Source organism: Neotamlana sedimentorum (assembly GCF_000943565.1).
Lineage (GTDB): Bacteria > Bacteroidota > Bacteroidia > Flavobacteriales > Flavobacteriaceae > Neotamlana > Neotamlana sedimentorum.
This window is the reverse complement of the sequence record NZ_JTDW01000021.1, coordinates 1-45,490: the sequence shown is the minus strand read 5'-3', so window position 1 is coordinate 45,490 and position 45,490 is coordinate 1. Positions and strand designations below refer to the sequence as shown.

Below are 45,490 nucleotides of genomic sequence, written 5' to 3'. Positions count from 1 at the left end.
AAGGTACGTACAAAAAAATATAGCGGAAAGCCCGACCCCGACAACCTTTTTTGGGCGCGGGAAGGCCTTATTTATACTTTTTAGATGTTAATGATATAACCTGTTTCGACAATTTGATTGTAGACATCGTTACTAAACATATAAAGTCGTGATGGTTTTTTGGATTGCCCTTTGCGTTTTTCTTCTAATGGTACTATATATGACTTGCTTGTTATTTTTTTTCGGAAGTTGCGATTATCGAGCTCTGTATCGAGTAGGACTTCGAATGCTGTTTGAAGTTCGTTGAGCGTGAACTTTACGGGCATAAAGTTAAATACCAATGGTTCGGTATTGATTTTACTCTTTATATCGTCGAATGCATCGGTGATTATTTTTTTATGATCGAACCCTAACTGTGGAAGGTTTTTTATATTAAACCACTCTACCCCGTTCGAGTTTAATAGTTTTTTATTGGATGCTAATATAAGGTAATACGCTACGGTGATGGTTCGCGTGGTGGCTCCTCGACTACGAACCCAAAGTAAATCGGTTTCGGTATTTATTCGAGCTGCGTTACCGTAAGCTCGAAATTGGTTTTTATTAAGATGTTTTTCGCCTGTAAGTTCTTCGAAAACTCGATTTGCTGTTTCGCCTAGGTTATTGCTTTTTAAAACATAATGCCCAGGCAACACCCAATCGTCTACTATTGGTAAGTTTTCGGTAAACAGGTTTAGGTTTCGTTTTCGCAACAAAACTTTTAATGATTTGTTTTCTATTTTTAACAAAACACAGTCGACCGATAAATTATCGATTTTTCTAAAATCCATCTCAATTAAAAACGTTAAATTTACGCTTTTACAAACTTAAGCATTATATATTTTTTTACTCTATTATTTATAAGTTTTTACCAATACCTTAGTTATGACTAAAACGTACCAGCTTAATATGGAAAACTTAAAACTGTTACCAGAAACAGTTTTAACACCTACCTTTAATAGAGACCTTATTAAAACAAGTATTTTACATATTGGGGTTAGTAATTTTCATAGATCGCACCAAGCTTATTATACAAATGAACTAATTGATAAGTTTAACGAACTTAATTATGGTATTTGTGGTGTTGATTTATTAGAAACCGACAGAAAAATATATAATATTTTAAAAGATCAAGATGGTCTTTATACATTATATACGAAGGATCCTGAAGGCAACCACAAAGCCAGAATAATTGGATCGATAGTAGAATACTTTTTTGGCCCTGAAAATCCGCTTGCTGTTATTGAAAAAATGGCAAACCCAGATATTAAAATTATTTCGTTAACTATTGCAGAAGATGGATACCAATTAAACGAAGTAACTGGTGCGTTTAACATTAACCACCCTTTTATAGAAGAAGATATTAAAACGCCTTTTAAGCCCAAAACAGTTTTTGGATATTTAACTCAGGCTTTAAAATTAAGAAAGCTACGTAATTTACCGGGTTGCACTATACTTTCTTGCGACAATATTAAAGCTAATGGCGACACTATTAAGGAAGCGCTTTTTAATTATGTTAGCAAAACAGAACCCGAATTACTCGATTGGATAAGCAAAAACACGACTTTTCCTAATAGCATGGTGGATAGAATTACCACAGTTACAGATTTTAAAGATATTGATGCCTTGAAAAACGAATTTGCTATAGACGACCAATGGCCGGTAATTAGTGAATCGTTTAGCCAATGGATTATAGAAGATCGTTTTTTACAAGAAAAACCGGCATGGGAAAAAGTTGGTGTTAACTTTACAGATTCGATTTCTCCTTTTGAAAGAATGAAATTAAGATTACTAAATGCCGGACATAGTATTTTAGGTATTTTAGGTACCATTTGTGGTTATAAAAATGTTTATGAGTCTGCAACCGATGATGACCTCATGCTGTTTTTAACGCTTTATATGAATGATGAAGTATTACCAACTTTAAGTGATTTGAATACCGAAAACATAAAGAGCTACCAACACAACTTAGTTACCCGATTCCAAAACCCATATTTAAATGATAGGCTTTCTCGTATTTGTTCGGAAAGCTCGTCCAAAATTCCTCTTTTTATATTACCAACAATTAAAGATTTACTTAAGCAAAAGAAAACCATTACAAAGGCAGCATTTATAATTGCTGCTTGGTGTAGATATAACGATGGTTTAAATGATAGCAAAACTTCGTACAATATTAATGATAATATTAGTGGCACTTTAATTAGAAGCGCTGCACTATCTTACCAAAACCCGTTAAAGTTTTTAGAAATAGAATCGGTTTTTGGAGATTTAAGTAAAAATGAAACATTTACTGAAAGCTACAAAACATCATTAAACCTTTTGCGCAATAATGATATTAAAACTTGTATTAATATTATATGTAAAGCATAACATATAACAAAAAAAAGGCTTCACTACGTGTGAAGCCCTAAACAACAACTATATAAACAAACTTTCTGCTAACTATTTCCCATAATTGCAGTAATTTCTTCGGGTTTTAATTCTGGATTTGCCCCCTCTTTACTGGCAACTAAGGCACCAACAGCACAAGCAAAATTTATTGCGTCTTGAGGTGAAGCGTTTTTAAATAACTTATTAATTAAAGATGCAAGAAACGAGTCGCCTGCACCAACTGTATCTTTCACTACAATTTGATAACCACTATTATAGTAAAACACATCGTTATAAAACAATATAGCACCGTGCCTACCTTTAGTTACACAAATAGTTTTAGTATTGGTTTTATCTGCAATAAAACGAACTATTTGCTCTAAAGACTGTGCATTTGAATTTAGCTTTTTGGCGATTTCAAAAATTTCGTCATCGTTAAACTTTATAAAATCGGCCTCATTCATTAAATACTCTAAAATTTCGCTGGTATAATAAGGTTCTCTTAAATTAACATCGAAAATTTTAGTTTTGGCAACTTTAACTAAATCGTAAAGTGTATTACGAGAAACCTCGTCGCGGGTTACCAAACTACCAAACACAAAAACATCGGATGACTCTACTAATGTTTTTAATGTGTTGGTGAATTTTATTTTATCCCAAGCACGCGGGTACTCGATATCGTACGATGCCGAACCTTTTTCGTTAAGCATTACAGTAACATTCCCGGTTTTATATGCTGGATCTACTTGTACACCTTCAACATTAATTTCTCTTTGTTTTAAAAATTCGATTAGCTTCTCTCCTTTTTCATCTTCACCAATTTTACTAATCATAGACACATCGTTATCGAACGATTTTAATCTTGCAGCGACATTTAATGGTGCGCCACCAATTTTTTCATGATTAGGAAAAACATCCCATAAAATTTCTCCGAAACAAGTTATTTTTGTCATAATTATTTTATTAAACTCTTATTTAACTCAAAAATACCTTTTTTAACTCCAAATTCGGATATGTTTTTGTAAGCATTTTCAAAACTATCTACAAATGTTTTAGAGGATTTTAAATCTCCAAAAATAGATTCCAGCTCTAAAAACAACTTAGGATTCACTTTAGCCTCATTCGCTTTTTGTTTTAAAACTGTTTCCATAGCGTCCTTTATAATTATATCTTCTTCTTTTTCGTTTTCACCTAAACTATAAACCGCCCAGGCAGCTAAAACAAATGCAGCTAAATCTACCGGATCGTTATTTTTTAAATTAGAAATTACCGTTGGTAAAATAAACTTTGGGATTTTTGCAGAACTCTCCGAACAAATACGCTCAACTTGATCTTTAATATGTGTATTTCCAAAACGCTCTAAAAGCGTTTGTTTATACTCATCTAAATTAACACCTTTTAAATTTCCTAATGTTGGTGTTACTTCTTTATTCATATATGTTTTTAAGAATAAACTCAAATCTTCGTCATGAACAGTTTCGTCAATAGTATTGTAACCTATTAAAGCTCCTAAAATTCCCAATACGGAATGACCCGCGTTTAATAAAGTGAGTTTCATTTTTTCGTATGGCACTACATCATCAACAAATTGCGCTCCTACTTTTTCCCATGCTGGTCTTCCTGCTACAAAATCTTCCTCAATAACCCATTGCTTAAATGGTTCACAAACTACAGGCCACTCATCGATAATTCCAGTTGTATCTTTTAAAATTGAAATATCTGAAGGCACCGTGGCCGGTGTAATTCTATCGACCATACTATTTGGAAAAGAAACGTTTTTTTCAATCCAAGACACTAGTTCTGGTTCGGCATGCTCAATAAAGCTTAACAGCATTTTTTTAGTGACATGACCGTTACCTTGTATATTATCGCAGGACTGTATGGTTAAACCTTCCTGATTATTATCTTTTCTAAGTTTAAGCGCTTGTGTTAAATATCCAAAAACAGTTTTAGGTGTTTTTGGATTTTTTAAATCATGTTGAATTAATGGGTTTTCGACAACAAACTCCCCAGTAGCCTCATTAAAATTATAACCACCTTCGGTTATTGTTAGTGTAATTATTTTTGTTTCTGGGCTTGCCATTTTTTCTACTACGGCCCATGGATTTTCGGGCGCAAACATAACGTCTATTATAGAACCGATAACACGATTTGACAGTGAACCATCTAATTCTTTAACAATTAAAGTGTATAAACCGTCTTGTGATTTTAAAGTTTGATATATTTTTGTGTCATATTCTAATAATGCGACACCGCAAATTCCCCAATTACGCGCTTCATTTCTACGTAATAACTCATCTATATAAAAGGCTTCGTGCGCTCTGTGAAATCCACCAATACCAACATGAACAATACCCGATTTAATATTAGAACGGTTGTAATTAGGAGCCGAAACACTTTTAGAAATTTCGGTTAAATTATTTGAATTTAAATTAATCATTGTTTTATTTGTTTTCGAAACGCTGTAATAACACAGCAAAAATTATAATACCTCCTTTTACAACTTGTTGTGGATAAGATGGCACATTTAATAAGTTTAAAATATTTCCGATAAGGCCAAGTATTAAAACCCCCATTAACGTATTTATAGCTGTTCCTTTTCCTCCATTTAAACTGGCTCCACCAATAACTACAGCAGCAATAGCATCGAGCTCCCACGCCATACCCATATTTGGCGAACCTAGATTTGTTCTAGACGCAACAATTATAGCAGCCACAGCAGCCAAAGCTCCAGAAATAGCATATACTAAAAATTTATATTTTTTTACGTTAATTCCAGATAAACGAGAAGCTTCCTCGTTACTTCCCATAGCTATAATTAATCTTCCAAATACATTATAACGCAATAAAACCATAGCGCAGATTACTATTAAAAAGAAAACAATTGCAATATTTGGAATACCTAATGTAGAATTGTTTGCAAAATTTGACATAAACAAACCTCCTTTGGTTGAAAAAGTAATAGGAGAACCTTTAGAATAAATAAAAGCCATACCACGAGCCACCGTCATTAAAGCTAAAGTTGCAATAAATGGCGCCATTTTTTGAAAAGCCACCAAATAGCCTGACAAACTTCCAATAGCAAAACCAAGTACAACGGTTAGCACAATTGCCAATGGTAATGCAAATAAATTAATGAATATGGCAAAAATTACAGCTAATAAAGCCACCATGGATCCAACCGACAAATCGATACCTCCAGTTAAAATAACCAAAAGCATACCTATACTTATTACACCAATACCAGACACTTGTTTTAATAAGTTTGATAGGTTTACTGATGTAAAAAACACATCGGAAATAACTGCCGAAAAAATCAACAACAGAACGAAAATGAAAATAGTATTATATTTAACTAATAACTTTAGTAGTCCCCTTGGGCTACTAAGCTGCTCTTTTAATGATAAAGTCATTTTAAAATATTTTATTTAGTTTAATTAGGTAATTTGTTTTAGTGGTTTGCCTATAGAATAGCGTAGAATATTTTCTTCAGAAAATTGCTCTTTAGCTAGTTCGCCAAAAATAGTTCCTTGGTGCATTACTAAAATACGATCTGCTATTCCCATAATTTCTGGCATATCTGAAGATATAACCACGACACCAACACCTTTTTTAACGACTTCGTTAATAAGGTTATAAATTTCAACTTTTGCACCCACATCGACGCCTCGCGTTGGCTCATCAATAAAAATCACTTTACTATCGATACTTAACCATTTCGCTAAAGCTACTTTTTGCTGGTTACCTCCACTTAAGTTTTTTACATCGATTTCGGAACTTGGAGTTTTAATATTTAATTTACCAATAAGTCCCAATACATTTGAAAATTCCTTTTTAATATCTAAAAAACCAAAACGATTAGAGATAGCGTTGAAACTAGTAACGCTAATGTTTTTTCGTATTGAAAGTGGCAAAAACACCCCCTCCTCTTTCCTGTCTTCAGACACAAAACCTATTTCTAAACCAACCGCATCAACTGGAGAATTAGTTTTAACCTCTTTTCCGTTTAAAATAATAGTTCCAGATTGTTTCTTTTCGGCACCAAAAATAAGTTTAGCCATTTCTGTACGTCCACTGCCTCCTAAACCTGCAATTCCTAAAACTTCTCCTGGTTTAACCGAAAAACTTACATTATTAACAATATTGTCTTTACCAAATAAATTTTTAACTTCAAGTATTACGTCATCAGTAACTTCGATATCTCTTTTCGGGAACATATCTTTTAACTCTCGACCAATCATTAAACGAATAACATCGTCTGGATTTGTTTCTGAAACCGCTAAAGTTCCAGTATCTACACCATCTCGAAGCACCGTAATAGTATCGGCAATTTTAAAAATTTCTTCTAAATGATGAGAAATGTATATAATTGAAACACCTTCATTTTTTAACCTGTTTAAATTGTCGAACAATTTTTGTGCATCTTGTGGGTCGAAAACCGTTGTAGGCTCATCTAAAACCAACACTTTAGTATCCTCTGCCAAAGCCTTAGCAATTTCCACAACTTGCTTTTGCACAATACTTAAATCTCGTACAATAGCAAAAGCATCAATTTTAAAACCTAAAGAATCGATTAGTTTTTGTGCATTTTCAGTAATTTGATTCCAATTCATCCAAAATTTACTGGAACCCAATTTGTGCAAATAAATATTCTCGGCAACCGATAAATCGTTAACTAAAGACAATTCTTGATACACTACACTAATTCCTAAAACCTGACCATCATGAGTATTTTTCGGATTTATCTCGGTGCCGTTTAAAATAACTTTTCCAGAATCCTTTTGGTGTACACCACTTAAAATTTTCATTAAGGTAGATTTTCCTGCTCCATTTTCACCAAGTAAAGCATGAATTTCACCATGACCTATCTTAATGTTTACATTCTTAAGTACGGAAACAGGTCCAAAACTTTTTGAAATACCCATCATTTCTAAACGATACTTGCTTTTATCATTTTTCATAATTAAAAAGTTTTGGATTAAAAAATAGCTTTCGGGTTATAATACTTAGAAGCGTTCTGCTTAGTAATTAATACGGGTGGTGTAAAAGACGTTTTTGGGAAATCCCGTTTACCATTCATATATTGAATAGCGTATTCTACTGCATTTTTACCAATTTGCACTGGGCTGTTCATTGCTGTACAACCATAAAAATCGGTTTCCATAATATATTTAATGGCTTCCTTTTGTCCATCGGCAGCAGCCACAATTAAAATATCGTCGGTTTTACCGGCTTGTGCAATGGCTTTAATAGCTCCTAAAACACAAACATCAGATTCTGTAATAACCACATTAATATCTGGGTGAGCCACCAACACATCTTCCATTGCTTTTAAACCACCGGCGTAAGACCAATCTGTATACATTTGGGTTTTTACATTTAAATCTATTTTACCAATACTGCGTAATTGCTCTTCGGTTATTCCTTCTAAAAGGCCTTGTTTACGTGTTCTACCAACAGGATTACCAGCATTACCGCTAAGTAAGGCAATATTCATTTTTTGTCGACCAAATTTTTTAGCAAGCCATTCTCCTGCTAATGCGCCGTTTGCATGATTGTTGGATTGTATGGTAGTTACAAACTCCGCATCAGGGTTAATAGAGCTATCAAGGATAAAAACAGGAATACCAGCTTTTTTTGCCAATTTAGTTACACCTACTAAAGCCTCAGGATCTTTTGGGTTAAGCAATAAGGCATCAACCCCTTTGGTTATTAAATCTTCAACAGCAGCTACCTGTTTATTAATATCGTCTTGACCATCGGCCGATAAAAAAATCATTCCGTTTTTTTCTGTATTAGCTTTCACACTTTGAAATAATGCTTGATAATACGGTGCATTTAATGATGGTGTACAATAGCCGATTTTTTTTCCAGTTAAATCAATTTTACTAGCAATAATTTCGCCTTGAGCGTCATCACTTTGGTTTTTCGAGCCATTCCCTTCCAGTGGTTCTGCACAATTTATCACAGTTATAACCAGAAGCAACATTAAAAAAACATTCCAAATTTGTTTTGTTGTTTTCATATTAATATTATTTAGTTTAGTGTATTATTAAAATAAGGTTATATCTAACTGCAATACAGTTTTTTCCTGTTCTGGATTCCACATAGCGGTTACTTCAACAGGCATTTTATAACTTCCAATATGTATATTTTTAGACAATGCAGCACCAATATTTATTAGGTTACCAGCACCTTGCGTGTAAAATGTTTTATCGGTAAAAAACGACCAAGCACCTCCAGCGAATAAAGATAAATTATAATCGTTTTTCTGCCATACTTTACTTTTTATTTCGAAATAATGCGTCCAAGAATCTTTTAAAGAACCATCGATTTGTACTTCGTAATCACCAGATCGTCCAGCCAAAATAGTCGCTAAATAAAGTAAGGTATTATCTGTAATATTATAACCAAAGTTTAAGTCGACAAAATTGTATCCTTGTGTTTTGTCATAACTCCAATAATGCAGAACATCTCCGCGCTCTTCTACACCAGTATAGTTATTATGAGTTACTGCTTCAACAAAGAATTTATCGGAAAACCTATAAACCGCATAAATAGAAAACTCTTTATAATTGGCACTTACATATTGATTAGCATCCGGGTTATAAACATCAACAGTCGTAAAACTTGCACCGCCCCAAAAACCAAAGGTAAACTTCTTATTTCCAGTATTGTATTCTAAATTAGTAGCAAAAATAGCTCCAGGATGTACTACAAACCCATGCCAAATATGCATGTTTTTTAAGTGCCCACCTGCAGTAAAAGCCTTGTAATTATCCACTAGATCTGGATTATTAACATCCTGCGCCAATATATCGCTAGGACTTAAAAACATAAAGATAAACAACCCAAACAGCAAAACCGCGCTTCGCATCATGGAATAAATACAATCAAGCGTTTTAGTATTACAAGCAACACCCAGCTCTTTTACAAAAGTAAATTCATTTTTAATCATAACATCTTATTTAGTAGTGGTAATTTATTAAACGTACATACAACGTTTAATAACTACAAATATATAATAGATTTGAATATAAATTTTAAAAAATCACATAAAAATCAACAAAACAGCTTATTTTTAAAGAAAGTTTAAGAAATTTTAAATTTTAACAAAAATAAATCAATAAAATTTATTAAACGTTATTTATACGTTTAATAAAACAAGCACATTTACTCAATCGTAATAGTAATTTCCATAAAAACATCCATAATTATTTAAAATTATAGACTCATATAATATTGTAAGTCTATTTATATACTATTATCTTTGCACAGAATTTCAATTTAATTTATGATACATATTACGTTACCCGATGGCACGGTAAAAACATTTGAACAAGGCGTAACACCTATGGATGTCGCTAAGAGTATAAGTGAAGGTTTTGCAAGAAACGTTATATCTGCAAGATACAATGGTACAACTATAGAAACTGTAACCTCTTTAACGACAGATGGTAATTTAGTATTATTCACATGGAGAGACGATGAAGGCAAAACAGCATTTTGGCACAGTTCTGCCCATGTTTTAGCTCAGGCTATTCAAGAATTGTATCCAAACGCAAAACTCACCATAGGGCCAGCAATTGAAAACGGTTTTTATTATGATGTAGATTTTGGAGAAACATCTATTTCTGATAAAGACTTTAAAGCTATCGAAAACAAAATGCTAGAAATAGCTCGTGGAAAACACGACTTTAGCATGCGTTCTGCTACAAAAGCTGAAGCTCTTGAACTTTATAAAAGCAACGAGTTTAAAACCGAACTCATTCAAAATCTAGAAGATGGCACAATTACATTTTGCGATCATTCTACATTTACCGATTTATGTCGAGGTGGACATATACCAAACACTGGTATTATAAAAGCTGTAAAAATTTTAAGTGTTGCTGGTGCGTATTGGCGTGGTGATGAAAACAAACCACAACTTACACGTGTTTATGGAATTTCGTTCCCGAAACAAAAAGAATTAACCGAATACTTAAACTTACTCGAAGAAGCTAAAAAACGAGATCACAGAAAACTAGGTAAAGAACTAGAATTATTTACCTTCTCACAAAAAGTTGGTCAAGGCTTACCATTATGGCTTCCAAAAGGAGCCGCGTTGCGCGAACGTTTAGAAAATTTCCTAAAAGCTGCACAAAAGAAAGCCGGTTACGAAATGGTGGTAACACCACATATTGGACAAAAAGAACTTTATGTTACTTCTGGGCATTATGCTAAGTATGGCGAAGATAGTTTTCAACCTATTACCACGCCAAAAGAAGACGAAGAGTTTTTATTAAAACCCATGAACTGCCCGCACCACTGTGAAGTTTACAATAATTTCCAATGGAGCTATAAAGATTTGCCTGTTCGTTATGCCGAATTTGGTACCGTATATCGTTACGAACAAAGTGGCGAATTACATGGTTTAACTCGCGTTCGCGGTTTTACCCAAGATGATGCTCATATTTTTTGTACACCAGATCAGTTAGACTCAGAATTTAAAAACGTAATAGATTTAGTCCTTTATGTCTTTGGGTCTTTAGGTTTCGAAAACTTTACGGCACAAGTATCTGTAAGGGATCCTCAAAATCCCGACAAATACATCGGTGAGGTTGCAAACTGGGAAAAAGCAGAACAAGCCATTATTAATGCTGCTTCAGATAAAGGTTTAGATTATGTAATTGAAGAAGGCGAAGCTGCATTTTACGGTCCGAAGCTAGATTTTATGGTAAAAGATGCCTTAGGAAGACGTTGGCAGCTAGGAACCATTCAAGTAGATTACAACTTGCCAGAACGATTTAATTTAAGCTATAAAGGCAGTGATAATGAATCTCATAGACCAATAATGATTCATCGTGCTCCTTTTGGTAGTTTAGAGCGTTTTGTAGCTTTACTTTTAGAACACACAGGAGGAAATTTCCCGTTATGGTTAATGCCAACACAGGCAATTATATTATCAATAAGTGAGAAATATGAAAAATACTCCGAAAAAGTTTTAAATTTGCTAGAAAATCACGAAATTCGCGCCCTTGTAGACCATAGAAATGAGACTATTGGAAAGAAAATTCGAGAATCCGAATTACAGAAACATCCGTATATGCTTATAATTGGTGAACAAGAAGAGCAAGAAGGCAAAATTACGGTTCGTAAACATGGAGGTGAAGATTTAGGCATGATTTCTATAGACGAATTTGTAAATATTATAAAAACCGACATACAAAAAACGTTAAAATCGTTTTAAGAAACATATTATATAAAGTTTAATTTAAAATTATTACGCCATAGCAATTAGAAGAAGACAGCAACCAAGACGCGTTGTACAAGAAGACAAACATAAAATTAATTCTAAAATTACTGCACAAAAACTACGTCTTGTTGGAGACAATGTTGAAATGGGCATTTACACAAAAGGTAATGCTTTAAGAATTGCAGATGAGTTAGGCTTAGATCTTGTTGAGATTTCGCCAAATGCGGAACCTCCTGTTTGTAAAGTTATGGACTATAAAAAGTTTCTTTACGAACAAAAGAAACGCGATAAAGCTTTAAAAGCCAAAGCTAGTAAAGTAACGATTAAAGAAATTCGTTTTGGTCCTCAAACCGACGATCATGATTACGAATTTAAAAAGAAACATGCCGAAAAATTCTTAAAAGAAGGTGCTAAATTAAAAGCCTTTGTATTTTTTAAAGGACGTTCAATCATCTTTAAAGAACAAGGACAAATTTTATTGCTTCGTTTAGCGCAAGATTTAGAAGAATACGGCAAGGTAGAACAAATGCCTAAACTGGAAGGTAAACGTATGACTATGTTTATCGCTCCGCATAAAAGTTAATCACCACCTGATTTTTTTCAGGAATAGACAATAAAATGCTGAATTGGTATTACCAGTTCAGCATTAAAAATAATTAAGCGATAATTAAAACTAGGAAAAAAAATGCCTAAAATGAAAACAAAATCTAGTGCCAAAAAACGCTTTAAGCTAACTGGTACTGGTAAAATTAAAAGAAAGCACGCTTTTAAAAGTCACATCTTAACAAAGAAGTCGAAAAAGCGTAAGCTAGCGTTAACCCATGATACATTAGTACATAAGGCTGACGAGAATAACATTAAAACAATGATGCGTTTAAAGTAACATTGCTTTTAATCGGTTAAAACAATTTATAAACCCTGGAGTGTGGCAACAACGTACAATAATTAAAAGTACCGAGTTAAAAGTACCTAAATTAGGTCGCCCTCTACAAAAACATTTAAAATTATGCCAAGATCAGTAAATTCTGTAGCAAAAAGAGCCCGTAGAAAAAAGGTTCTAAAACAAGCAAAAGGTTACTTTGGACGTCGTAAAAACGTTTGGACAGTAGCAAAAAACGCGGTTGATAAAGCGATGCAATACTCGTACAGAGACCGTAGAAACAAAAAAAGAACATTCCGTGCTTTATGGATTACCCGTATAAATGCAGGTGCCCGTTTACATGGTTTATCTTATTCTCAATTTATGGGGAAATTAAAAGCTAACGAAATCGAATTAAACCGTAAGGTTTTAGCCGATTTAGCTATGAATAACCCTGAAGCTTTTAAAGCTGTTGTAGAAAAAGTAAAATAAGGCTTTAGCCTATTGTAAAACATATTCGCTTAATTAAAAATCCAACTTTTACGAGTTGGATTTTTTTTATTTAATAATTATTAAACATCACATTATTAAGATAACTGTATTTTTACACACTAATAATTTTATATGGATTTATCGAAAATTAAACTTATAGTAAGCGACATGGATGGCACGCTACTAAACTCCAACCACGAAGTAAGCAACTTATTTTTTAAACAATTTGAAGACTTAAAAAAACACAACATTATGTTTGTTGCCGCCAGTGGCCGTCCGTATTACAGTATAATTGATAAGTTAAGCACAATTAAAAACGATATTATTGTTGTTGCAGAAAATGGTGGCTTAGTAATTAATAAAAACCAGCAACTCCTCTCTACCCCAATTAACAAAACAAATTTATACAAACTCGAAAAAATAATAGACGATAACAACCACATACATCCTGTTTTTTGTACCAAAAGCAAAGGTTATTTTAAAAGTAATTCTTTTGGATATATTTCTGTTTTATCTGAATACTACCCTACTTTTAAAGTTATTGATAGTGTTAACGAAATTGAAGAAGACATTATGAAAGTTGCGCTATACCATTCTGAAGATTCCGAAAAATTCATCTATCCTTTAGTTAAATCATTTGAAAAGGATTTTTTAATTAAAATTTCCGGGAAAAACTGGTTAGATATTTCTGATACATTAGCAAACAAAGGTCATGCTTTAAAATTATTACAAGACACTTTTAATATTTCGGAAAAAGAAACTATGGTTTTTGGCGACTATAACAACGATTTAGAAATGTTAAAACTTGCCGAATTTAGTTTTGCCATGGAAAACGCTCACGATAATGTAAAGCAAACTGCAAATTATAGCACCAAAAGTAACAACGATTTTGGCGTAGAACATATTATCGGCAAACTACTTAAAGCTAAACTTTAATTTCCAAATGCCGTAATAACAACTTTTCTAGAGCCACCATAATCTCTATGTTCACATAAATAAATACCCTGCCAAATTCCTAAATTAAGCTTACCATTTGTAATTGGAATTTGTACCGAAGCACCTAATAATGATGCTTTTATATGTGCAGGCATGTCGTCTGGCCCTTCGTAAGTGTGTTTATAATATGGTGCGTTTTCTGGAACCATTTTATTAAAATAACTTTCAAAATCTAATCGCACGGTATAATCGGCATTTTCATTTATAGTTAAACTCGCCGAAGTATGTTTTATAAAAACTTGTAACTGCCCAATGTTAATATTGGATATTTCGGGTAATGCTTCTAAAATTTCAGTAGTAATTAAATGAAAACCGCGTTTAAAACTTGGTAGTTTTATTTCTTTTTGAAAAAAGGTCATGCCATCTATTTTTAAATCCTCACAATATAACTACGAACTTAATAATTTTTAAAATTGTAACGCAACCTTTTAAGCTAATCATCATCTAAATAAAAAAACATAAGCACAAAAAAAGTATGAAACTGAATTTAATAGCATTTATTTGTTTAATAACATTGTTTACAAATTGTAATGATGCATCTGACATCTCTGATGACATTTTAAACTACAGAGAAGAATGGCATTTAGTTGAAACAAATGGCGGTGTTGCTGGAATTACAAACGAATTTGAATTAAACACTATTATTTGGGAGTTTGATGGCACAAATAATACGCTAACTATTAACAACCAAAATACAGACGATACAAAAGAAGATTGCCTTGCTACAGGAACTTATACCTATGTTGAAGAAGAGATTGGTGGCTATTTGTATTTAACTATTAATGGCACCGAATATGGCTTGGTAACGTTTACATCGGTGGGCGATTTTACGCTCGATGGCACTCAACTTTCTACAGGAAGCGTAAGCGACGGATTTATTTATGATTTTAAGCGAATTCTTATTCAGGTAGATTAAATCTTTAGGTTTTTTGCTTTTTCTTTTTAGCAGCAGGAAATAATACGTTATTTAATATTAACCTATATCCTGGCGATGTTGGATGTAAATCGAGTTCGGTTTTCGCATCGCCAACTTTATGCTGATAATCTTCGGGATCATGGCCGCCATAAAACGTAAAAAAGCCTTTGCCTTTTATACCGTGAATATATTTGGCTTCTCCGTTTACCTTAGTTTCTCCCATTACTAATACATTCGATTTAATTTCGTCTCTAGAAAAAGACGTCGTTTGTCCCATAAAACCTTTAACCAAAGCCGTATGGTTTTGACATAACATGGTTGGAATTGGATCCCATTTCGCCGAGTATTCCATAAGTGTAAAATAATCGCTTGTCTTTGGAATTCGTCGCTTTTGAGTCATATCTATTGATGAAAACTCGTAAACTGTTGGACTTCTTTCTAAAGTAAAATTAGTAAAGGCAAAAGTTTTATTATAATCTATTTTATTTTGATATCCAGGATCGCTCCCATCGCCATCAAACATAGGTTCGCAAATATCTACTCCTTCGGCCGACAAAGCAATATCAAAACTATCGGTTGCACTGCACATAGCAAACATAAAACCGCCACCAACTACATAATTTCTAATCTTCAAAGCTACGGCTAACTTTTCTTCAGATACTTTATCAAAACCAAAACGTCTGGCTCTACTTTCGGCGGTTTTCTTTTCTTCTATATACCAGGATGCTGACCGATACTGTGCATAAAACTTTCCATATTGTCCAGTAAAATCTTCATGATGTAAATGCAACCAATCGAAGGCTAAAAGGCCATCGTTAAGTACTTCTTCATCGTAAATTGTTTCATAAGGTATTTCGGCATATTTTAAAACCATAGTTACGGCATCGTCCCACGGTTGTTTTCCATCGGGTGTATAAACAGCAATTTTAGGTGCTTTTTCTAACACAACGGCATCCATATTTTTACTTGGGCTACTTATTTCTTGTAATATATTTTCAGCCTTACTATTGGAGATAACTTCGAAACTTACGCCTCGTATTTGGCATTCGCGCTGTATTTCTTCGGTGTCTGGCAATAAAAAAGAACCACCTCTATAATTTAATAACCACTTTACTTTTAGTTGCCTATTTAAAGTCCAGTAAGTTATACCGTAAGCTTTTAAATGATTTTTTTGAGAATCGGCATCCATTGGTACAAGTATGTACGATGCATACGTATTTAAGTAAAATAACAGGAACAAAATTATGGCTAAGGGCTTCTTCATTAAGTAAAAGTAACTAAAATTTAAGAGTTTCATTGTTTAACTTATAGCATATGGTAAAAGCTTGTTGTAATGCGGCTGGCATTCTTCCAGCAAAGGCAATAAGTACTCTGGAAATGCTTCAGTTTTCTTTTTATATTTTGAAAATCCTGTACTTTTATGCACATTAGCATACCAATATTTCGCCCAAACTCCATCTTCTGGCCTCGCTCCTATGTTCCATTGTAGCATATTTTTGTTAAAATCAATATTGGCTTTATTACAAAACGCACGTAACACCTTTTCAGGATTTTGTAATAGTTTTGTTGAATCGAGCACAATTGGTTTAATATTATTCGATTTAAAATAAGCTATTAATTCACTGTGCTGTGCATACCCAATATCGTTAATAGTTGGGTTTTCAATAACTTTTGCGAATGAAGGAATCATGTCTTCAGGATTTCGAATTAAAATTACATTAACTACATCCTTCATAAACTCCCGATCTAAATCTAACAAATGATGCGTCATGTTTTTAAAGAATAAAACGGGTTTACTTGTTTCTTTCATCATCGATTCAATCACTTTTTCACCATTGTTTTCCATAGACTTTAATATGTCTTCCGACCCCGGATGATATTCCTTAGCTTGTGTATTACTTAAATAATATGCGTACAAAGGTTCATCGAAAACTTTGGTGTCTTCACGCTGCGCGAAAGCATACATTAAAGCTGTTGAAATATTTCGCGGTCCAGACCACAAGTAAATTCTTGTTATATCTTTCATTCTAACCGTTATTATTTACGTAATCTTCAATTAAGTTGTTATACAAAGTGCTTAGTTTTCTGGTAAAATCACCATAAGATTTTTTCCCAATAGTTCGTCCGTCAATTTTAGTAACCGGTGTTAAACCACCAAAAGTTCCGGTAACAAAGGCTTCATCGGCTCCGTAAACATCAAAAAGAGAAAAGTCTTTTTGTTTACAAATAATATTATTTTTTTCACAAGCTTCAATTACTTTTGCTCTGGTAATACCATTCATACAATATGCACCAGTCGAGGTCCAAACTTCATTATTTGTTACAATAAAAAAGTTAGTAGCATTACATGTAGAAACAAAGCCGTTTACATCTAGCATTAAAGCTTCATCGGCACCAGCTTCAATAGCTTGTATAAGGGCTTGAACTTCGTGAAGTTTACTGTGGCAATTTAATCTAGGATCTAAATAATCTGGCGAACCACGACGAATGGTACTTGTAAATAAGGTAATTCCTTTTTCTTTACTTTCGGTTGATGCTTTTTTAAATTCTGGAACAATAACCACATTTGGACCAGATATGGTTAATCTAGGATCTTGAGATGGTGTTTTTTTAATTCCTCGGGTAATCATGATGCGTACGTGCACATCATCATGCATATTATTTAATTTTAAGGTGTTCCAAACCTCTTTTTCTAATGCTTCTTTTGTAAAAGGAAATGTTATACCAACAGTTGCAGCAGCTTGCCATAGTCGTTCAAAATGGTCCTCTAAAAAAACTAAAACGCCATTATGTAAACGTAAGGCTTCCCAAATACCATCTCCTACTAAATAACCGCTATCGAAAACTGAAATTTTAGCATCATTTCTGGAGAAAAACTCGCCATTAATGTAAATTTTTATATTCTTATTCCGGATATCTTCTAAAGCATTATGAGTTCCATGAACCATAGATTTTTCTTTTTATTGAATTGAAAAAGAAAGGTAATAAAACTAGAAGATTTATGCTAAGAAATTAAATCAGATATTTGTTTGGTACTAGGAAATTGCTCAAAAATAATTTTGAGAAAAACCGTAATTGGAATGGCCATAATTAAACCTGGAATTCCCCATAAAAAGCCCCAAAACATGAGCATTATTAAAACGGTAATTACGTTTATTTTAAAAGATTTCCCCATAAATATAGGTTCTAAAATCGCTCCAAATAACACCTGAACACCAGAAATAACTAAAATAAAGAAAAATAAAATACTTGTTGGATCGAGCTCTATAAACGCAAAAACTGACAACGATAATACGGCAATAAACGAGCCTACCATTTGCACAAAATTAATAACAAAAGCAAAAAGACCCCAGAAAATTGGAAAACTCACATCGAAAAAATAGCAAGCCAATCCGGTGCCAACACCAGTTAAAAAACTTACTAAAAACTTTACCTTTATAAAAGTATTTAGTTCTTTTTGAATTTTACTATAGGTTAACAACGAGGTTCTTTTTTGCTTTAAAACTACCTTGTTTAAAACATCGTGCATGTTAATAGATTCTGCTAATAATAACACTACGAAAAAAACGGTCATTAATACGCCAGTTAAAAATTTATTTAAAAACCCAACTGTTGTTCCTATATTTTCCTTTTTTACAAATTGAGATATTAAACTTTTATCTCTATTTATAACTAAACCAAAAGTATTTTCTAAATATACGGTCGCTTGATTAAGTTTAACTTCAGCATCAGTAAAAAACGTAGTGTCGCTAGATAATATTTGTTTACTAGAAAGTTTTATAAGTTCAATCCCTACAGCTAAACCACAAGAAATTAACAAAAAAACTATTATTATGCTAACTACTTTAGGCACTTTTCGTTTAGACAAACCGCGCATAATTGGCAGAAACAACAAGGCTATGAACATGGCAAAAACCAATGGAATAAATATAAAAGATAGCACTTTTAACAAGTAAAACACAATAGGAATTACGATAATTAAAAGTAAAATATTAGTAGTTTTACGCTCTTTTAGCATAGTTACTTTGAAAGATTAAATTTTAAGAAAGTAAGTTTCAGGCCTTAAAACGGTACTTCATCATCGTTCTGATCATTTAAAGCACTTCCAAAAGCTTGATCTGGTGTAGCACTAAAATTACTTGAGGAAAAACCATCATCTGAACTATTATTCATTTTAGAATGAAATTCGAAAGGCGAATCGAAATCATCTAAATTATCAAACTTACCTAAGTGTCCTAAGAATTTCAATCGAATATTCTCTAAGCCACCGTTACGGTGTTTAGCAATAATAAATTCGGCCTGACCTTCGGTTGGCGAACGTTCTTCATCATCCCATTCATCAATTTTATAGTATTCCGGACGGTAAATAAAGCTAACAATATCGGCATCTTGCTCGATTGCTCCAGATTCACGTAAATCGGAAAGTAAAGGACGTTTACTCCCGCCACGGGTTTCCACAGCACGCGATAACTGCGATAATGCAATTACCGGCACATTAAGTTCTTTTGCCAAGGCTTTAAGGTTACGCGAAATCATAGATATTTCCTGTTCACGGTTACCGCCATGACTATTTCCTCCTGTCATTAATTGCAAATAATCAATCATTATTAATTTAATGCCATGCTGCGAAGCCAAACGGCGTGCTTTGGCACGTAAATCGAATATGGAAAGTGACGGAGTATCATCAATAAACAATGGTGCTTTTTCTAAACTTTTAACTTTTACGTTAAGTTGTTCCCACTCGTGTTTTTCTAATTTACCTGTTCTTAATTTTTCTGAAGAAAGCCCAGTTTCACTCGAAATTAAACGCGTAATTAACTGTACTGAAGCCATTTCTAACGAGAAAAAAGCCACTGGCATATTTTGATCGACAGCAATATTTCGCGCCATAGATAAGGTTAAGGCTGTTTTACCCATACCCGGACGAGCAGCCACAATAATTAAATCTGATGGTTGCCATCCCGAAGTTAATTTATCCAGTTTTGTGAAGCCAGTTGGAATACCACTTAAGCCTTCTTTATTGGAAATTTCTTCAATTTTCTTTTTAGCTTGAATTACTAATTCTTGCGCCGTTTCACTAGATTTTTTTATGTTTCCTTGTGTAACTTCGTAAAGTTTAGATTCAGCAGTATCTAATAAATCAAAAACGTCTTTAGTTTCGTCATAAGCTTCTTCAATAATTTCACTTGAAATTTTAATTAAACTACGCTGAATATATTTCTGTAAAATAATACGCGCATGAAACTCAATATGTGCCGAAGAAGACACTTTTTGTGTTAAAGAAATAAGATAAAAGTCGCCACCTGAAAGTTCTAGTTTTCCACTTTTCTTTAACTGTGAGGAAACTGTTAATAAGTCTATAGGTTCGCTATTTTCGAATAACTGAAAAATAGCTTCAAATATATGTTTATGCCCTTCTTTGTAAAAAGCATCTGCACTTAAAATATCAATTACTTCATCAACACCTTTTTTGTCAATCATCATAGCTCCCAACACAACCTCCTCTAAATCAAGAGCTTGAGGTGGAATTTTCCCCTTCTCTAAGTTAATAAGTGTGCTTCTATCAACTTTATATCCTTGTAAATGATTAGGTTGTTTCATAGCTACGAAAGTAAGTAAAAAGAAATGAAATTAGTTTAAAAAATAGTGAGGATTGTTCACTAAGCGTTAACAATTTAACTGTTAATAACTTAAATATATTGTTAATAAGCACAAAAAAAATCTGAAGTTGTTAACTACAGATTTTTTATTAAATATGTATTTTTTTGGATTAGTCCTTAAACACACCCATTTGCGAATACTTCTCCATTCGTTGCGCCACTAAATCTTTGGTCGATAACGTTTTTAAAGCTTCATAGGTTTTAACAATTTTATTACTAACAGTAACAAACGTTTTTGCTCTATCTCTATGTGCTCCGCCAACAGGTTCTTTAATTATTTCGTCTACAACTTTAATTTTTTTAGCATCGCTAGCTGTTAACTTTAAAGCCTCGGCTGCTTGTTCTTTATATTCCCAACTACGCCATAAAATAGACGAACAGTTTTCTGGTGAAATAACAGAATACCAAGTGTTTTCTAACATAAGCACTTTATCTCCTACACCAATACCTAATGCACCACCCGATGCTCCTTCTCCAATAATAACAGAAATAATTGGCACTTCAAGACGCGTCATTTCAAGAATATTTCTTGCAATAGCTTCTCCTTGACCGCGTTCCTCGGCTTCTAGACCTGGATACGCACCAGGAGTATCAATAAAAGTGACAACAGGAATACCAAATTTTTCGGCTGATTTCATTAATCGTAATGCCTTTCGATACCCTTCTGGGTTCGCCATACCAAAATTTCTATACTGTCTTGTTTTTGTGTTGTAGCCTTTTTGCTGACCAATAAACATAAAACTTTGATCGCCAATTTTACCTAAACCACCAACCATAGCTTTATCGTCTTTAATATTTCGGTCGCCATGCAATTCTAAAAACGAATCGCCACAAATTGCCTTAATATAATCTAACGTATAAGGACGGTTAGGGTGACGCGATAATTGTACACGCTGCCACGGTGTTAAGTTTTTATAAAGATCCTTTTTAGTCTCTGCAAGTTTTTTTTCTATTTGTGAACAGGTTTCAGTAACATCTACTTCACTCTCTTCACCAATAATTTTACATTTGTCTAATTGGTCTTCTAGTTCTTTTATTGGGAGTTCAAATTCTAAATATTCCATAAGAATTTATTAATGATTTTTTAAATTTTGGTTAGTGTACAAATATAAAAACTTTATGGCTTTTAATTGCTAAGTAAGTTTTGTTTTTCGCTTTCTTCTATATTTTAAAGCTGCATTTAACAAAATAACACTTAAAATAATGCTAGCTCCTAAGTAAAAATTTGGTGTCATTTTTTCCTTTTCAGGGAATAATATTACGGCTAAAATTATACCATAAATAGGTTCTAAATTATAGGTTAACACAACGGTATACGGGCTAATATCCTTCATTATGTAAACTGAAGCGATAAAGGCATAAGTAGTACAAACAGATGCTAAAATAAACAGATACAAAAAATCGGGTTTGCTCAAACTAAAAAACTGTACAGAAAACCCTTCTTTAAAAATAAAGATATAAACTGAAATAAACAAAACACCGCTTAAAAACTCGTAAAACGATATTACTGTAGCCGAATGTTTTTTTAAAAAACTACCGTTTAACACTGCAAATAACGAGGACAAAAATGCTGAAAGAATACCTAATATAATACCCTTTAAATATTTTAGTTCGCTTTGTGTGATAATAACAACACCAATAACTACAATTAATCCGAAAAGAATTTCGTACCAAATAATGCGACGTTTGTAAATAATGGGTTCTATAAAAGATGCAAAAAAAGCACCCGTAGAAAACATGGCTAACGCAATGGAAATATTAGCCACATCGATAGCTCCAAAAAAAGTAATCCAGTGCAAAGCAATAATTATTCCTGCAAGCGCTAGCTTTAAAACGGACTTTAACTCAATTTTTAAACTTATTTTGGCAACTTTAACATAAATAAGCATTAAAACCGAAGCAAATACCATACGAAACCAAACTAATGGTACTGCAGTAATAGAAATTAGTTCTCCTAGAATAGCCGTAAAACCAGCTATTAAAACTAATAGATGTAAATGTAAGTAGCTTTTTAAATTAGCGCTTGGCATTGTATAACAAATAAATAGCTAAGATGCTAAAAATAAAGTTTGGAAACCAAACAGCAATTATTGGTGAGAAATTGGACTGTTCTGCCATAACGCTAAAAATTTTATCGAAAAACACAAAAACCATGGCTATACAAATACCCAAAGCCAAATTAACACCCATGCCTCCACGACGTTTAATAGACGATACGGCTACGGCAATTAAAGTTAGAATAAATACAGAAACTGGTAAACTCCATTTTCGATACAAAACCAATTTAAAACGCCCCACATTCGATGATCCTCTAGACTCTTCTTTTGCAATAAAGCGTTTTAAGTCGCCGTACATTTTAGTTTCGGCCGCGAAAATTTCAGGAATTAAATCGTCTACCTCGAAACTAAAAACGGTATCTTTTTTCTTTAAAATTTCAAGCTCATCGTTGGTTTCACCAATGGTTCGCTTAACGTAATTTGTTAGCGTATATGTGGAGTCTGCTTCGTTGTATATAATATTTGAAGCATACATTTTGTATTTTAATTGGTCGTCTTCAAAATGCTCTAAAGTAAAATTAGAACCTTTGTTTCGTTTTACATCAAAATAACTCACATAAATAATGTCGTTGTCGTTAATTTGTCTAAAAACATTGGTGTTTTCAACAACACCTTTATTCCTTTTAAAATATTTATAACTAAAGTTATTAAAACCTTCACTGGCCTTTGGCGCTAAAAACAAGCCTAAAACAATGGCTAAAATTCCAACTATGGTTGCCCCAATCATATACGGGCGTAAAAACCTATAAAAAGATACACCAGAACTTAAAAAGGCAATAACTTCGGTATTATTGGCTAGTTTTGATGTAAACCAAATTACAGAAATAAATAAAAATAAAGGAAATAGAATGTGTGCAAAATAAATGGTAAAGTCTAATAAATACAAAAGCACTTCGTTTAGTGGCACTTCGTTTTCAAGGATTTTACCAATTTTTTCGGCTAAATGCACTGTAATTCCAATAGGAATAAACAGTAATAACATCATAAAAAATGTAAGTAAATAACGCTTTAATATGTACCAGTCTAATATTTTCATTTGCTTTTAGCCTCTAAAAAAATGCTTATTGTGTTAAAAACTATTCTTTATTAATTGACAAATGATCTGTATTTATAATCGTTTGTCCATTTGTTTTACCATTTTATCTTTCCACGCTCTAAAATCTCCTGCTAATATATGTTTTCTAGCTTCGCGAACCAACCACAGGTAAAACCCTAAATTGTGAATTGTTGCTATTTGCTTACCTAGCAACTCATTAACCGTAAATAAATGCCTTAAATAAGCTTTACTGTACTCGGTATCTACAAATGTTATACCCATTTCGTCGATAGGTGAAAAATCTTCAGCCCATTTTAAATTTTTAATATTTATAGTTCCGTGTGCTGTAAATAACATGCCATTTCTAGCATTTCTAGTTGGCATAACACAATCGAACATGTCTACACCTAACGCTATATTTTCTAAAATATTGATTGGTGTACCTACACCCATTAAATATCTGGGCTTTTCTTCTGGTAAAATGCTACAAACCACATCGGTCATAGCATACATTTCTTCGGCAGGTTCTCCAACCGAAAGCCCGCCTATAGCATTACCAACAGCCCCAGAATTTGCTATATATTCTGCCGATTGTTGTCTTAAATCTTTATACGTACTACCTTGTACAATTGGGAAAAAAGCTTGATTATACCCATATTTTAATGGCGTTTTTTCAAGATGATTTATGCATCTATCTAACCATCGATGCGTCATATGCATAGAACGTTTGGCATAATTATAATCGCAAGGATATGGCGTACACTCATCGAAAGCCATAATAATATCGGCACCAATAGTCCGTTGAATTTCCATAACATTTTCTGGAGTAAACGTATGATAACTTCCATCGATGTGGCTTTTAAATTTTACTCCTTCTTCTTTAATTTTTCTGTTCGCCGAAAGTGAATAAACTTGGTAACCTCCAGAATCGGTTAAAATATTGCGATCCCAATTCATAAATTTATGAAGTCCTCCTGCTTTCTCAAGCACTTGAGTTTGCGGACGTAAATACAAATGATATGTATTACCCAAAATAATGTCTGGATTTATATCATTTTTTAATTCGCGCTGATGCACACCTTTAACAGTGGCTACAGTGCCAACAGGCATAAATATTGGAGTTTCTATAACCCCATGATCTAAAGTTATTTTACCGGCTCGGGCTTTGCTATTGGGGTCTTTTGCGTTTAATTCAAATTTCATCAGTTCCTTCTGTAAGGCTGCAAAGATAATCACTATAAAAATGAAATTAATTATTAAAGCCGAATTTATTCCCCGTAAAGGAGATAAAAATATTACGACATTTTAAAACTATTTAAGAAGAATAATTTGATTGAATATTCTATTTTTAAGCATAGAAAACTTTGTTTAATTTAAAGAAGTTAGAAAATAATATTGGTTTGGCAACGTTTTTGATTGTACAAACGAAATCTTAAAAACGAACATTATGAACATTTTTAAAACAAATCAACATCGTGTAAATTGTAAAACTTTAATGAGCAAAAAACTAATTTTAGTTTTAATTGCAATTGTTAGTATTCCTGCATTAACTATGGCGCAAACGGCTAGTGGTTTTGGTATAAAAGGTGGCATTAACTATAGTGCAAATGGCGATTATTTTAACTCGGCAGCCAACTCGTACGAACACCCAGATAGAAATATTGGTTATCATTTTGGAATTTTTGGAAAAATGGGTACTAAAGTATTTTTTAGACCAGAATTGGTTTATACAAGCACAAAAAGTGATTATAGAAATGATGAATTTAGCATGCAAAAACTAGATGCTCCTATTTTATTGGGCGCCAAAATTATTGGCCCAATTAGTGTTTTTGCAGGCCCATCGTTACAATATATTTTAGATTCGGAATTTGACGATATTACTTTAGGAGAAATTGAAGAAGATTTCTCGGTAGGTTTAAATTTTGGTATTGGATTAAGTTTAAAAAAGATTGGTATTGACTTGCGTTACGAACGTGGTTTTAACGATAATGAAACCGAATTTATTCATAGTAATGTAACTACTCAAGACCGACTAGATACGCGTCCAGATCAATTAATTTTGAGTTTGTCTATTATTTTGTAGACCTTTAAATTACTGCATAAAAAAACCATCTAGAAACCCGATTTGTCATCCTGAACTTGTTTCAGGATCTTAACAAATTTAGTTTAAGATAAACTAAGATTCTGAAATTAATTCAGAATGACATTTGTTAACCGGTTTCGAGATGGTTTTTTATTATTCTTATTCGTCGTCTAAAGTAGATAACGTATCGTCTGCATCGAGGTAATTAGGAATACCATTGCCGTTTGAATCGTCGTTAGTTGGGTCGCCGTCTTCATCTATATCTTCATAAATTGTAGCTACGCCGTCTCCATCATCATCAAAATCAACATAATCAGGAGTTCCGTCACCATCCGTATCATCATCATTAGCATTCTCTAAATCATCATAATCAATTGTAAATTCGCCATCGCTTCCCGCAACACCATCAACTGTAAAAATATCTTCTAAGTACGATGGTACACCATCGCCATCGTGATCGTTTACAAAAGTATTATACAATTCAAACTTAAAAATCAAAGGGGAATAAGCAGAAACTCCAGTAATAGCACTTGCAAAATAGGCTAAACCAGAAGGTGCAAACATAACACCTGTGCCGTGGTTAAAATAATCTACAACACCATCTGGCTGCTCAACAAAACCTTCAGCAACTTTAAAACTTGGCAATACTTTTCTCCAAATTGGTATTAAACCAAAGGTGTTTATTCCGTCGCCAATCATATCAAATTCAACAGGACTTACCGAACTATCGAACACCTCATCGTAAAGATCTAAACCTTCATAACTTACCAATATATTATCGGAAAAATTAGGCGATTTACCTTCGGCATAACCTTCATTTAAAACTAAAACGTAATATTCGTAATCTGTTTCAGAATAAACCACAGTTCTTGTTTCAACAGCATTAATTAATAATGAATCTGCATCACTCGATATAACCTCATCTGTAATTTCAGTAAATACTAAATCGGCAATTTTAGGGTTTGTATTGCCATCAAAATCACTTTTATTATAATAATGCGTACTTAAATAATCTACTAAAGAATCCTTATCATCTTCTTGTTGCTCGTCTCTATCTCTAATTTCGATAGTTGTAGTTGTTGCGTCGTCATCTTTTTTACAAGACACAAAACCAATAATTAATACTAAAATTAATAAAGTAACTTTTTCTAATCTCATTATTGCGTATTTTTGAAGGCGCAAGATACAATTTTAATACATTCTTGCACAATAACATTAACGTAGTTTTTATAATAAAAATATGCGAATTGATAAGTTTTTATGGTGTGTACGGTATTACAAAACGCGAAGTTTAGCTACAACAGCTTGCAAAAAAGGACAAGTTAGAATTAATGGTGATTCGGTAAAACCTAGTCGAGAGGTTTATGCCCAAGATACTATTGATGTAAGAAAAAATCAAATTAACTACAAGCTTAAGGTTAACGATATTCCACCCAATAGAGTTGGTGCAAAACTGGTTGATATTTACAGAACCGACATTACACCAAAAACTGAATTTGAGGCTCAAGAGCTACTAAAATTCTCGAAAGATTATTATCGTAAAAAAGGTACCGGACGACCTACTAAAAAAGATAGGCGCGATATTGATGATTTTTATGATGAAAATGAGTAATTTTATGACTTAATTTTACAATTTACAATTATGACGGTGAAGAATAATGTTATACTTAATCATGAAGAAATAAATGATAAGATAAGACGCATTGCTTTTCAAATATATGAAACCAACGTTTACGAAACCGAGGTGGTTTTGGCTGGTATTGATAAAAATGGCTATATTTTTGCAAAAAAATTGAAAAGTATGCTTGAAAAAATTTCGAGCATAAAGCCTATACTTTGTAAAGTTAGTATCGATAAAAAAAATCCGCTTGCCGAGATAAAAACTTCGGTTTCGGAAGCAGATTACATGAATAAATCGGTTGTTTTAGTCGATGATGTTTTAAACTCTGGAACGACTTTAATTTATGGCGTTAAACATTTTTTAAATGTGCCTTTAAAACAATTTAAAACAGCTGTTTTAGTAAACAGAAATCATAAAAAATATCCCGTAAAAGCCGATTTTAAAGGTATTTCGTTGTCAACATCGTTACACGAGCACATTAATATTGTGTTAGAAGGTAAAACTTTTGAGGCCATTTTAGAATAGCTTCGTAGTAATTTCGTTTACAATATCCTTTTTTGATTTATTATCGGTTGAAATAACAACTTCTGCCTGATTATAAAATGCAGAACGCTCAAATAAATGCTTGCCTATAAACTCGGTAAGCTCCTCCTCTGTTTCAAGATGTGCAATTAATGGTCGTTTGGCTTTCTTTTTAATTAGTTTTTTAACCAATGTTGGTAACGAAGCTCTTAAATAAATACTAGTTGCATGTTCTTCATTTAAAATTAGCTCCATATTATTTCCAAAACAAGGTGTGCCGCCACCGAGGGATAAAATAATTTGAGACTCCGAAGCTAATAATTCTTTTAAATAATGCGTTTCTTGCTTTCTAAAATAGATTTCTCCTTTATTTTTAAAAATTTCTGTAACGGTTAATTGTTCCTTTTCTTCAATATAATCATCTAAATCTACTAAATCGCATTTAAGCTTTTCGGCCAATTTTTTACCTATTGTAGACTTTCCAGAAGCCATATACCCAATTAAAATTATTATCATTTTTTACCTTACAAATTGATTATTAAAAACATAGAATAAGCGGGTGCAAAAAAACGAAAAAAATTTTAAAAAAAGTATTGTTTAATTGAATAAAGGTTCTATATTTGCACCCGCAAACGAGAAACATTATCGCCTTGCAAGACCGGGTAGCTCAGTTGGTAGAGCATCTCCCTTTTAAGGAGAGGGTCCTGGGTTCGAGCCCCAGCCCGGTCACAAAAACCTTGTTAAACTAACAAGGTTTTTTTTTTGCTTAAAATTATAATAAACGCTTATTTTAGCAATACAAAAACCGCGCACGTGGCGGAATTGGTAGACGCGCTGGCTTGAGGGGCCAGTATTCGTTTAGAATGTGGAAGTTCGAATCTTCTCGTGCGCACTTTATCTCCTTTAAAAACACATTGACTACAGTTAAATTTCCTGCACTTTATCGATAATTATTACTTGGTAGAGATTTCTAGGCATTACTCACAAAATTTATCTTTACATTTATTCTTATTAAAAATCGCTAATATTAAGTTGTAATAAACTTAGGATAAATGATGCCTCAAACCAATTTATACCAATTATTTGAAAATACTGCAAACCGTTATCCCGACAATGTCTGTATTGTTCTAAATAACAAAAGCATAACCTATAAACAAGCTGCTCTCGAAGTTAATAGAAGACATAATAAAATAAATAGATTAATTGCTCAAGAACAAATTGTAGGTATTTCCACAACTAGAAGTATTGATCAAATAATTAACCTATTAACTTTATTTAAAGCCAATAAAGCTTATTTACCTTTAGATTTTAACTACCCCAACCAACGATTAAATGCTATAATTAATAATGCAAAACTAAAAGTTTGTTTAACAGATGAAGCCGAAGAAGCTAAAGCAAATAGTTTAGGTTTATTAACCGTAAACAGTAACTACAATGCTTCTAATTTAGAAGATAAAAATACTCCTAATTCTTTAGCATATATTTTATACACATCTGGTTCAACGGGTGAACCTAAAGGGGTTAGCATGGGCAAAAACGCTATTTTTAACCTATTGGAATGGCAAAACAATAATTCGGTTAGTACAATCCATACTAAAACATTACAATTTGCTCCTTTAAGTTTCGATGTGTCTTTTCAAGAAATTATGGCAACCTTTAACTCTGGAGGCACTCTCGTTTTAATTAACGATTCCCTAAGGTTAAATATGGACGATTTGCTTGTTTATATAAAACAGCAAAAAGTAAACCGACTATTTTTACCTTTTGCTGCTTTGCAAGCCATAGCAGAGATAGCTGTAAACACCAATGTATATCCAGAATCATTGAAAGAAATTATGGCCGCTGGAGAACAACTTAAAATAACGCCTCAAATAAAAACATTTTTTAATAATTTAAACCATTGTATTTTATATAACCAATATGGTCCTACAGAATGCCATGTTGTAACCGAGCTAAAATTAACTGGCCCTCCAAACACATGGCCCGCTTTACCTTCTATTGGTAAACCTATTTTAAATGCAGAAATTTTAATTTTAAATAAAGATTTAAAACCTTTACCTAACGGGGAGCAAGGTGAATTATGTATCACTGGCACACCCTTAGCCGAAGGTTATTTAAATAATCCTTCCCTAACAAACGAAAAGTTTGTAGACTGGACCAATGCTGATGGTAAAACACTAAAAATTTATAGAACTGGTGATATTGCAAAATATTTACCCGATGGAAATATCGAATTTTTAGGACGACAAGATGACCAAGTAAAAATTAGTGGTCATAGAATAGAATTAGCCGAAATAGAAATTGCTGTAAACAATATAAATAACGTGCAACAAACTGTTGTTTTAGCTGTACAAAACATGCAACAAACACAGTTGGTAGCTTACGTTCAATTTAACAATAAACACCTTTCCATCTCTAAAATTAAAGAAGAAACAGGTAATGTTTTACCAGAATACATGATGCCTTCTTTATTTATTGAAGTTGAAGATTTTCCGCGTACAGCAAGCGGAAAAATCAATAAAAAAGCACTACCTAAACCAGAATATAAACGTCCAGAAAACGCACCTGTATTAAAAAAAGCAACAACTAAAACTCAAAAAATAATTGTTAAAATTTGGGAAGACTTATTAGGCATTCCAGAAATAGGTATTTACGATAATTTTTTTGATATGGGCGGCACTTCGCTCCTAGCCCAAAAAATAAGCATTAAAATATCAAAAGAAACAAACAAAAAACTTCCGGTTACTAAAATTTATCAATTTCCTACCATTGAAGCATTAAGTTTCATTTTAGAAGGTAAAACTTTAGATACCAAGAATCAATTCTTTAAAAAAATCACGAGTTTAGACAACCGAGATATTGCCATTATTGGTATGTCTGGAAGATTTCCTGGAGCCAATACAATAACCGAGTTATGGGATGTTTTAAAAAATGCTAAAGAAACCATTCGTTTTTTCTCTCATGAAGAATTAGATAAAACGATTCCAGAACATATAAAAAACAATCCGCAGTATGTAGCAGCACGCGGCATTATACCAACTGCAAAAACGTTTGATGCTGCCTTTTTTGGCTTAAACCCTAAGCTTGCTGCGTGTATGGATCCGCAGCAACGCTTATTTTTAGAAATTGCTTGGGAGGTTTTAGAACAAACTGGCTATTTACCCGAACATTTTAATGGTAGTGTAGGTGTTTATGCCGGGGTTGGAATGAATAGCTATTTCAAGAAAAACATATTACCAAATCAAGATGTTTTAAATAGTATTGGCGACATTCAAGCCGATTCTGTTAACGAAAAAGACTATATCGCCACACGAACCGCATATCATTTAAATTTAAAAGGACCAGCGGTAAGTGTACATTCGGCATGCTCTACATCGTTGTTAGCTATTGCTCATGCTGTAGAAGCGCTTCGAAATAATTTATGTGAAGTCGCCATTGCTGGTGGAGCCAGTGTAACCGCTCCTATTAATTCTGGACACTTATATCAAGAAGGCTCAATTATGAGTCCAGATGGTCATTGCCGCTCGTTCGACGCCCAAGGAAAAGGCACCGTTTTTAGTGATGGTGCAGGAGTTGTATTATTAAAACGTTTAGAAGATGCCCAAAACGATGCTGATACTATTTACGGAATAATAAAAGGTATAGGCATTAATAACGATGGCGGAAACAAAGGCAGTTTTTCTGCTCCAAATGCTACAGGACAAACAAACGCTATAAAAAAGGCATTATTTGATGCCGATGTTTTACCTGAAACCATTAGTTATGTTGAAACTCATGGTACTGCGACACCAATTGGCGACCCTATTGAATTTGAAGGGTTAAATGATGCTTTTGGTGAACAAGAAGAAAAACAATTCTGCGCCATAGGGTCTATAAAAAGCAACATGGGGCATTTAACGGCAGCTGCAGGCGTTGCAGGGTTAATAAAATCGGTTTTAGCTTTACACAACAAACAAATTCCTGCATCGCTTGGTTATAAAACCCCTAACCCACAAATAGACTTTAAAAATAGTCCGTTTTATGTGAACGCTCAATTACAAAACTGGAAATCCGCTACAGTAAGACGAGCTGGTGTAAGTTCGTTTGGTGTTGGTGGCACAAATGTTCATGTTGTTTTAGAAGAATTTGAGAATAACAATAACACCATTACCCCTACCAAATTCAGTTATATTTTACCATGGTCTGCTAAAACCGAAACAAGTGTAAACGCATATGCCGATAGTTTAATAACCTATTTAGAACAAAATCCGGAAACACATTTAGGCCGTCTATCCTATACCCTAAATAAAACTAGAGCGAAGTTTAAACATCGAAAATATATAATTACAGACTCGGTTGAAAATGCTATCGATCAATTAAAACTTAAGGATTTTAAACCCGTTAACACAAACACATATTCACCTAGTGAATTGGTGTTTATGTTTCCTGGTCAAGGTGCTCAATTTTTAAACATGGGGAAAGCTTTATACGAAAACGAACCAGTTTTTAAAGAAGCTGTCGATAAATGTGCCTTAATATTAATCCCAATTCTTAATGAAGATATAAGAAATATAATTTACCCTAACAACAGCAATGAAACAGCCAAAACGCTTCTAAAAGACACCAAATACACCCAACCTGCTTTATTTATTATAGAATATGCTTTAGCTCAACTTTGGTTGCATTGGGGTTTAAAACCTACTGCGTTTTGTGGACATAGTATTGGGGAATTTGTTGCAGCACATTTAGCAGGTGTTTTCAGTCTAGAAGATGCCTTAAAATTAATAGCTACCAGAGGAAAACTTGTTAGTGAATTACCTAAAGGAAGTATGCTTTCTGTAAGACTTTCGGTTGAAGATATAAAACCTATTTTACCAAAATCTCTTTCTATAGCTGCAGCAAACTCCAGTGTTTTATGTGTTGTTTCCGGCGAAGACGAGGCTATAAAAAACTTTAGCGCTAAATTATCACAGGATAATATTGTTAACAAACAACTTTTAACCAGTCATGCTTTTCATTCAAGTATGATGAATCCTATACTAAACGACTTTAAAAAGGTCTTTAAAAACATGGAATTGAATGCTCCTTCAATACCAATTTCATCAACTGTAACTGGCACATGGTTAAAAGCAGAAGAAGCGACTAATCCGGATTATTGGGTTAATCATTTAAGAGAAACAGTACAGTTTTCAGAAGCCATAAAAACAATATTAAATCTTAACGATGTTGCTTTATTAGAAGTTGGACCTGGCAAAGCACTTACGACGTTAACCAAACAACAAACACTAGCTAAACATAAAATAGTTTTACCAAGTTTAACCATTCCGAAGGATAAAGAAACCGCTTACGACCTTATACTAAACACCGTTGGGCAATTATGGATAAACGACATATCGGTTAACTGGGACTCGTTTTTTAATACCAAAAACATACAACGACTTAACCTTCCTGCTTACGCATTCGATAGAAAATTATGCTGGATAGAACCAATTACACCACATCAAAATGTATCTTTTATTGAAGAAAATAAACAGAGTACACTAATTGAAAACAATAGTCCAGTAGCCGAACAGACAAACAAGATTACACCAATGAGGAAACCTGCATTACTTAATAAAATTTCTGAAATTATTACCAATTCATCGGGAATAGAAATTGAATCTACCGATTACAATTATAGTTTCCTAGAACTCGGACTCGATTCTTTAATATTAACTCAAATTGCTTTAACCTGCAAAAACGAATTTAATATTCCTATTTCATTCCGCCAGTTAAATGAAGAGCTAAGTTCTCCCGAACTTCTTGCCTCTTTTTTAGATAATCACCTTCCAAAAGAAGCTTATGCAACGCAACAATTAGCAAATAATAATCTCGTTAATTTAAATCAATCAAACAATAATCAATTTAACGAATCAACTAATCATACGGCGTTAGACTTAATTACGCAACAACTTCAGTTATTAGGAAAGCAAGTTGAATTACTTCAAAAAGGAAATAGTGCTACACCAATAATAAACCCTAATTATAGTGCAGATAATTCTAGCGCAAACCAATTTGTTAAAGCAGAAAGCAAGCATACCATTTTAACAGAAGAAGAACAAAAAGAGCATAAAAAACCCTTTGGAGCTTCTCCTAAAATTGAAAAACAATCAACCGAGCTAGCCGAACAGCAATCGGACTTTTTAAAACAATTAATTACAGATTATAATAACAAAACTAAGGCCAGTAAAAATTTCACTCAAGAACACCGAAAACACATGGCCGATCCTCGTGTGGTGAGTGGCTTTAAGCCAACAGTAAAAGAGCTTATTTACCCTATTGTTATAGAAAAATCGAAAGGAAATAAACTTTGGGATATTGATGGCAACCAATATATCGATGCACTCAATGGGTTTGGTTCTTGCCTTTTTGGCCATCAGCCAGAATTTATAAAAGAAGCTTTAAAAAATCAAATAGAATTAGGTTACGAAGTTGGTCCGCAACACCCTTTGGCTGGAGATGTTTGTAAACTACTTTGTGAGGCCACAAACCAAGATCGCGCAGCCTTGTGCAACACAGGGTCTGAAGCCGTATTAGGAGCTATGAGAATTGCCAGAACCGTAACAGGTCGCTCCTTAATAGTTGCGTTTTCTGGATCTTATCACGGCATTAACGACGAAGTTATAGTACGCGGATCGAAAAAATTAAAAACATTTCCTGCCGCACCAGGCATTCTTTCTGGAGCTGTACAAAACATGTTAATTTTAGACTATGGAACCGAAGAAAGTTTACAAATAATTAAAGAAAGAGCACATGAAATTGCGGCCGTACTTGTTGAGCCTGTACAAAGTAGGCGTCCTGAATTTCAACCCGTTGCATTTTTAAAATCAGTAAGAGAAATTACCCAAAACAGCAACGCTGTTCTTATTTTCGATGAAGTTATTACAGGTTTTAGAATGCACATTGGTGGTACGCAAGCCTTATTTAACATTAAAGCCGATATTTCTACCTACGGAAAAGTAATTGGAGGCGGTATGCCTATTGGCGCTATTGTAGGTAAAAAACAATTTATGGATGCTCTAGATGGCGGTTTTTGGCAATATGGCGATAGCTCGTTCCCCGAAGTAGGTGTCACCTATTTTGCGGGTACTTTTGTAAGGCATCCATTAACATTAGCGGCAGCAAAAGCGTCCTTATTACATATGATAAATGAAGGCGATAAACTTCATATTAATTTAAATATCGCTACAAAAACATTTGCAGATAAGGTAAACCAAATATTTAATCAGCATCAATTACCTATTCAAGTTAACTACTTTGGTTCGCTCTGGCGCGTTAAATTTTTAGAAGACATCCCTTATTCCGAACTACTTTTTGTTTTATTGCGAAATGAAGGCATACATATTTGGGATGGTTTCCCTTGTTTTATAACTACCGCTTTTACTGAAGAAGATTTCAGGTTTATAATAAAAGCCTTTAATAATAGTGTTAATTGCTTAATTGAAAATGGAATTTTTAACGTTAACACATCAAAAAGTTCAACTCAAATAACTAAAAAAAGAAATACTGCAGAACTTAATACACCACCTATTGCAGGAGCTAAATTAGGTTTAGATGAAGATGGAAATCCTGCTTGGTTTATTGAAGATAATAATGAAAATGGTAATTTTATTAAGTTAGATATATAAAAATTATGGATACAATTGAATTGGCTAAAGTGGGCAATTATACGGTTGAAAAAAAGTACAACCTTACTTATGAAGCATTTGCAGAAAAGCATTTATTTGCAAATTATCCTGTAGTTTTAGGTGATGCTTGTAAAGATTGGAAGGCAAAAGAAAAATTTACGACACAGTTTTTTAAAGAGAAATATGGCGATCGGGAAGTTTGGATTGAAGGAAAAACATTCAAACTAGCAGATTATATTGATTTAATGGAAACGGCGAACGAAGATAACCCAGCACCCTACCCTTGCAAACTTCAAATAGATAGAAATTACCCAGAATTAATTCCAGATGTTTCACCAAGGTTTAAATATGCTATGCCAGATTGGTGTCACAGTAAATTAATGCCTAAAAAATTTCTTGGTCATGCCGATACTTTAGAAATTTTCTTTGGAAGTCCAGGAGGCATGTTCCCTTATGTGCATTACGATTATTTATGTTTGCATGCCTATATCACACAAATACAAGGCTATAAAGAATTTACCGTAATACCACCCCATCAAACCGAATTTGTATATCCAGTAAAAGAAAATTTATGGGTTTCTGAAATCCCTAATATTTACAATATAGATTATGAAAAATTCCCTAAAGCCAAACAATTAACTCCAATTACATTTACCGTTGGTCCTGGTGAAACCTTGTTTATTCCCTGCGGCTGGTGGCATACAGCAAAATCGTTAACGCCAACAATTTCTATTGCTCAAGACAGTTTAAATCAATCTAACTTCGATCAATTTCAAAAAGAAGTAGAAATGAGTTTAAACAAAAGAAGTAGTTTTAAATCTAAACTAGCAAAAATCTATTTAAATAAGATGATTCGTCTCATGAAAACCTTAGATAAAAAAGGGATTCGTGTGTAATCTTAATTGTGAAGTGAATACAATTTAATTTATGGAAAACCCTGAATTTACTCTAAATACAACTCCATTTAATCCCTTTTCTGGTTCAGAAATAGAAAAGGTTATACATACTACTCAAGCTCAAGATGAAATTTGGACAAGCTGCAAGTTAGGTGGCGATGATGCCAACAGAGCCTATAACGAGTCTATTTCGGTATATTTTGAAGGCAATCTAAATATCGATCATTTAGAAAAATCGGTAAACGATTTAGTGAATCGTCATGAATCGCTTCGAGCGGTTTTTAGTACTAACGGCCAGTTTATGACCGTTTTTAAAAATCTAAAAACAGTATTATTTTTTAAAGACACAACTTTAGAAAAAACCCCTAAAACCAACACTTACCTAAACAATTTTATAAATAACGAAGCCAATTACGTATTTAACTTAGTAAAAGGGCCGCTAATAAAGTTTGGCTTAATAAAAACAGCCACAGAAGCCTTCACTTTGGTCATTACAGCGCATCATATAATTTGCGATGGTTGGTCGTTAGGCATTTTACTTCAAGAACTTGGTGTTTTATATTCAGCTTATAATCAAAATAAACTACCAGAATTACCTAACAGTATCAATTTTAGTGATTATGCCGATGAAAATTCAGATTTAATTGAAAGCGACACTTATAATACTATTGAAAATTATTGGATAAACACTTATAAATCTTCAATTCCCAACTACAACTTACCAACCGATTATTCATTTCCGAAATCTAGAAGTTACGCAAGTAACAGACTCGATTTTTCTTTAAGTAAAGAGGCTTTAAACCTAATAAAACAATGTGGTTTAAATAATAATTCTAGTTTGGTAACTACACTATTAGCGGCATTCGAAGTTTTCGTTTTTAAAGTTACTGGAGAAACCGACATAACTATAGGATTACCAGCAGCAGGCCAATCGGTTACAGGTATGCAGCAACTTATTGGGCACTGTGTAAATTTACTACCGCTTCGAGCCACTTTAACCAATAACCAAACCTTTACAGAATATTTAAAACAACGTAAATCGACTCTGTTTGATGCCTACGAACATCAACAACTTAGCTTCGGACATCTGCTTAAAAAGATTTCAATACCACGAAACCCGTCGCGAGTGCCGCTTGTTCCCATAGTGTTTAATATCGATTTGGGAATGACAAATGGCGTTTTTTTCAACAATCTAACTTATAAATTAAAAAGCAACCCCAGAACATTTGAAACTTTCGAAATATTTTTAAATGCTAGTGGAAACGAAAATAATTTGGTGCTGGAATGGTCGTACAACACCTCTATTTTTAAAGAAGAAACCATAAAAAGCTTCATGCAACAGTTTGAGGCTATTATAAAATTAATTTGCTTAAAACCAAACCAACCGCTGCATGATGTTTTTTCAGAAAATTATTTAGAAGCATACCAAAAACTAAATGCCACTACTAGTCAATTTTCAGCAGATGCCTTACCTATTTTACTGCAAGAACAGGCCGAAAAATCTGCTAAAAACCTAGCTTTAAGCTTTAATAACGAGCATGTCACATATCAGGATTTATTCTTTAAAGCAAATCAGCTAACACATTATTTAATAGAACAAGGCGTAAAACCGGGTGATTTTGTCGGCGTTTGCATAGATCGTAACAGCAACTTGTTACCAACGCTAATTGCTATTTTACAAAGTGGCGCCGCTTATATTCCGCTAGACACCAAATATCCTCAAGACCGCATTGCATTTATGCTTGAAGATTCGAAAGCTAAATTTTTAATTACCAGTATTAATTTAAACATTTCTAAACCAGAACATCTTAAAGTTATACCATTAGATGACGCATTAAAAGATTCTAACAATCATTCTACAGCAAAACCAAACATAAAGATTTCTCAAAATGATTACGCTTATGTTTTATACACTTCAGGCTCAACAGGAAAACCAAAAGGAGTTAGCATTACGCATAAAAATTTAATAAATCTTTTACTTAGTATTTCTGAAAAACCCGGCATCACAAAATCCGACAAAATGCTGGCCATTACCACCATTTCGTTCGACATTTCGTTGGTAGAATTGTTTTTGCCATTATTAAACGGAGCCTCAATTGTTTTAGCAGATACCGAAACAACTAGAGACGGTAATTTATTATTAAAACTCATAAAAAAAGAACAGGTTTCCATTATTCAAGCAACGCCAACTACTTGGAGAATGCTTATTGAAGCAGGCTGGAATAATAAACTCGAAATAAAAGCCTTTTGTGGCGGTGAAGCTTTAAGCAATAACCTTGCTTTACAAATTTTAAACAGATGTAAATCGCTATGGAATATGTACGGTCCAACAGAAACCACTATTTATTCTATTATTACAGAAATAACTAAAAACGATACCACAATAACCATTGGAAAACCAATAAATAATACCGAAGTTTATATTTTAAATTCAGAAAATCATTTAATGCCACCAAATGTAATAGGCGAAATTTCAATTGCTGGCTTGGGTGTTTCAAACGGTTATTTTAACAGAACCGAATTAACAACAGAGCAGTTTATAAATACTAATTATAGTGAGAGCAAACTTTATAAAACTGGAGATTTAGGAAAACTGCTACCCAACGGAGAAATACTGTGTCTTGGTAGAATGGATAATCAAGTAAAAATTCGTGGACACCGTATAGAATTAGGTGAAATTGAACAAACCTTAACGCAAAACACCGAAATAAATTCGGCAATTGTTATTGTTAACAACGATAGGTTGATTGCTTTTATAAAGCCAGAAAAAACGACTAAAATTCAATCTGCCGAAATAACAGCTTGGAAACAATATCTTGAAAGTAAACTTCCTGCCTATTTAGTACCTCAAGAAATAAATGTGCTTTCTAATTTCCCTAAAACACCAAACGGAAAAATAGACAAAAATGCGCTACAAAAAATAAGTTCATCGAAAAATGAGTCGCAAACACAAGTTGTGTCACCTCAAAACGAAACCGAAAAGCTATTAGCCAAAATTTGGCAAAAGCATTTAAAAATAAGTAAAATAAGTATAACGAGTAACTTTTTCGAATTAGGTGGTCATTCATTAATTGCCTTAAAGGTAATGAACGATATAAAAAAAGAAATTGATAAAGAACTACCAATTTCCTCGTTATTTGAATACCCTACAATTGAAACATTTTCGAAACTAATTACCGATAGTAATACAAAAGAAACAAACTACCCAGGAGCAATAATTCCTATAAAACCTAAAGGCAATAAAAAACCTGTTTATATTGTACATGGCGCTGGTATGGAAGTTTTAATTTTTAATGCCGTTGCCGAAAATCTAGATCCCGATCAGCCTGTATTTGGTATACAAGTAAAAGGTGTCATAAAAAAAGATACGTTTCCTTATAAAACGATCGAAGAACTTGCAACGTTTTATGTAGACTCATTAGTTGAAATGGAACCTGAAACCGACACCTTCGCTATTGCAGGTTATTCTATTGGCGGTATTATAGCCTACGAAATGGCCATTCAACTCACCGCAAGAAACAAAAAATTAAGCATGATTGGTTTGTTCGATACAAGAATAGAAACAGAGTTTCATTATAAATCGCATCGATTAAAAAAATTAGCCATTTTCGCAGAAGGTATGAACCGTCGTTTTATCTTTTTAAAGGAGATGCTTTCTAGTGTAACTAATCTTAAAAAACATATAAAACGAAAAATAGATTTTATAAAGAAATATTACATTGAACCCACAACTAATTACATAAATAAAGTTGAATGGAGTAGCGAAGAAGAAAAACTTAGGTACGAACGTTATATGCAAACCGAAAGCATAATTAAAAGTTTTAAAGCGCAATATCATTTAAAACCTCAAAATTTTAATATTGATTTGTTTAGAGCTACAGAAGAAACATCATACAAAAAAGTAAAAAACCATTTGGGTTGGAAAAAGTTCGCTCTTAAAGGTGTAAACATACACTATATTCCTGGAGACCATGCCAACCTTTTTGCAGATGAATATAAAGAAGAAGTTGCTCAAGTATTTCAAAAAGTTATAGATCGAAGAAATGCCAGAGAATAAAACTACCATATATTGTTCTGATTATAATCAATCTTCAAATTTTGAATTAAATGAGGCAGATACTTTCATTTATTATTTTAAAATTTCCGACTTTCATTTTTTAATTGATCATGCAAAACATCTTATTAATAAAGAAGAGCTAAAACGCGCGCAACGTTATTATCATAAAAAAGACCGTGATAGGTTTATTGTTTGCAGAACAATTTTAAAACTCTTACTTGAACAGCACACCAATATACTTGCCACTAAAATTAATATTAAAATTGATTCCAATAAAAAACCTTATGTAGACACTGCTCCTACTATGTTTTTTAATATTTCGCATTCGGGAGAATATGCAGCAATAGTATTTTCTAACACACAAGTTGGCATCGATATCGAAAAAATAAAATCAAAACCCATAGAACGCGAAATAATTACAAGCATATTTAATAATACTGAAGCCGATTTAATTTTAAACACTTCAAATACAAATGAGCTTTTTTACAAACTTTGGACGAGAAAAGAAGCTCTTGTTAAAGCTTCAGGCATCGGGATTGATGATGATTTTAAACAACTACCCTCCAGAAATGGGACTCACAATGTTAAAAATTTAGATACTGCTTATAATGGGAAATGGGAAGTTTTTAGTTTGAATTTAGTTAATAACTACCACTGTGCTTTTGCTATTAATTTGAAATCATCAAACAAAAAACTAAAAATCAAAGACTTAACTAAAAACAAAGATTATATTTTAAGAGAACTCAAAAAATCCGATTACTAAATTATCAAAATAATGAGGTTAAAATGTAATTTTTATAAATTTACAACCCTTTTTTTAACAAATACAAATCCTCTTAAAAAACCTATAAATCTGTTTTTTAGCCAGTTACCCAATAACTTTAAAAATCCATCATTAAAACATGCAGTTCAACGAAAATAACTGCTATGTAAAGATTTTGATAAGCTCTTTAAACATCAACATATACATTTGTATTAAATATTTAGGTTCTCTCAATATCGAACACCTAAATTCTTTTGATTAATAGCGCCATTATAACCAAAGGTTTAAAACCCAAATTTTAAACAAACTTGTAAAATAAAAGTATTTTACATTTAAACTATTTATGTTAACAGTATTTCGCTATTATGGAAAAAAATTACTTAAGACAACTTAGAGTTGTTACACTTCTATTAGTTTTATTCTCAAGCTTTAGTTTTTCTCAAAATTTCAGTCAAAGTACATTAAATTTTAATGGATTTGGTGCTGCCGATAAAGTAACAGCTTTAATGTTTGGTCCCGATGGTCGCCTTTATACCGTAGAATATGAAGGGCTTATTAAAATATACACCATCGAGCGACTTGAAAATGGCACCTATCAAGTTGTAGCCAAGGAAACTTTAAACGATATCCAAACTATTCAAAATCATAATGATGATGGTAGTTTAGACACAACAACCAATAGAGAAACTACTGGTATTACTGTTGCAGGAACAGCATCAAACCCTATTATATATGTTACTTCTAGTGATTATAGAATTGGAGGTGGTTCTAGCCATGGCGATGTTGGACTAGACACAAACTCCGGAATTATAACACGATACATATGGAACGGAACGTCTTGGGATATTGCAGACATTGTGCGAGGCTTGCCGCGATCGGAGGAAAATCACGGAACACACGGTCTTGATTTTACTCAAATAAATGGTGAAGATTACCTATTAGTTTGTTCGGGAGGAAACACAAATGGTGGTAGTCCTTCAAAAAATTTCACATATTTACCAGAATATGCTTTATCTGCCGCAATTATAACTGTGAACTTAACTCAAATTGAAAGTTTACCCATATTAAATAATAATGGTAGAAATTACATTTACGACCTTCCTACACTAGATGATCCTACAAGACCAAACGAAAACGGTATTGAAGACCCAAATGCTCCTGGTTATGATGGAATAGACGTTAACGACCCTTTTGGAGGAAATGACGGATTAAATCAAGCAAAAATAGTAGCTGGAAGCCCAGTTCAAATATTCTCACCAGGTTATAGAAACTCTTATGATTTAGTAGTAACAAACTCTGGAGCTGTTTATGTTACAGAAAATGGTGCCAATGGTGGTTGGGGAGGTTTCCCTATTAACGAAGGTACAGCTAATGTTACCAACAATTATGATTCTTCTGAACCTGGTAGTAGTACACCTTCTGGTGGAGAACAAATTAATAATGAAGACCAACTACATGTTGTAACTACAGATATAGACAACTATATTTTTGGAAGTGTTTATGGTGGGCATCCTAACCCTACTAGAGCAAATCCTTCTGGAGCAGGTTTATTTACAGCTCCAGAACAACACGGATTAAATGGCGCTGTTTTTAGAACCTTGTTATATGACCCAGACGGCTCTACCCCAAACTCAACAACCGATTCAAGTATTGGTTTACCTGCCGATTGGCCTCCGTTAGACATTAGTAATGCAAACCCGGTAGAAGGTGATTGGAGAGGGCCTGGAGAAGTTAATCCTGACGGTCCTGTTGATAATGCCATTTTAATTTGGGGTACAAATACTAATGGAATAGACGAATATACTGCCAGCAATTTTAACGGTGCCATGCAGGGTAACTTATTAGCTGGTACAAACACAGGTATTTTACGTAGAGTTGAACTTGATGAAAACGGTAATGTTGGTAATTATACCGAAAGCTTTATATCTGGTCTAGGAGGTAATGTTTTAGGAGTAACCTGTAATGGTGATACTGATATTTTTCCTGGAACAATTTGGGTGGGCAACTTTAATCAAAACATTACTGTATTAGAACCTCAAGATTTTATTGAATGTATTGACCCTAGTGACCTTGAATACGACCCATTAGCTGATTACGACAACGATGGTTATACCAATCAAGATGAAGAGGACAACTTAACCGATCCATGTAATGGAGGATCGCAGCCAACCGATTTCGATAAAGAAGCGGGAGGTACATTGACTTCGAATTTACATGATGATGACGATGATAATGATGGCATTTTAGATATCAATGATCCTTTTCAATTAGGTGATTTTACTAAAACGGGTAGTGATGCTTTTGTGCTACCTGTAATAAACGAATTATTTTCAGACAACCCACTTTTAGGAGGTTATTTAGGTTTAGGTTTAACCGGAATGATGAATAATGGTGATGGTAACGGTAACTGGCTTAATTGGATAGACAGACGAGATGATCCTAACGAGCCTAACCCTAATGATATTTTAGGTGGAGCCATTGGGGCCATGACTATGCAAATGACTTCTGGTACTGCATTAGGTACTGCAAACACGCAAGAAAAAGCATTTCAATATGGTATACAATCAGACACCAATACTGGAATTTATACTGTAAAAGGAGAAATAGTTAACTTTAATCAACCGCTTCAGTTGTATGGAAATACATCAGCTCCAAATGGTGAATTAGGTTTCTTTATTGGAGATGGTACACAAAGTAATTATATAAAGTTTGTTGCTAGACAACAAGGCTTAAGAGTACAACAAGAAATTAATGATATTCCTCAAACTCCTATTGATTTAAATATCGATATAAATAATAGACCTGAAGGTTTAATTATTTTCAACTTCACAATTAATCCAACCAACGGAGAAATCACTTTAGAATACACTTTTGATAACGATACAAAACAAACATTTGGCACAATTTTAGCACAAGGTGCAATTTTAAATGCTATTCAGCAATCCAATGAAGATTTAGCTGTTGGATTTATCGGTACATCAAACGCTCCTAATGTTGAGTTAGAAGGTACTTGGGGAGTATTAAGTGTAACCAAAGACCAAACCAATCCTATTGAATTATCGAATATTTCTGATCAAATTGATAATACAGGAACAATATTAGATAATACATTTGGTGCCAATGCCACTGGAGGTGATGGCGATTTAATTTATAGTGCATCAGGATTACCCGAAGGAATCTCTATTGATTCGAATACAGGTGTATTTACAGGAACAATTGCTTTTACCGCCGCAAATAATAGTCCGTATAATGTAACAGTAACTGTAGATGATAGTGATGGTGATAGTACAGACAATGTTAGCACTACTTTTAACTGGGTAATTATGAACGACGTTTCTTTAGAGCCCTTTTTAAGAATAAACTCTGGAGGAACAACTATAAACGATGCTGAATCTGGAATAAATTGGGAACAAAACAATATTGCAGGGAGCTATACAGGTTCAAACTTTTTCGTTAACACAGGAAAAGTTTATGCAAATGGTGTCTCTAATTTAACCAGACATAATTCTATACCGGATTATATTTCTGAATCCCTATTTACGTCCTTATTCGCTACAGAAAGGTACGATGATTTAGCAACCCCTGAAATGAAATATAGCATAAGCGTTCCTAACGACGATTACGTGGTTAACTTATATTTATGTAATACGTTCGATGGTACACAAAATGTAGACGATCGTGTCTTTAATATTTTAATTGAAAATAACGCTGCTTATACAGAATTAGATTTAGTTATAGAGTTTGGTCACCAAACTGCTGGAATGCTATCATATCCAGTCAGTGTAACAGATGGCGTTCTTGATATTGAATTCTTACACAATACAGACAACCCTCTTGTAAATGCAATTGAAATTATGTCATTGGTTTCTGTATCCAATACGCCAATTATTGTCCAGGCAATGGCAAATCAAACTAACTATGCTGGAGAAACTTTAAATGGAAGTTTAGTTGTTAGCGCTCAAGGAGGTGATGGAAATTTAAACTATACTGCTATAGGTTTACCACCAGGCTTATTTATAGAACCAACTAATGGTCAAATTGGAGGTACTATTAATTTGGGTGCCGAAGTTAACAGTCCTTACTCTGTAACTATTACAGTTGATGACGATGATGAGTTTAATGATGATACCGAATCCATTACTTTCTCATGGGAAGTTACTTCTTTCTCCCACCCTATTAATAGTGATGCTTTATATAGAATTAACGCTGGTGGCACTTTAATTGCAGCTACAGATTCTGATATTGACTGGGAAAGCAACAATACTT

Annotated in this window: 34 protein-coding genes and 2 tRNA genes; 17 read left to right on the top strand and 19 right to left on the bottom strand. The window is 33.3% G+C overall.

Annotation, left to right across the window (positions count from 1 at the left end):
* Positions 1-80 precede the first annotated feature (80 nt).
* Entirely contained in the window at positions 81-806 is a 726-nt protein-coding gene (locus PW52_RS16145; RefSeq protein ID WP_044634017.1) for an NUDIX hydrolase, read from the bottom strand.
* A gap of 94 nt (positions 807-900) precedes the next feature.
* Here PW52_RS16145 and PW52_RS16140 point away from each other — a divergent pair, with 94 nt between their 5' ends.
* Positions 901-2,385 carry a mannitol dehydrogenase family protein gene (locus PW52_RS16140; RefSeq protein ID WP_044634016.1) on the top strand — a complete coding sequence of 495 codons (1,485 nt, stop codon included), beginning with the start codon at positions 901-903 and terminating at the stop codon, positions 2,383-2,385.
* A 68-nt stretch (positions 2,386-2,453) separates the two neighbouring features.
* Here the strand turns inward: PW52_RS16140 and PW52_RS16135 are convergent, their stop codons facing one another.
* Genes PW52_RS16135 through PW52_RS16110 form a run of 6 tightly spaced genes read right to left on the bottom strand, consistent with a single transcriptional unit; the run spans position 2,454 to position 9,343 of the window.
* Entirely contained in the window at positions 2,454-3,338 is an 885-nt protein-coding gene (locus tag PW52_RS16135) for a carbohydrate kinase family protein (RefSeq protein WP_044634015.1), read from the bottom strand.
* A gap of 2 nt (positions 3,339-3,340) precedes the next feature.
* A complete protein-coding gene (locus PW52_RS16130) occupies positions 3,341-4,825 on the bottom strand; it encodes a mannitol dehydrogenase family protein (protein WP_044634014.1) in 1,485 nt (494 codons plus the stop codon).
* A 4-nt stretch (positions 4,826-4,829) separates the two neighbouring features.
* Positions 4,830-5,798, bottom strand: coding sequence for an ABC transporter permease (locus PW52_RS16125; RefSeq protein WP_044634013.1), 969 nt, complete (start codon positions 5,796-5,798; stop codon positions 4,830-4,832).
* 24 nt (positions 5,799-5,822) lie between these two features.
* Complete coding sequence (locus tag PW52_RS16120; RefSeq protein ID WP_044634012.1) at positions 5,823-7,346, bottom strand: sugar ABC transporter ATP-binding protein; 1,524 nt, start codon at positions 7,344-7,346, stop codon at positions 5,823-5,825.
* A 17-nt stretch (positions 7,347-7,363) separates the two neighbouring features.
* Positions 7,364-8,410 carry a substrate-binding domain-containing protein gene (locus PW52_RS16115; RefSeq protein ID WP_052823536.1) on the bottom strand — a complete coding sequence of 349 codons (1,047 nt, stop codon included), beginning with the start codon at positions 8,408-8,410 and terminating at the stop codon, positions 7,364-7,366.
* Between the two features lie 27 nt (positions 8,411-8,437).
* On the bottom strand, positions 8,438-9,343 hold the full coding sequence (locus PW52_RS16110; RefSeq protein WP_240475205.1) for a hypothetical protein: 906 nt from the start codon (positions 9,341-9,343) through the stop codon (positions 8,438-8,440).
* Between the two features lie 336 nt (positions 9,344-9,679).
* On the opposite strand from PW52_RS16110, the gene thrS reads away from it, so the two are divergent.
* The 5 genes from thrS (at position 9,680) to PW52_RS16085 (ending at position 13,907) form a co-directional block, all read left to right on the top strand.
* Positions 9,680-11,614: a threonine--tRNA ligase gene (gene thrS, locus PW52_RS16105; protein ID WP_044634011.1), complete on the top strand. Its 1,935-nt coding sequence runs from the start codon at positions 9,680-9,682 to the stop codon at positions 11,612-11,614.
* A 46-nt stretch (positions 11,615-11,660) separates the two neighbouring features.
* Positions 11,661-12,203, top strand: a complete 543-nt coding sequence (gene infC, locus PW52_RS16100; protein ID WP_082048545.1) for a translation initiation factor IF-3 — start codon at positions 11,661-11,663, stop codon at positions 12,201-12,203.
* 102 nt (positions 12,204-12,305) lie between these two features.
* Entirely contained in the window at positions 12,306-12,503 is a 198-nt protein-coding gene (gene rpmI / locus PW52_RS16095) for a 50S ribosomal protein L35 (protein WP_044634010.1), read from the top strand.
* Between the two features lie 123 nt (positions 12,504-12,626).
* The gene (gene rplT / locus PW52_RS16090) at positions 12,627-12,971 is read left to right on the top strand and encodes a 50S ribosomal protein L20 (RefSeq protein ID WP_044634009.1); all 345 of its coding nucleotides are present in this window, start codon (positions 12,627-12,629) and stop codon (positions 12,969-12,971) included.
* A gap of 132 nt (positions 12,972-13,103) precedes the next feature.
* On the top strand, positions 13,104-13,907 hold the full coding sequence (locus tag PW52_RS16085; protein ID WP_044634008.1) for an HAD family hydrolase: 804 nt from the start codon (positions 13,104-13,106) through the stop codon (positions 13,905-13,907).
* Here the strand turns inward: PW52_RS16085 and PW52_RS16080 are convergent.
* On the bottom strand, positions 13,904-14,326 hold the full coding sequence (locus PW52_RS16080; protein WP_044634007.1) for a secondary thiamine-phosphate synthase enzyme YjbQ: 423 nt from the start codon (positions 14,324-14,326) through the stop codon (positions 13,904-13,906). The genes PW52_RS16085 and PW52_RS16080 overlap by 4 nt on opposite strands.
* A gap of 116 nt (positions 14,327-14,442) precedes the next feature.
* On the opposite strand from PW52_RS16080, the gene PW52_RS16075 reads away from it, so the two are divergent.
* The gene (locus tag PW52_RS16075) at positions 14,443-14,883 is read left to right on the top strand and encodes a hypothetical protein (RefSeq protein ID WP_131454014.1); all 441 of its coding nucleotides are present in this window, start codon (positions 14,443-14,445) and stop codon (positions 14,881-14,883) included.
* A 4-nt stretch (positions 14,884-14,887) separates the two neighbouring features.
* Here PW52_RS16075 and PW52_RS16070 read toward each other — a convergent pair whose 3' ends face one another.
* From PW52_RS16070 to tgt, 9 genes are all read right to left on the bottom strand, one after another.
* Positions 14,888-16,072, bottom strand: coding sequence for a hypothetical protein (locus tag PW52_RS16070; RefSeq protein ID WP_044634005.1), 1,185 nt, complete (start codon positions 16,070-16,072; stop codon positions 14,888-14,890).
* A gap of 111 nt (positions 16,073-16,183) precedes the next feature.
* Complete coding sequence (locus tag PW52_RS16065) at positions 16,184-16,909, bottom strand: sulfotransferase-like domain-containing protein (protein WP_044634004.1); 726 nt, start codon at positions 16,907-16,909, stop codon at positions 16,184-16,186.
* A 1-nt stretch (position 16,910) separates the two neighbouring features.
* On the bottom strand, positions 16,911-17,831 hold the full coding sequence (locus tag PW52_RS16060) for an aminotransferase class IV (protein WP_044634003.1): 921 nt from the start codon (positions 17,829-17,831) through the stop codon (positions 16,911-16,913).
* Positions 17,832-17,887: 56 nt separating this feature from the next.
* A complete protein-coding gene (locus tag PW52_RS16055; protein ID WP_044634002.1) occupies positions 17,888-18,901 on the bottom strand; it encodes an AI-2E family transporter in 1,014 nt (337 codons plus the stop codon).
* A gap of 44 nt (positions 18,902-18,945) precedes the next feature.
* Positions 18,946-20,484 (bottom strand): replicative DNA helicase, encoded by a 1,539-nt coding sequence (gene dnaB / locus PW52_RS16050; RefSeq protein WP_044634001.1) that lies wholly within the window; start codon positions 20,482-20,484, stop codon positions 18,946-18,948.
* A gap of 169 nt (positions 20,485-20,653) precedes the next feature.
* On the bottom strand, positions 20,654-21,607 hold the full coding sequence (locus PW52_RS16045) for an acetyl-CoA carboxylase carboxyltransferase subunit alpha (RefSeq protein WP_044634000.1): 954 nt from the start codon (positions 21,605-21,607) through the stop codon (positions 20,654-20,656).
* Positions 21,608-21,676: 69 nt separating this feature from the next.
* Positions 21,677-22,573, bottom strand: a complete 897-nt coding sequence (locus PW52_RS16040) for a DMT family transporter (RefSeq protein ID WP_044633999.1) — start codon at positions 22,571-22,573, stop codon at positions 21,677-21,679.
* The gene (locus tag PW52_RS16035) at positions 22,560-23,636 is read right to left on the bottom strand and encodes an LptF/LptG family permease (protein WP_044633998.1); all 1,077 of its coding nucleotides are present in this window, start codon (positions 23,634-23,636) and stop codon (positions 22,560-22,562) included. Before PW52_RS16035 ends, PW52_RS16040 begins: the two co-directional genes overlap by 14 nt.
* A 72-nt stretch (positions 23,637-23,708) precedes the next feature.
* On the bottom strand, positions 23,709-24,839 hold the full coding sequence (tgt, locus tag PW52_RS16030) for a tRNA guanosine(34) transglycosylase Tgt (RefSeq protein ID WP_044633997.1): 1,131 nt from the start codon (positions 24,837-24,839) through the stop codon (positions 23,709-23,711).
* A gap of 292 nt (positions 24,840-25,131) precedes the next feature.
* Here tgt and PW52_RS16025 point away from each other — a divergent pair, with 292 nt between their 5' ends.
* A complete protein-coding gene (locus tag PW52_RS16025; protein ID WP_044634018.1) occupies positions 25,132-25,719 on the top strand; it encodes an outer membrane beta-barrel protein in 588 nt (195 codons plus the stop codon).
* A 159-nt stretch (positions 25,720-25,878) separates the two neighbouring features.
* On the opposite strand, the gene PW52_RS16020 is transcribed toward PW52_RS16025, so the two are convergent.
* A complete protein-coding gene (locus tag PW52_RS16020) occupies positions 25,879-26,877 on the bottom strand; it encodes an FKBP-type peptidyl-prolyl cis-trans isomerase (protein WP_044633996.1) in 999 nt (332 codons plus the stop codon).
* 82 nt (positions 26,878-26,959) lie between these two features.
* Between PW52_RS16020 and PW52_RS16015 the strand changes: the two genes are divergently transcribed.
* A complete protein-coding gene (locus PW52_RS16015) occupies positions 26,960-27,331 on the top strand; it encodes an RNA-binding S4 domain-containing protein (RefSeq protein WP_044633995.1) in 372 nt (123 codons plus the stop codon).
* Between the two features lie 30 nt (positions 27,332-27,361).
* A complete protein-coding gene (locus PW52_RS16010; RefSeq protein ID WP_044633994.1) occupies positions 27,362-27,865 on the top strand; it encodes a phosphoribosyltransferase domain-containing protein in 504 nt (167 codons plus the stop codon).
* Here PW52_RS16010 and PW52_RS16005 read toward each other — a convergent pair.
* Positions 27,857-28,378: a shikimate kinase gene (locus PW52_RS16005; RefSeq protein ID WP_044633993.1), complete on the bottom strand. Its 522-nt coding sequence runs from the start codon at positions 28,376-28,378 to the stop codon at positions 27,857-27,859. The genes PW52_RS16010 and PW52_RS16005 overlap by 9 nt on opposite strands.
* 140 nt (positions 28,379-28,518) lie before the next feature.
* On the opposite strand from PW52_RS16005, the gene PW52_RS16000 reads away from it, so the two are divergent.
* From PW52_RS16000 to PW52_RS15970, 7 genes are all read left to right on the top strand, one after another.
* Positions 28,519-28,591 (top strand) — tRNA-Lys (locus tag PW52_RS16000).
* A gap of 78 nt (positions 28,592-28,669) precedes the next feature.
* Positions 28,670-28,754 (top strand) — tRNA-Leu (locus PW52_RS15995).
* A gap of 160 nt (positions 28,755-28,914) precedes the next feature.
* Positions 28,915-35,508, top strand: a complete 6,594-nt coding sequence (locus PW52_RS15990; protein WP_044633992.1) for a type I polyketide synthase — start codon at positions 28,915-28,917, stop codon at positions 35,506-35,508.
* Between the two features lie 5 nt (positions 35,509-35,513).
* On the top strand, positions 35,514-36,404 hold the full coding sequence (locus PW52_RS15985; protein ID WP_044633991.1) for a cupin-like domain-containing protein: 891 nt from the start codon (positions 35,514-35,516) through the stop codon (positions 36,402-36,404).
* Positions 36,405-36,435: 31 nt separating this feature from the next.
* Positions 36,436-40,461 (top strand): non-ribosomal peptide synthetase, encoded by a 4,026-nt coding sequence (locus tag PW52_RS15980; protein ID WP_044633990.1) that lies wholly within the window; start codon positions 36,436-36,438, stop codon positions 40,459-40,461.
* Entirely contained in the window at positions 40,448-41,224 is a 777-nt protein-coding gene (locus PW52_RS15975; protein ID WP_044633989.1) for a 4'-phosphopantetheinyl transferase family protein, read from the top strand. The genes PW52_RS15980 and PW52_RS15975 overlap by 14 nt, the downstream gene beginning before the upstream one ends.
* A 365-nt stretch (positions 41,225-41,589) precedes the next feature.
* Positions 41,590-45,490: malectin domain-containing carbohydrate-binding protein (locus tag PW52_RS15970; protein ID WP_044633988.1), on the top strand; the 3,901-nt coding region annotated here is incomplete at its 3' end.

What these genes read in the sequence shown, in the direction of transcription:
- PW52_RS16145 (WP_044634017.1), bottom strand. Translation starts at nt 806, where the DNA reads ATGGATTTTAGAAAAATCGATAATTTATCGGTCGACTGTGTTTTGTTA.
- PW52_RS16140 (WP_044634016.1), top strand. Translation starts at nt 901, where the DNA reads ATGACTAAAACGTACCAGCTTAATATGGAAAACTTAAAACTGTTACCA.
- PW52_RS16135 (WP_044634015.1), bottom strand. Translation starts at nt 3,338, where the DNA reads ATGACAAAAATAACTTGTTTCGGAGAAATTTTATGGGATGTTTTTCCT.
- PW52_RS16130 (WP_044634014.1), bottom strand. Translation starts at nt 4,825, where the DNA reads ATGATTAATTTAAATTCAAATAATTTAACCGAAATTTCTAAAAGTGTT.
- PW52_RS16125 (WP_044634013.1), bottom strand. Translation starts at nt 5,798, where the DNA reads ATGACTTTATCATTAAAAGAGCAGCTTAGTAGCCCAAGGGGACTACTA.
- PW52_RS16120 (WP_044634012.1), bottom strand. Translation starts at nt 7,346, where the DNA reads ATGAAAAATGATAAAAGCAAGTATCGTTTAGAAATGATGGGTATTTCA.
- PW52_RS16115 (WP_052823536.1), bottom strand. Translation starts at nt 8,410, where the DNA reads ATGAAAACAACAAAACAAATTTGGAATGTTTTTTTAATGTTGCTTCTG.
- PW52_RS16110 (WP_240475205.1), bottom strand. Translation starts at nt 9,343, where the DNA reads ATGATTAAAAATGAATTTACTTTTGTAAAAGAGCTGGGTGTTGCTTGT.
- thrS (WP_044634011.1), top strand. Translation starts at nt 9,680, where the DNA reads ATGATACATATTACGTTACCCGATGGCACGGTAAAAACATTTGAACAA.
- rpmI (WP_044634010.1), top strand. Translation starts at nt 12,306, where the DNA reads ATGCCTAAAATGAAAACAAAATCTAGTGCCAAAAAACGCTTTAAGCTA.
- rplT (WP_044634009.1), top strand. Translation starts at nt 12,627, where the DNA reads ATGCCAAGATCAGTAAATTCTGTAGCAAAAAGAGCCCGTAGAAAAAAG.
- PW52_RS16085 (WP_044634008.1), top strand. Translation starts at nt 13,104, where the DNA reads ATGGATTTATCGAAAATTAAACTTATAGTAAGCGACATGGATGGCACG.
- PW52_RS16080 (WP_044634007.1), bottom strand. Translation starts at nt 14,326, where the DNA reads ATGACCTTTTTTCAAAAAGAAATAAAACTACCAAGTTTTAAACGCGGT.
- PW52_RS16075 (WP_131454014.1), top strand. Translation starts at nt 14,443, where the DNA reads ATGAAACTGAATTTAATAGCATTTATTTGTTTAATAACATTGTTTACA.
- PW52_RS16070 (WP_044634005.1), bottom strand. Translation starts at nt 16,072, where the DNA reads ATGGATGCCGATTCTCAAAAAAATCATTTAAAAGCTTACGGTATAACT.
- PW52_RS16065 (WP_044634004.1), bottom strand. Translation starts at nt 16,909, where the DNA reads ATGAAAGATATAACAAGAATTTACTTGTGGTCTGGACCGCGAAATATT.
- PW52_RS16060 (WP_044634003.1), bottom strand. Translation starts at nt 17,831, where the DNA reads ATGGTTCATGGAACTCATAATGCTTTAGAAGATATCCGGAATAAGAAT.
- PW52_RS16055 (WP_044634002.1), bottom strand. Translation starts at nt 18,901, where the DNA reads ATGCTAAAAGAGCGTAAAACTACTAATATTTTACTTTTAATTATCGTA.
- dnaB (WP_044634001.1), bottom strand. Translation starts at nt 20,484, where the DNA reads ATGAAACAACCTAATCATTTACAAGGATATAAAGTTGATAGAAGCACA.
- PW52_RS16045 (WP_044634000.1), bottom strand. Translation starts at nt 21,607, where the DNA reads ATGGAATATTTAGAATTTGAACTCCCAATAAAAGAACTAGAAGACCAA.
- PW52_RS16040 (WP_044633999.1), bottom strand. Translation starts at nt 22,573, where the DNA reads ATGCCAAGCGCTAATTTAAAAAGCTACTTACATTTACATCTATTAGTT.
- PW52_RS16035 (WP_044633998.1), bottom strand. Translation starts at nt 23,636, where the DNA reads ATGAAAATATTAGACTGGTACATATTAAAGCGTTATTTACTTACATTT.
- tgt (WP_044633997.1), bottom strand. Translation starts at nt 24,839, where the DNA reads ATGAAATTTGAATTAAACGCAAAAGACCCCAATAGCAAAGCCCGAGCC.
- PW52_RS16025 (WP_044634018.1), top strand. Translation starts at nt 25,132, where the DNA reads ATGAGCAAAAAACTAATTTTAGTTTTAATTGCAATTGTTAGTATTCCT.
- PW52_RS16020 (WP_044633996.1), bottom strand. Translation starts at nt 26,877, where the DNA reads ATGAGATTAGAAAAAGTTACTTTATTAATTTTAGTATTAATTATTGGT.
- PW52_RS16015 (WP_044633995.1), top strand. Translation starts at nt 26,960, where the DNA reads ATGCGAATTGATAAGTTTTTATGGTGTGTACGGTATTACAAAACGCGA.
- PW52_RS16010 (WP_044633994.1), top strand. Translation starts at nt 27,362, where the DNA reads ATGACGGTGAAGAATAATGTTATACTTAATCATGAAGAAATAAATGAT.
- PW52_RS16005 (WP_044633993.1), bottom strand. Translation starts at nt 28,378, where the DNA reads ATGATAATAATTTTAATTGGGTATATGGCTTCTGGAAAGTCTACAATA.
- PW52_RS15990 (WP_044633992.1), top strand. Translation starts at nt 28,915, where the DNA reads ATGATGCCTCAAACCAATTTATACCAATTATTTGAAAATACTGCAAAC.
- PW52_RS15985 (WP_044633991.1), top strand. Translation starts at nt 35,514, where the DNA reads ATGGATACAATTGAATTGGCTAAAGTGGGCAATTATACGGTTGAAAAA.
- PW52_RS15980 (WP_044633990.1), top strand. Translation starts at nt 36,436, where the DNA reads ATGGAAAACCCTGAATTTACTCTAAATACAACTCCATTTAATCCCTTT.
- PW52_RS15975 (WP_044633989.1), top strand. Translation starts at nt 40,448, where the DNA reads ATGCCAGAGAATAAAACTACCATATATTGTTCTGATTATAATCAATCT.